General features: G+C 72.9%; 28 protein-coding genes and 2 pseudogenes. 20 read left to right on the top strand and 10 right to left on the bottom strand.

The annotated features are described in order from the left end of the window. The 3 genes from ACWGE1_RS16725 to ACWGE1_RS16735 all read left to right on the top strand — a co-directional run. Window positions 1–1,504: ABC transporter ATP-binding protein (locus tag ACWGE1_RS16725; RefSeq protein ID WP_453421245.1), on the top strand; the 1,504-nt coding region annotated here is incomplete at its 5' end. A gap of 57 nt (window positions 1,505–1,561) precedes the next feature. Next, on the top strand, window positions 1,562–12,511 hold the full coding sequence (locus ACWGE1_RS16730; RefSeq protein ID WP_453421246.1) for an amino acid adenylation domain-containing protein: 10,950 nt from the start codon (window positions 1,562–1,564) through the stop codon (window positions 12,509–12,511). Beyond that, window positions 12,498–14,198 carry an ABC transporter ATP-binding protein gene (locus ACWGE1_RS16735; RefSeq protein ID WP_453421247.1) on the top strand — a complete coding sequence of 567 codons (1,701 nt, stop codon included), beginning with the start codon at window positions 12,498–12,500 and terminating at the stop codon, window positions 14,196–14,198. Before ACWGE1_RS16730 ends, ACWGE1_RS16735 begins: the two co-directional genes overlap by 14 nt. A 163-nt stretch (window positions 14,199–14,361) precedes the next feature. Here ACWGE1_RS16735 and ACWGE1_RS16740 read toward each other — a convergent pair whose 3' ends face one another. After that, complete coding sequence (locus tag ACWGE1_RS16740) at window positions 14,362–15,468, bottom strand: alpha/beta hydrolase-fold protein (protein ID WP_453421248.1); 1,107 nt, start codon at window positions 15,466–15,468, stop codon at window positions 14,362–14,364. 170 nt (window positions 15,469–15,638) lie between these two features. Between ACWGE1_RS16740 and ACWGE1_RS16745 the strand changes: the two genes are divergently transcribed. Beyond that, window positions 15,639–16,808, top strand: coding sequence for an amidohydrolase family protein (locus ACWGE1_RS16745; protein WP_453421270.1), 1,170 nt, complete (start codon window positions 15,639–15,641; stop codon window positions 16,806–16,808). Here ACWGE1_RS16745 and ACWGE1_RS16750 read toward each other — a convergent pair. The 5 genes from ACWGE1_RS16750 to ACWGE1_RS16770 are packed head-to-tail and all read right to left on the bottom strand — an operon-like array spanning window position 16,786 to window position 22,002. After that, complete coding sequence (locus tag ACWGE1_RS16750) at window positions 16,786–17,673, bottom strand: STM4011 family radical SAM protein (protein ID WP_453421271.1); 888 nt, start codon at window positions 17,671–17,673, stop codon at window positions 16,786–16,788. The two genes, ACWGE1_RS16745 and ACWGE1_RS16750, sit on opposite strands and share 23 nt — an antisense overlap. A 5-nt stretch (window positions 17,674–17,678) precedes the next feature. Next, window positions 17,679–19,055, bottom strand: coding sequence for an STM4012 family radical SAM protein (locus tag ACWGE1_RS16755; RefSeq protein ID WP_453421249.1), 1,377 nt, complete (start codon window positions 19,053–19,055; stop codon window positions 17,679–17,681). Further along, the gene (locus ACWGE1_RS16760; protein WP_453421272.1) at window positions 19,052–19,858 is read right to left on the bottom strand and encodes an STM4013/SEN3800 family hydrolase; all 807 of its coding nucleotides are present in this window, start codon (window positions 19,856–19,858) and stop codon (window positions 19,052–19,054) included. The genes ACWGE1_RS16755 and ACWGE1_RS16760 overlap by 4 nt, the downstream gene beginning before the upstream one ends. A 49-nt stretch (window positions 19,859–19,907) precedes the next feature. Beyond that, complete coding sequence (locus ACWGE1_RS16765) at window positions 19,908–21,032, bottom strand: STM4014 family protein (RefSeq protein WP_453421250.1); 1,125 nt, start codon at window positions 21,030–21,032, stop codon at window positions 19,908–19,910. A 10-nt stretch (window positions 21,033–21,042) separates the two neighbouring features. Further along, window positions 21,043–22,002, bottom strand: a complete 960-nt coding sequence (locus ACWGE1_RS16770) for an STM4015 family protein (RefSeq protein WP_453421251.1) — start codon at window positions 22,000–22,002, stop codon at window positions 21,043–21,045. Between the two features lie 164 nt (window positions 22,003–22,166). Between ACWGE1_RS16770 and ACWGE1_RS16775 the strand changes: the two genes are divergently transcribed. From ACWGE1_RS16775 to ACWGE1_RS16845, 15 genes and pseudogenes are all read left to right on the top strand, one after another. Continuing rightward, window positions 22,167–22,493 (top strand): hypothetical protein, encoded by a 327-nt coding sequence (locus ACWGE1_RS16775; RefSeq protein ID WP_453421252.1) that lies wholly within the window; start codon window positions 22,167–22,169, stop codon window positions 22,491–22,493. Between the two features lie 4 nt (window positions 22,494–22,497). Next, entirely contained in the window at window positions 22,498–23,571 is a 1,074-nt protein-coding gene (locus ACWGE1_RS16780; protein WP_453421253.1) for a DUF6745 domain-containing protein, read from the top strand. Between the two features lie 500 nt (window positions 23,572–24,071). After that, entirely contained in the window at window positions 24,072–25,580 is a 1,509-nt protein-coding gene (locus ACWGE1_RS16785) for an aldehyde dehydrogenase family protein (protein WP_453421254.1), read from the top strand. Further along, on the top strand, window positions 25,577–27,103 hold the full coding sequence (locus tag ACWGE1_RS16790) for a GMC family oxidoreductase (RefSeq protein WP_453421255.1): 1,527 nt from the start codon (window positions 25,577–25,579) through the stop codon (window positions 27,101–27,103). The genes ACWGE1_RS16785 and ACWGE1_RS16790 overlap by 4 nt, the downstream gene beginning before the upstream one ends. Continuing rightward, window positions 27,100–28,188: a quaternary amine ABC transporter ATP-binding protein gene (locus tag ACWGE1_RS16795; protein ID WP_453421256.1), complete on the top strand. Its 1,089-nt coding sequence runs from the start codon at window positions 27,100–27,102 to the stop codon at window positions 28,186–28,188. Before ACWGE1_RS16790 ends, ACWGE1_RS16795 begins: the two co-directional genes overlap by 4 nt. A 67-nt stretch (window positions 28,189–28,255) precedes the next feature. After that, window positions 28,256–30,265, top strand: coding sequence for an ABC transporter permease subunit (locus ACWGE1_RS16800; RefSeq protein ID WP_453421257.1), 2,010 nt, complete (start codon window positions 28,256–28,258; stop codon window positions 30,263–30,265). Window position 30,266: 1 nt separating this feature from the next. After that, window positions 30,267–31,226, top strand: coding sequence for an ABC transporter substrate-binding protein (locus ACWGE1_RS16805; RefSeq protein ID WP_453421258.1), 960 nt, complete (start codon window positions 30,267–30,269; stop codon window positions 31,224–31,226). 204 nt (window positions 31,227–31,430) lie between these two features. Next, window positions 31,431–32,747, top strand: coding sequence for a sensor histidine kinase (locus tag ACWGE1_RS16810; protein WP_453421259.1), 1,317 nt, complete (start codon window positions 31,431–31,433; stop codon window positions 32,745–32,747). Then, on the top strand, window positions 32,744–33,418 hold the full coding sequence (locus ACWGE1_RS16815) for a response regulator (RefSeq protein WP_453421260.1): 675 nt from the start codon (window positions 32,744–32,746) through the stop codon (window positions 33,416–33,418). Before ACWGE1_RS16810 ends, ACWGE1_RS16815 begins: the two co-directional genes overlap by 4 nt. A 230-nt stretch (window positions 33,419–33,648) precedes the next feature. Next, a complete protein-coding gene (locus tag ACWGE1_RS16820) occupies window positions 33,649–34,818 on the top strand; it encodes an alpha/beta hydrolase (protein WP_453421261.1) in 1,170 nt (389 codons plus the stop codon). Window positions 34,819–34,933: 115 nt separating this feature from the next. Beyond that, entirely contained in the window at window positions 34,934–36,472 is a 1,539-nt protein-coding gene (locus tag ACWGE1_RS16825) for a pectate lyase family protein (protein ID WP_453421262.1), read from the top strand. Between the two features lie 128 nt (window positions 36,473–36,600). Beyond that, entirely contained in the window at window positions 36,601–37,128 is a 528-nt protein-coding gene (locus ACWGE1_RS16830; RefSeq protein WP_453421263.1) for a SigE family RNA polymerase sigma factor, read from the top strand. Continuing rightward, window positions 37,125–37,829 (top strand): hypothetical protein, encoded by a 705-nt coding sequence (locus ACWGE1_RS16835; protein WP_453421264.1) that lies wholly within the window; start codon window positions 37,125–37,127, stop codon window positions 37,827–37,829. Before ACWGE1_RS16830 ends, ACWGE1_RS16835 begins: the two co-directional genes overlap by 4 nt. 336 nt (window positions 37,830–38,165) lie before the next feature. Further along, window positions 38,166–38,660, top strand: a complete 495-nt coding sequence (locus ACWGE1_RS16840; RefSeq protein WP_453421265.1) for a hypothetical protein — start codon at window positions 38,166–38,168, stop codon at window positions 38,658–38,660. A 123-nt stretch (window positions 38,661–38,783) separates the two neighbouring features. Further along, window positions 38,784–39,622: pseudogene (locus ACWGE1_RS16845) on the top strand (IS5 family transposase). Here the strand turns inward: ACWGE1_RS16845 and ACWGE1_RS16850 are convergent. Further along, a complete protein-coding gene (locus ACWGE1_RS16850) occupies window positions 39,567–40,139 on the bottom strand; it encodes a rhodanese-like domain-containing protein (protein WP_453421266.1) in 573 nt (190 codons plus the stop codon). The pseudogene ACWGE1_RS16845 and the gene ACWGE1_RS16850 sit on opposite strands and share 56 nt — an antisense overlap. Before the next feature lie 241 nt (window positions 40,140–40,380). On the opposite strand from ACWGE1_RS16850, the gene ACWGE1_RS16855 reads away from it, so the two are divergent. Beyond that, the gene (locus ACWGE1_RS16855) at window positions 40,381–41,193 is read left to right on the top strand and encodes an N-formylglutamate amidohydrolase (protein ID WP_453421267.1); all 813 of its coding nucleotides are present in this window, start codon (window positions 40,381–40,383) and stop codon (window positions 41,191–41,193) included. Between the two features lie 34 nt (window positions 41,194–41,227). Here the strand turns inward: ACWGE1_RS16855 and ACWGE1_RS16860 are convergent, their stop codons facing one another. From ACWGE1_RS16860 to ACWGE1_RS16870, 3 genes and pseudogenes are all read right to left on the bottom strand, one after another. Continuing rightward, complete coding sequence (locus tag ACWGE1_RS16860; RefSeq protein WP_453421268.1) at window positions 41,228–42,616, bottom strand: MFS transporter; 1,389 nt, start codon at window positions 42,614–42,616, stop codon at window positions 41,228–41,230. Further along, window positions 42,609–44,494, bottom strand: a pseudogene (locus ACWGE1_RS16865) (glycoside hydrolase family 15 protein). The gene ACWGE1_RS16860 and the pseudogene ACWGE1_RS16865 overlap by 8 nt, the downstream one beginning before the upstream one ends. Window positions 44,495–44,563: 69 nt before the next feature. Further along, on the bottom strand, window positions 44,564–44,791 hold the full coding sequence (locus ACWGE1_RS16870; protein WP_453421269.1) for a hypothetical protein: 228 nt from the start codon (window positions 44,789–44,791) through the stop codon (window positions 44,564–44,566). Between the last annotated feature and the right edge of the window lie 138 nt (window positions 44,792–44,929).

Genomic DNA, 44,929 nt, shown 5'->3' on the forward strand with positions numbered 1-44,929 from the left:
CTTCGGGCGCCTCGGCGGGGACCTGCTCGCCCGGCTGGGCGATGGAGGAGTGCGGGCGGTGCTGGGGATGCCGAGCGCACGGATCGAGCAGGTCGGCCGGGGCGACGTGCTCTCCAGGGTCGGCGACGACGTGGCCGTACTGTCCAAGGGCATCAGAACGGCCGTCCCCACCGTCTTCTCGGCGGGCGTGCTCGTGGTCATCGCCACGATCGGCATGTTCGGCCTCGACTGGCGGCTCGGTCTGGCCGGCGCCTGCGCGCTGCCCGCGTACGGGCTGGCCCTGCGCTGGTACCTCCCCCGCTCCGCCCCGCTCTACCAGAGGCAGCGGGCGGCCCAGGCCGACCGTGCGCAGGCCCTGATCAGCGGCCTGAACGGGATCGACACGGTCCGGGCGTACCGCCTGGAAGGAGCCGTCCGCGAGAAGGTCACCCACGAGTCGTGGAGGGTGCGCGAACTCGGCATCGAGGTGTTCCGGCTCTTCGGCCGGTTCGTCGGCAGGGAGAACCGGGCCGAGTTCATCGGGCTGGTCCTGATCATCGTGGTGGGGTACGCCCTGCTGGAGGCCGACGCCGCCAGCCTGGGCGAGGTGTCCGCGGCCCCGCTGCTGTTCCACCGGCTCTTCACCCCGCTCGGCTCCATCATGTTCACCTTCGACGAGGCGCAGAAGTCGGGCGCGAGCCTGACCCGCCTGGTCGGAGTGCTGGAGGAGGACGCGGAGGACCGGCTGGTGGGCGCCCTGGCCGCGGAGCGGGCGCAGGACGGGCCGCACCCGGTGGCCGTCGAGGTCGAGGGGCTGACCTTCCGCTATCCCGACTCCGAGGGACCGGTCGTCCGCGATGTCGGTCTGACGATCCCGGCCGGCGGTTCGCTCGCCCTGGTCGGGGCGACGGGCGCGGGCAAGTCGACCCTGGCCGCGCTGATCGCGGGCATCGGCACCCCGCAGGCCGGATCGGTGCGCATAGGGTCCACCGACCTCGCGGACCTGGACGAGGCCGGGGCGCGGGCCCTGGTGAGCATCCTGACGCAGGAGACGCACGTGTTCTCCGGTCCGCTCTGCGAGGACCTGCGGCTCGCCGCACCGGAGGCGACCGACGCCGAGCTGATGGACGCCCTGCGCACGGTCGGCGCCGACGGATGGGTCGACGCACTGCCCGACGGGGTGAACACCCCGGTCGGCGAGGGCGGCGAACGGCTGGACGTCACCAAGGTCGCCCACATCGCACTGGCCCGGCTGGTGCTGGGCCGGACGCCGGTCGTGGTCCTCGACGAGTCGACGGCGGAGGCGGGCAGCGAGGGCGCGGCCGAGCTGGAGCGGGCCGTACGGGCCGCGTGCGCGGGCCGGACCACGCTGTTCGTGGCACACCGGCTGACGCAGGCGATGGCGGCGGACCGGATCGCCGTACTGGACGCGGGACGCGTCGTGGAGCAGGGGACGCACGAGGAGCTGGTGGCCCTGGGCGGCCGCTACGCGCGACTGTGGCGGGCCTGGCGCGAAGGCAGCTAGCCGGCCCATTTTTCGGTTGGGTCAACTTATCGATCTGGAAGGGACGCTGAGCCTTCGATGACGGAATCGACCGCTCGTCTCGTGCTGCTCTCCCGCACACGCCTGGCCGAAGTGCGCCGGCGGTCCGGCTGCTACTCCGACGCGGCCGTCGCCCGGGCGTGCGCCATCGGGCTCGCGTACTGGGCGACGGGCCACAGCCCCGACGGCCTGGAGCTCACCCCCGGCACGCTGTTCGCCGACGTCCTCGGCTGGGCGGACAACGGTGGCGCCGGGCCGGTCGGCTGGGAGGTCGGCGCGGACACCGGGGACGGCCGGAGCATCACCGTCCCCGAAGGCGTCGTACCGGCCGATGCGCAGCTCGCGCTGGACGACCTGGCCGACTTCCCGGACCGTCCCCTCTCCACCATCGGCCCGTCCGGCATCGCGGCGAGGCTCGCGACCCTGGCCGAGTGGAACGACACCGGGGCCGACCGGGTCCGGCCGACCATCGTGGAGATGTTCTGCGAGCAGGCGCGCCTGCGGCCGGACGCCGTCGCCGTCGTCGACGAGCACCGTACGCTGACCTACCGTCAGGCGGCCGAGCTCTCGGGCCAGCTGGCCCACCACCTGATCGAACGCGGAATCACCGCCGAACAGGTCGTCGCCATCTCGCTGGACCGCTCCGCCGCCATGGTGATCGGCCTGCTCGGCGTGCTCCGGGCGGGGGCCGCCTTCGTACCGCTCGACCCGCAGTGGCCGGCCGCGCGCCGGTCCGTCGTCATCGCCGACGCCCGCGTCGTCCTGCAGCTGAACGCCTCGGGCGAACACGCCCCGGACGAACCGGAGGCCGTGCCCGTCGACCTCGGCGACTGGCGGTTCGGCTCGAACCCCGGCGAGGGGACCGCAATCACCGTCCCCGGCGACGCGCTGGCCTACGTGATCTTCACGTCCGGTTCGACCGGCCGGCCCAAGGGCGCGATGATCCGCCACGAGGCCATCAGCGAGCGCCTGCTGTGGCAGGTCGACGAGATCCTGGGCTTCGGTCACGACGACGCGTCGCTGTTCAAGGCGCCGTTGTCCTTCGACATCTCCATCAACGAGATCTTCCTGCCTCTGGTGTGCGGCGGCAGACTGGTGGTCCTGCGGCCCGGCGGCGAACGCGACCCGCACCACCTGCTGAGCGTGATCGCCGAGCAGCGCGTCACCTTCACCTACCTGGTGTCGTCCATGCTGGACGTCCTGCTGGAGATCGCGGGCGACTCCGGACGGCTGGACAGCCTGCGGCACGTGTGGTGCGGCGGCGAAGTCCTGACCCCCGAGCTGTACGAGCGCTTCCGCACCCGGCTCGACATACCCATGTACCACGGCTACGGCCCGGCCGAGACGACGATCGGCGTCTCGCACGTCATCTACCGGGGCGCGGCGGAACGCCTGTCGACATCGATCGGCAAGGCCAACCCCAACACCCAGCTGTACGTCCTGGACGACGAGCTGCGCCCGGTCCCGGTCGGCGTCGGCGGCGAGCTGTACGTAGGAGGCTTCCTGCTCGGGCGCGGCTACGTCGGCGCGCCCGGCCTGACGGCCTCGCGGTTCGTCGCGAACCCCTTCGCCGCGGACGGCTCCCGGCTGTACCGGACCGGTGACCTCGCCCGCTTCGCCCCCGACGGGTCCCTCGACTTCCTCGGACGCGCCGACAACCAGATCAAGATCCGTGGCATGCGGCTGGAGATCGAGGACGTCGAGGTCGGTCTCGCCGAGCACCCCGCGGTACGGCACACCTGCGTCGTCGCGAAGAAGAACGCCGCGGGCGGCACCTACCTCGTGGGGTACGTGATCCCCGCCGCGGGGAGCGAGGACCTGCGCGCGGACGAGGTCAGGCAGTGGGCCACCGGTCACATGGTGGAGTACATGGTGCCCGCCCACATCGTCGTGATGAAGGAGTTCCCGCTCACCGCGAACGGCAAGCTCGACCGGGGCGCCCTGCCGGAGCCCGCGACCGGCGCGGGCGCAACGGCCCCGCCCGTCACGGAGAACGAGCGCGTCGTGTGCGCGGCGGTCGCGGCCGTGCTGCGGCGGGACACGGTCGGCGTCGACCAGGACTTCTTCCAGCTCGGCGGGGACAGCATCCTGGCGATCTCCCTGCTCAGCGCCCTGCGGGAGGCCGGCCTCCACGTCACCGCCCGCCAGATCTTCACCAACAGCGTCGTGGGCGCGCTCGCGGCGGTCGCCGACCGGGAGGCCGCCGCCGTGGACCACGGCGATGTCGCCACCGGCGCCGTCGTGGGACCGCCCATCGTGCAGTGGCTCGGCGAGACCACCGATGCCGTCGACGGCTTCGTGCAGTCGGTGGTGCTCAACACGCCGGAGGACCTGACCGCCGACGCGCTCGACGCGATCCTCACCGCCGTGATCGCCCGCCACGACATGCTGCGCGCCAAGCTGGTGCGCGGCGACCGCTGGAGCTTCGAGATCCCGGAGGCGGACCGGGCCGTCGCGGGCTGGCAGGAGAGCGACCGGCCGCTCGACGAGTGCGTCGAGCTCGCCACCGGCTCCCTGGACCCGGAGGGCGGCGCGATGCTGCGCGCCGTCTGGCGCCGCGAGGAGCGCCAGCTCGTCCTGGTCGCCCACCACGTGGTGATCGACGGAGTGTCCTGGCGGATCCTGATGGAGGACCTCTCCACCGCATGGCGCTGGCACGTCTCGGGCGCGCCGATCGACCTGCCGCCGGTGGGCACGTCGTTCCGCCGCTGGACCCAGCTGCTGGCGCGCGCGGGCTTCGACGCGGACCGCGCCCACTTCCGGCGCGCCCTGCCGGGGGACGACGCACCGCTGGGCCGGCGCGCTCTGTCCCCGGCCGACACCGTCGCGCGGGAGCGCACGACGACCGTCCGCGTTGACCCCGGGACCACGGCCGCACTGCTCGGCGAGGTCCCCGCGAGGTTCCACGCGGGCGTCAACGACGTACTGCTCACCGCGCTCGCCGTCACGCTCGCCCGGTGGCGCCGCGACCTCGGACAGGAGCAGACGTTCGCGCACATCGAGCTGGAGGGCCACGGCCGCGAAGGACGGTACGTGGCGGACTCCGCCGGCTTCGAACCCGAACTGTCGCGGACCGTAGGCTGGTTCACCACCCTGTTCCCGGTGACCGTCGACCCCGGCGGGTCGGCCGACCTCACCGACCCCGAGTACCTGGCCCGTGCCCTCAAGGCGGTCAAGGAAGACCTCGCCCGGGTGCCGAGCAACGGCATCTCCTACGGCGCCCTGCGCCACCTGGCCGGCGCCGAGTTCACCGCACCCGCCCCGCAGGTGCTGTTCAACTACCTGGGCCGCTTCGACGCGGGCGCGTCCGGTGACTGGGAACTCACGGGCAGCACCACGCAGTTGGGCGAGAAGCGCGACCCGAGGATGTGTCTGCCGCGCGCCCTGGAGTTCAACGCGATCGCCGAACCCGCCTCGGCCGGCGGCGCGTACGAACTGGTCACCACCCTCTCCTGGCCCGACGGGCTGTTCGCCGACGAGGACATCGAGACCATCGGCCGGTACTTCCGCCAGGCCCTGTCCGGCCTGGCGGAACTCGCCGCACTCGACCGGGGCGGCCACTCACCCAGCGACTTCGGCCTCGCGGCGCTCACCCAGGCCGATGTCGACGAGCTGGACGGCCCCGCCCTGCGGGACGTCCTGCCGCTGACCCCGCTCCAGGAGGGCCTGTACTTCCACTCGGTCTTCGACGACGACTCCGCGGGCAGTTACGTCGAGCAGCAACTGCTCACCCTGGAAGGAGAGGTGGACGCCGACCGGCTCGCCGCGGCCGCCACCCGGCTGCTCACGCTGTTCCCCAACCTGGCCGCGCGGTTCGTGGCCCTCGCCGACGGCCGGGTGGTCTCCGTACTGGAGAGCGGGGTGGAGGCACCGTTCACCACGCTGGACCGCCCCGGCATCACCGACGACGAGATCCGCGAGCACGCCGAGCGCGACCGTCGTGCCGGCTTCGACCTGGCCACCGGCCCGCTGATGCGGTACACGCTGATCCGCACGGGCTCCGGCCGCAGCGTCCTGGTGCAGACCGTGCACCACATCATCGCCGACGGCTGGTCGGTGCCGCCGATGCTCCGAGCGCTGCTGACCGAGTACCACGCACCGGGGACCGTGTACCCGCTCGGCGGCTTCAGCGACTACGTGCGCTGGCTCGCCGGACGCGACGAGGCCGAGAGCGACCGGGTGTGGCGCGAGGAGCTCGCCGGGCTGCCCGGCCCCTCGCTGGTCGCCGAGGGGCACACGCCCTCCGACCGGTTCGCCGACACCGCCGTCCTCCCGGAGGGCGACATCGACGAGGCCGCCCGGTCCGCCGGTGCGCCGCTGAGCGTGGCCGTGCACAGCGCCTGGGCGCTGACGCTGGGAGGCATCCTGCACGGCAGGGACGTCGTCTTCGGCTCCACGGTGTCCGGCCGCGACGCGGACGTGCCGGGCATCGGGGACATGGTGGGTCTCTTCATCAACACGATCCCCGTGCGCGCCCGGTGGGACGCCGGCACCACGGCGCGCGACCTGCTCGCCTCGGTGCGCGAACACCAGAGCACGGTGCTCCCGCACCAGCACGTGTCGCTGGCGCGCATCAGCCGCCACAGCGGCGCCGGCCCCCTCTTCGACACCCTGGTGGTGTTCGACGTGGCGACCGACGCGGCCGCTCTGCGCAGGCCCGAGGACACCCTCGCCATCACCGGCATCGTGAACGAGGGCGCCCCGCACTACCCGCTGACGCTCGTGGTGGAGCGGGCACCCGACGGCCGTCCGCGCTTCAACCTGATCCACGACGGCGCGCTGCTGCGGGAGGCGGGCGCCCGCGAGATCCTGCACACGTTCACCCGTACCCTCACCGGCCTGCTCACCCGCCCCGACGCCCTCGTCGGCGACCTGGCACCCACGGGCGCCCGGCCTCCCGCGCGGATCACCCCGACGACCCTCGACGCACTGTTCGACGCCGCCGCGCAGCGCGATCCGGCCGCCACCGCCGTCACCCGGTGCGCCCTCGACGGCAGCACCCGGTCACTGACGTACGGCGAACTCGCCGATGCGAAGGACCAGCTGGCCGCCACGCTGCGGGCCGCCGGGGTCCGGCCCGGCGAACGGGTCGCCGTCGCCGTGCCGCGCTCCCTCGAACAGGTCGTCGCCCTGGTCGCGATCGTCACCGCGGGCGGTGCCTACGTACCGCTGGACCTGGCGTACCCGGACGAACGGCTGGAGTACGTCCTCACCGACGCGGCTCCCCAGGTCGTGCTCGTCGACCGGGAGCACCGGGACCGCTTCACGCGGCTGCTGGCCCGGGCGGGCGTACCGGCCCGCGTGCTCGTCCAGGAGGACGAGCCGCCGACGCCGGGCCCCCCGGACGCCGCCGGCCCCCGGGCCGACCGGCACGACCCCGCCTACGTGATCTACACCTCGGGATCGACCGGAAGGCCGAAGGGCGTCGTCGTCCCGCACTCCAGCGTGGTCGCCCTCCTCGCGAACACCCGCGCCGACATGGACTTCGGCCCGCACGACGTGTGGGTCCAGTTCCACTCGTACTCCTTCGACTTCGCGGTGTGGGAACTGTGGGGCGCCCTGGTCCACGGCGCCGAACTGCTCGTGCCGGAGTACGGGCTGACCCGCTCCCCGGTCGACTTCCACCGCCTGGTGCGCGAGCGCCGGGTGACCGTCCTCAACCAGACCCCGTCGGCCTTCTACCAGTTCATCGAGGCCGACCGGCACGCCGGCGAGCCGGTCACCGCCCTGCGCCGGATCATCTTCGGCGGCGAGGCCCTGGATCCCGGGCGGCTGCGCGGCTGGGTCGAGCGGCACGGCACGGCCTCGCCCGAGCTGGTCAACATGTACGGCATCACCGAGACCACCGTGCACGTCACCCACCGGGTCCTGACCGAGGAGGACTTCCGGCCCGGCCACGACGTCAGCCCGATCGGACGCCCGATCCCCGGCCTGGTCACCCACCTGCTCGACGAGCGGCTCCGACCCGTCCCGCCCGGCCGGGTGGGCGCCATCTACGTCGCAGGCGACCAGGTCTCCCTCGGCTACCTGGGCCGGCCGTCCCTCACGGCGGGCCGGTTCGTCGCCGACCCGTTCGCGGGCGACGGCTCCCGCATGTACCACACGGGCGACCTCGCCCGCCGAACGCTCGACGGCGAGCTGGAGTTCACCGGCCGCGCCGACGACCAGGTGCAGCTCAAGGGCTTCCGCATCGAGCTCGGCGAGGTCGAGTCCGCGATCAGGGAACTCGACGGCGTGGTCGACGCGGCCGTCACCGTGGCCGACAGCGGCGACCACCTGGTCGCGCACGTCGTGGGCCGGACTCCCCTCGACGCCGGCGCCGTCACCGGCCTCCTGTCCACGAAACTGCCCGTCCACATGGTGCCCGGCCTGGTCCTGCCCGTGGACGCGCTGCCGCTGACCGTCAACGGCAAACTGGACCGCAGGGCCCTGACCGAACGCGCCGCAGTACACACCGCCCCGGTGACCGCGACCGGCCCCGCGCTCGCCGCACTGATCGACATCTTCGGCGAGACCCTGCCCGGCACCGCCCTGGACGGCGACACCGACTTCTTCCGGGCCGGCGGCGACAGCATCCTCGCCATCACCGTCGTCAACCGGGCCAGGGCCCTCGGCCTCGCGATCGCCCCGCGGGACGTGTTCCTGCTCAGGACACCGCGTGCGCTCGCCGAGCACCTGGCGACGAGCACCCCGCAGGTCGCGGCCCCCGCCGCACCCGCACCCCGCGAGGACGGCCCGCTGACGCCGACACCGATCATCCTGCGCCGGCGCGAACTCGGCGGATCCCTCGCCCGGTTCGCCCAGGCCCGGGCCGTGGCCGCAGCCGAGGGCATCGGCCTCGCCGACGCCGAGCGCGCCGCGAACACCGTCGTCGCCGCGCACCCGGCCCTGCGGATACGCCTGCTCGTCGAGCACGGGGTGTGGGCCCTGCGCACCGAACCCGCCCGCGCGGTCACCGTCGTACGGAGCGACGCCGCCGACGCGACGACCGCGGCGAACGAAGCCGCCGGACGGCTCGACCCCGAGGCCGGGGAGGTCATCGCCTTCTCGTGGCTGGAGGAGAGCCGGACACTCGTGGTCACCGCACACCACCTCGCCGTCGACGCCGTGTCCTGGCTGGTCCTGCTCGACGACATCGCGGCCGCCCTGCGCGGGACCCCGCTCGCACCGCCGACCACCTCCTACGCCGAGTACGCCCGGGCACTGGCCCAGCGCTCCGCCCACGGGATCGACGGCCTCGGGCACTGGATCACCACCCTGCAGGCGCCCCCGCTGCTGCCCGCGGCCGAGCGGCCGCGCGAGACCACGGTCGTGCTCCCGCCCGCGGTCAGCGACCAGGTGACCCGCACCGCACCCGCCGCCCTCGGCATCGGCCTCACCGAGCTGCTGTGCGGCGCGCTGCGCACCGCCCTGACCCACATCCAGCCCTCGCCCACCGACCTGGCCGTCGAGCTGGAGCGGCACGGCCGGGTCCCGGCGCACGAACACCACGACTACACCCGTACGGTCGGCTGGTTCACCTCCATCGCCCCGGTACGGCTCACGGCGCACACCGACCCCGTCGCGGCCGCCCGCGAGGTCGCCGAACGCCAGCCGGACGAGAGCGCGCACGTCGCGTACGGGCGGCTCAGGTACCTCAACCCGCAGACGGCCCCGCTGCTGACCGCCCGCCCGCAGGTGCTGTTCAACTACCTCGGCCGGGGCGGCGAGTCACAGGCGCTCCACATCACCGGCGCCGACCAGGGCAGCCCGTACGCCGTCGAGGTCAACGCCTGGACCGACGCGGCCACCGGAAGCCTGCACGCGGTCTTCACCCTCGCCGAGGGCATACCCGACGAGATCACCGGGCACTGGCTCGCCGCACTGCAGCGGATCGCGGACGCCTCCGCGACGGCCGAACGCACCGCACCGGTCACCCCGCTCCAGCGGGGCCTGTTCTTCCAGGCCCAGATGGCGGGACCGGCCGGACACTACGTCGCGCAGAGCTGGTTCACCTTCGACCGGCGCCTGGACACCGACGCGCTGGCCGAGGCGATGGCATGGGTGATCGCCCGGCACCCGGTCGTGGGCGCCGGCTTCACCACCGACGACGACGGCAAGGCAGTCCAGATCCTCGGCGCGGGCCGGCGGGTCGGTGTCCGCACGGTCGACCTCGCGACGGACGCCGAGGTCGACGCCCTGCTCGCCCGGGACCGCGACACCGGCTTCGACCCGGGCGAGCCGCCGCTGATCCGCCTGACCGTGGTGCGGCTGCCCGGCGACCGCGACGGCCTGCTGCTCAGCTACCACCTGCTGCTGTGGGACGGCTGGTCCCGCGAGATCGTGCTGCGGGACCTGTTCGACGCCTACGAGGCCGCCCTCGCGGGCGGGTTGACGCCCGCGACCCCGGCGACTCCGGGCTTCGAGGACCACGCACGGGCGCTCGACGCCAAAGACCCGGCCGTCTCGGAGCGCTTCTGGGCGCAGCACCTGAACGGCCTCCCCGGCCCGACGCTGCTCGCCGGACCGGCGCCGGCCCTGGTCGACGACCTGCCGCGCACCCTCGTGCACACGCTCTCCGCCGAACGGTCCGAACTGCTGCGGGAAGCGGCCCGGACGTACGGCGTCACGCTGAACTCGGTGCTGACCGGTGCGTTCGGCCTCCTGCTCGGCGCGCGCACCGGCCGCGCCGACGCCGTATTCGGCGTGACCGTCTCCGGCCGCGAGGGCGAGGGCCTGTCCGACGTCGTCGGCGTGCTGCTCAACACGGTGCCCATGTGGACGAGGGCCCGGCCGGACGACACGGTCCGGGACTACCTGACGGCCGTACAGGCGGCCCGGGTCGAGGCGATGGAGCACGAGCACCTCGGGCTCGGCGAGATCCAGCGGGCCGGCGGACACGACACCCTGTTCGACAACCTGTTCGTGCTCCAGAACTTCCTGGACATGGACGCGTTCGCCGAGATGAACGCCCGGCACGGCATCACGGCGGTACGGGCCGACGACTCCACGCACTACCCGTTCACCTGGGTCGTCACGCCCGGCGACCGGCTCACCGTCAAGCTCGAGTACCGCGACCACGACACCGGGGCCGCGAGCGGGCTCCTCGACGACTACCTGAACGTTCTCGGGGACCTGGCCCGGTGGACCGGACCGGTGGGCGCACTGCCGGGCCCGGGCCCCGAGCCCGAGCCCGCCGAACGCACGGACGTCGGCACGGACACCGTCGTCGACCGCTTCGACCGGGCCGCCGACCGGGACCCGCAGCGGGTCGCGCTCGTCGCCCACGGCCGGACCATGACCTTCGGGGAACTCCGGGACCGCAGCCGCGCGGTGGCCGGCGTGCTCGCCGGGCGCGGCATCGGCCCCGAGCGAACGGTGGCGCTCGCCGTCCCGCGCTCCCTCGACTCCATCGTGGCGCTGTTCGCCGTCCTGCGCGTGGGCGCCGCGTACGTGCCGCTGGAGCTGGACCACCCGGACGAGCGGATCGCCGCCATCGTCGCCGACGCCCGCCCCGACACGATCCTCACCGTGAGCGCCGTCGCGCCCCGGCTGACCGGCGACCTGATCGAGCTGGACCATCCCCTCCCCGAGGCCGAGCCGTACGCGACGTTCGCGCCGGACGACCCGGACCGCCTGCGCCACCCCGCGTACACGATCTACACCTCCGGATCGACCGGACGGCCCAAGGGCGTGGTGACCGAGTACGCCGGGCTCACCAACATGCTGATCAACCACCAGCGCCGGATCTTCGAGCCGGTGCTGGCGGAGCACGACCACCGGGTCTTCCGCATCGCCCACACCGTGTCGTTCGCCTTCGACATGTCGTGGGAGGAACTGCTCTGGCTCGCCGACGGCCACGAGGTGCACATCTGCGACGAGGAACTGCGCCGCGACGCCCCCCGCCTGGTCGAGTACTGCCTGGAGCACGGGATCGACGTCATCAACGTGACCCCGACCTACGCGCAGCAGCTGGTGGCCGAGGGCCTGCTCGACAACCCCGAGCGGCGGCCGGCGCTGGTGCTGCTGGGCGGCGAGGCCGTCACCCCGACCCTGTGGCAGCGGCTCGCCGAGACCGAGGGGACCGTCGGCTACAACCTGTACGGACCCACCGAGTACACCATCAACACCCTGGGCGTCGGCACCTTCGAATGCCAGGACCCGGTGGTGGGCGTGGCCATCGACAACACGGACGTGTACGTCCTGGACCCGTGGCTGCGGCCGCTGCCGGACGGCGTTCCCGGCGAGCTGTACGTGGCGGGCATCGGCATCGCGCGCGGCTACCTCGGGCAGCCCGCGCAGACGGCGGACCGGTTCGTCGCCTGCCCGTTCGGCGCACCCGGCGAACGCATGTACCGTACCGGCGACCTGGTGCTGCGGCGGCCCGACGGGAACCTGATGTACCTGGGCCGCACCGACCAGCAGGTCAAGATCCGCGGGCACCGCGTCGAACCGGGAGAGGTGGAAGCCGCGTTCGCCGCGCACCCGGCGGTGCGGTTCGCCGCCGCGGTCGCCCAACCGGACCCGCAGGTCGACGGCGCGTACCGGCTCGCCGCCTACCTCGTACTCGGCGGCCCCGGCGGCCCTGGCGGCTCGGACGGCCCGGACCTCGCGGCGGTCGCCGCCGAGGTGGGCGCCGGACTGCCGGACTTCCTGCGCCCGACGCACTACGCCCAGGTCGACCGCATCCCGCTGACCGTGAACGGCAAGGCGGACACCAAGGCCCTGCCGGAGGCCAGGCCGCTCGGCACACTGACCACGGCGGGAGAACGCGGCCCGCAGACCGGGACCGAGACCGTGGTGTGCGAGTTCTTCGCCGAAGCGCTCGACCTGGACGACGACGAGGTGAGCGCGTTGAGCGATTTCGTGTCCCTCGGAGGGCACTCGATGCTGGCGGTGCGGCTGATCGGCCTGCTCCGCCGGGAGTACGGTCCAGTGATCACGGTCCGTGACCTGTTCACCCTGCGAACCCCGGAAATGATTGCCCGCCACCTCGATGAAAACTCCTGACACGCAGCGGCCCCGACCGGGGTCCGACATCCTCAAGGCCGCCCTGCGCCGCAACATCGGCGCCATGACCTGGGGCACCGTCCTCATGGGCCTCTACCAGGCCGGTGAGACCGCCTTCCCCATCGCGCTCGGCCTGATCGTCGAGCACACGATGCAGGACCGCAGCCCCGGTGCGCTCGCCCTGTCGATCGGCGCACTGGCCGTGATCATCACGACCGTGTCGCTGTCCTGGCGGTTCGGCATGCGCATCCTGCAGAAGGCCAACACGACCGAGGCGCACCGCTGGCGGGTGAAGGTGGCCGACTGCGGACTCGAACCGGTCGCCAGGGACGCCGGCCTCAAGTCCGGCGAGGTGCTGACCATCGCCACCGAGGACGCCGACCAGACGGCCGACATCATCGAGGTGGTGCCGCTGCTGATCAGCTCCCTGGTCGCGGTACTGGTCGCGGCGGTCGCGCTGGGACTGGCCGACATCCGGCTCGGCCTGCTGGTGATCGTGGGAACCGCCCTGATCCTGTCCGTCCTCAGCGTGATGTCCCGGCGGATCGGCTCCAGTACCCGCGAACAGCAGGCCCGGGTGGCCCGGGCGGGCGCCAAGGTCGCCGACCTGATCACCGGCCTGCGCCCGCTGCACGGCTTCGGCGGCAACCACGCGGCCTTCCGGTCCTACCGGAGGGTCAGCACGGAGGCCAAGCACCAGGCGATCACCGTGGCCGGGGTCAACGGCGCCTACGCGGGCACCGCGACGGCCCTCAACGCGGCCCTCGCCGCGGCGGTGACCCTGACGGCGGGCTGGCTCGCCTTCGACGGCCGCATCACCGTCGGGGAGCTCGTCATGGCCGTGGGCCTCGCCCAATTCATCATGGAACCACTGAAGATGTTCTCGGACATGCCCAAGTACGTGATGATGGCCCGCGCGTCGGCCGAGCGGATGGCGCTGGTGCTGGTCGCGCCACCGGTCTCGGTCCCGGGGCCGGAGCGCCCGGCCGCGGGCGGCGGCCTGGAGGTCGACTGCGTCCGGCACGGGGGGCTGCGCGCGCTGAAGTTCCAGGTGCCCGCGGGGGAGTTCGTGGCGATCGCCGCCTACCAGCCGCGCGCGGCGGCCGACCTCGCCGCGATCCTGGCCATGCGGGTCCCGCCCCACGAGTACGAGGGCGTGGTGCGGCTCAGCGGCGAGGAGCTCGCCGCCCTGTCGATCGAGGCGGTCCGCGAACACATGCTGGTGAACCCGTACGACGGGGAGATCTTCGCGGGCACCCTCCGTACGAACATCGACCCGTCGGGCACCAGCCAAACGGTCGCCGAGGCCGTCGAGGCGTCCCTGCTGACCGACGTCGTCGCCCTCCACCGCGAGGGGCTCGACCACGGCGTCCGCGACCGCGGCGCGAACCTCTCCGGCGGGCAGCGCCAACGGCTGTCCCTGGCCCGCGCCCTGGCCGCCGACACCGACATCCTCGTCCTGCACGATCCGACCACGGCCGTCGACGCGGTCACCGAGCAGCTCATCGCGCGCAACATCGCCGAGCTGCGACGGGGCCGCACCACTGTCGTGATCACCAGCAGCCCGGCCCTCCTGGACGCCGCCGACCGGGTGCTCGTCCTGGACGACGGCGTGATCACCGCCGAGGACACCCACCGCAACCTCCTCGCCGGTGACGAGGACTACTGCCTGGCGGTGGCCCGTTGACCCCTTAGGGGGTGTCCGCAAGGTCCCGCCTGGCCCGCGACGCCCGGCACGGCACCTCGCCGCGTTGTCGAAGCGCGCGAGTACGAACAGGTACGAGCTGCGGCTCTCCGCCTTGCGATGCACCGCGCCGGACGCCGCGGGCCACGCCCTCCGGGCGCCGGCGCTACTTTGCGGACACCCCCTGGCCGAGCGCCCAGGCGACGTCCCGGAGCAGGGCGTGGCGCCAGCCCGCCCGGTCGTGGCCCGAGGCCGAGCGGGAGACCCGTACGGTCGCGCCGGCCTGCTCGGCCAGGGTCTCGACCGCCTCGCAGTGCGGCAGCATCCGCGTCTCGTGCTCCCCTACGTCGAAGGCGATCCGCAGAGCGGACAGGTCGGGCCGACGCTCCCGCAGGCGTGCGGCGATCGCGCCCCCGGCCGGGCCGCCCAGGGGGTCCGCCGACTTCACGGCGTCGGGCGTCCACCACAGCGACGCCGACTGGCAGGCGACCCGCGAGATCAGATCCGGGAACTCCAGCGCCGCGTACACCGCGCTCAGCCCGCCGAGGCTCTGCCCCGCGACCACCAGCCGGTCCGGGTCCGCGGGCACCCCGGATTGCGCCACCAGCGGCAGCAGTTCGTGCCGGACCGCCTCCCACAGCTCCGGCCGGCACGCGAATTCGGCCTCCCGGTCCCTGGTCGGCAGGAAGACGAGGGTGACGGGAGGCATTCCGCCACTGGCGACGGCGGAGTCGAAGGCGGCCATGGCCGGGTGCAGGTACAGCCAGTCGTCCCCGTCGAGCAGCAGCACGACCGGACCGCCGCCGCCCGCCGGGTGGACCCGTACGGTCCGCCGCCCGGCGAGCCGCGCGCCGGCCCAGCGGATCCGGGCGGGCGGGACGGGCAGCACGTCGCGGGCGCCGATCAGGGGCCAATGAGGCTGCACCGGGGCGTCCGGGGTGGCGGCGACGGACCGGTCACCGCCCGCACCGACCGGGTTGAACGGATCGGCGTGCGCCGTGCCGCCCGCGAGGAACTGATAGGTCAACCGCAGCCGCGCGGGGAGGCGGACCTCGGCGTACCAGCAGTCCGTGTCGCGCCAGCGGCGCAGCGGCACGTCGTCCGCCCAGCTCTCGAAGGTGAGGTCGGCCGGGGAGCCGCGCCACAGGAACAGGGTCGTCCAACCGCCGTCCTCGGCAGGCACCGACCCGGGCCCTGCGGCCGCCGCCCAGAACTCCTCGGACCCCGGCTCGCCGGGCAGTCCGTATGCGGCGAAGGCGGTCTCCAGAGGCATGAAGTCTCCTAGCGGCAGCGGGAGTTAGGTGAACCTAACTTTATAGCGTTCCTGTGGGGTCCGGGAGAGGATGACCTTGGAAAAGGGGTTCCCGTCGGCGGATCGCGGCGGCGGGGGCGCCGCGGGCGGGCCGAAGGGGCATCGTGCAGGCAGTGTTATCGGCGGGGCGGATGATCACGGGTCCGGGCGGACAGGTGGTCCCGGACGGGGCCGTGCTGTGCGACGGGGGAGTGATCGTGGCGGCCGGGCCGCGCGCGGAGGTCGAGGCGCAGGCAGGGGCGGACATTCCCCGACTGGCCTTCCCCGAGGGCACCCTGCTGCCCGGCCTCATCGATGCCCACGTCCATCTCGCGCTCGACGCCGGCCCCGATCCCGTGGCCGGCCTCCAGGCAGCGAGCGACGCCGAGCTCTACGCGGGGATGGCGGACCGGGCGGGACGACTGCTCGCCACGGGCGTGACCACGGCGCGCGATCTCGGCGACCGGGGCGGGCTCGCCGTACGGCTGCGGGACGAGATCGCGGCCGGGCGGGTGCCGGGGCCGCGGCTGCTGTCCGCCGGAACGCCCCTGACCGTTCCGGGCGGGCACTGCTGGTTCATGGGCGGCGAGGTCGAGGGGATCGAGGCGATCCGCGAGGCCGTCCGCCGCAACGCGGCCGCCGGAGCGGACCTGATCAAGGTCATGGCCACCGGCGGCGGCATCACCAAGGGCGGACCGGCCGTCTGGCAGGCCCAGTTCACCCCGGAGGAGCTGGGCCTCATCGTGGCGGAGGCGCGGAGCTTCGGATTGCCGGTGGCCGCGCACGCCCACGGGACCGAGGGCATCGCGGCCGCCGTGGCCGCCGGGGTGGACACCATCGAGCACTGCACGTGGATGGGGCGCGCGGGCTTCGACGTACGGGAGGACCTGGCCGACGCCATCGCGGCGCGCGGCATCGCCGTCTGTCCCGCGGCGAGCCCCGACTGGCGGGGTTTCGCGGAGCGGTTCGGCCGTGAGCGGGCCGAGGAGATGTTCGGGCGGATCCGGTGGATGGCCGGGCGCGGCGTACGGCTGCTGCCCGGCACGGACGCGGGCGTCCCGCACGCCGTCTTCGACGGGTTCGTCTCCGGCCTGGAGTTCTTCGCGCACATCGGGCTGGCCCCGGCCGAGATCGTCGACCTGGCCACTTCGGGCGCGGCGCGGGCCCTGGGGATCGACGGGGAGACCGGGCGGCTCGCGGCCGGGCTCCGGGCCGACCTGCTCGTCGTGGACGGCGATCCGCTGGCCGACCTCGCCGCGCTGCGGTCGGTTCGGCTGGTGGTGGCCGGTGGGAGGGTGGCTACGGCGCGGGGCGCTGCCTGAGCAGGGGTACGACGGGGGTGCGGGCCGCCGGGACGCGCTCCAGGACCCCGCCCGCGAAGACGTCGTACAGGGGCAGCGTCTCCAGGTGGACGTAGCCGATGTGGCAGTCGCAGATGGTCAGCGGGCAGGGGCGGGGGCCGAGCGCGGTCCGGTAGGAACCGTCGTAGAGGTTGCCGAGCTCGGCGCGGACGAAGTGGCAGCGGCGGACCGTCCCGTCGCCGTCCACCGAGATCACCGACTCGCCCGTGCGGCACGGCAGTCCGGCCGAGCGGTGCGGGTGCCGGCTGTACGGGAAGAGCGGGTCGAGCGCGGTCCAGGTGTCGGCCTCGGCGTCGCCGTAGGTGTGGCCGTCGGCGGCGTTCACCCACAGGTAGACGTGGGCGGGCAGGTCGGCGCGCAGCCTGCGGGCGTGTTCCAGGTTCTCGGGGAGGCCGACGATGCCGACGCTGTGGCGGATGCCCCGGTCGGCGAGGTCGCGCAGCTTGCCGAGGAACCGGTCGTAGGGCGTCTGTCCCGGATGGTAGGTGCACCACAGGGCGAGGGTGGCGGGGTCGGCGTCCGCGAGCCACTCGGTGCGGCAGCTGAGGTTGGTCTGGATGGCGACGCGGTCGACGTGCGGCCGGTGGGAGAGGTCGACGAGGGCGCGGCGGTACCAGGAGCGGACGAGCCCCTCGCCCCACGGGGTGAACAGGAGGGAGAGCCGGTCCTCCCCGGCACGGGAGCGCGCCCAGTCGGCGAAGCGTTCCAGGGCCGCCCGGTCGGCGCGCAGTTGGGCGGTGGTGTCCCGCCGCTTGGCGAAGGGACAGTACGGACAGTCGTAGTCGCAGGAGGCGAGCGGGCCGCGGTAGAGCAGGGTGAGGTCCACGGCGGTCACTTGGTCTCGTAGGCGGCCATCGCGGCCCGCACGGCCGGTGAGAACAGCTCGGGTCCGAGCGCGTCGGAGTGGGCGAGCCCCTCGGGGGTGAGGCGCAGGAGCGGGCCCGTGCCGTCCTGGTCGAGCCAGCCACGGGCGGCGAACGCGGCCAGTTCGGCGGGGAAGTCGTCGTGCGGATCGGTGGCGAACCGCTCCCGGTAGTCGGCGACCGGCATGCCCTGGGCCTGGAGGAGCGACTGCAGGAGGTGACGGCGGCGTGCCTCGTCGCCGTCGGCGTACCGGCCGTGGGCGGCACGGGTGAAGTCGTCGGTGGCGGTGTAGTCGTCGATGATCGCCCGGATCTCGCCCATGTCGACGGCGTAGTCGAACGAATAGTGCAGCGTGGAGGTGTAGGAGCGGGCGCCGCAGCCCAGGCCGATCATGCCGTCGGTCTGGCACGCGTGGTCGTCGGGGCCCTGGGGCGCGGTCCCGGCCAGCCGGAACATGCGCATCGACACCTGCTCGTAGCCGTGCGCCAGGAGGTGGTCGCGGCCCTGCCGGTAGAGGTTCAGGCGCTGCTCGTCCCAGACCCGGTCGGTCAGGGCGGTGCGCCGGGCGAGCCCGGTGAGCGGCCGGACGTACAGGGGGTAGAGGTACAGCTCCTCGGGGCGCCAGGCCAGGGCGGCGTCCAGGGAGGTGCGCCACGTGGCGGGCGTCTGGCCGTCGATGCCGTAGATGAGGTCGATGTTGAGGACCGGGATCCGGGCGTCGCGGATGCGGCCGAGCGCCGCCTCGACGTCGGCGCGGCGCTGGGGGCGCACGGCGGCCCGGGCCTCCTCGGCGAGGAAGCTCTGCACTCCGATGCTGAGACGGGTGGCGCCGCGCTCGGCGAGGACGGCGAGCCGGTCGGCGGTGGCGGTGGCCGGGGAGGTCTCGACGGACAGCGGGACGGCGCGCAGGTCGGCGCCCATGCGGTGCTCGGCGATGTCGCAGAGCCGTTCCAGTTCGCGGGCCGTCAGGAAGGTGGGCGTTCCGCCGCCGAAGGCGGCGTTGGCGAAGGAGACGGGTCCGTCGTCGCCGAGGGCGTCGCGGACGGCGGTGGCCTGGCGGTCCAGGGCGTCGAGGTAGCGGCCGGTGAGCCCGTCGGGGGCGCCGATGCGGGTGAAGAGGTTGCAGAAGCCGCAGCGGACCTCGCAGAAGGGTATGTGGAGGTAGAGGGAGAGGGCGTCCTTGCGTTCGCCGTGCCACAGGTCCCGCAGGGCGGGCCGGTCGGCGAGCAGCCGGTAGGCGGTCTTGTGGGGGTAGGCGTAGACGTAGGCGCCGTACGGACCGACCGGGTCGGCGGGTGCGGTGGGGGCCGTGGCCGCGGTGGGGGAGGGCGCGAGGGCGGTCATGCGGACGGCTCCAGGAAGAAGTGGGCGTACGGCACGGTCCAGACGGCCTCGTGCGCGAGGCGGTGGCCGGTGTAGCCGTCGTCGCCATAGGTGGTGCCGTGGTCGGAGCAGACGATCGCGAAGCAGCGGCGGCGGGAGCTCATGGCGGTGAGGAGCCGGCCGATGTGCCGGTCGATGTATTCGAGGGCGGCGGCGTGGGTGGCGCGGGTGTCCCCGGCCTCGGCGGTGGCGCCGGGGAGGTGGAACCAGTTGGGCTGGTGCAGCGCGGAGGCGTTGAGGAAGAGGAACAGCCGCTGCCCGGCGGGGAGTGCGGCCACGACCTGCTCGGCCCGCTCGACCTGTGCCTCGAAGGAGGTGGGCGACGCCACGCCGAACCCCGGCTCCCAGTGGCTCTCCTGGAACATGCCGGGCAGTACGCCGCCCAGCGCGCCCTGCTTGTTGAAGAAGCCGACGCCGCCGATGCACACCGTGCGGTATCCGGCAGCGGCGAGGCCGGACACCAGGTCGGGCGTGTCGAAGACGTAGGTGCGCCCGGCGGTCGTCTCGCTGCCGGCGAAGCGGGCGGCGAACAGCCGCGGGTGCGGTCCGGGCCGGGCCGGCGTGGGCAGGAAACCGGCGAACATCGCCTGATGGGAGGCGTAGGTGAAGCTGCCCGGGGCGTGCCGCTCCTCCCAGACGCCGCCGGGCAGGTGCCGGGCCAGGTTCGGGATGCGTCCGGCGGCGGCCAGTTCCACGGCGACGTCGTGGCGCAGGGTGTCCAGGGTGAGCAGGAGCAGGTCGTCGTGGCCGACGACCTCGTTCATGTCGGGGAGGGGGAGCGGGAGCGGGAGCGGGAGGGCGATCGGGTCGGTCTCAGGCGGGTGCACTGTGGTTCCTCGTGGGGTGGTGCCGTACGTGTCTGCGGGTGGCGGCGGCGATCTGCGCGCCGTAGGTGTCCAGACCTTCGGCGCCGCTGCCCGGCAGTCCGGTCAGGCCCGGCAGGAGGTCGCCGAAGGCGTTGACCTCGGCGACCGCGAACCGGCGCCAGCCGGCCGCGGGCAGCAGGTCGACGCCGACGCACAGGGTGCCGGGGAAGCACGCCGCGGCCCGCTCGCAGATGCGCAGGGCCTCGGTCCAGGCCGGACCCGCGGCCGAGACCGCGGCGGACAGGTCCCCGCGGCGGCCGCCGAGATGGAGATTGGTCATGGGTGTCCGGCTGGTGCGGACCACGGCATGGGTGGCCCGCCCGGCCACGACGACCACGCGCAGGTCGGCCGCTCCGTCCCCGAGGGAGACCTTGGGCCACCACCGTTCGACGTGGAGTCCGTCGGGGGCGAGGGCGTCGACCAGCGCGGCCACCTCCGGCTCGCGCGTGAGGCGGCGTACCCGCAGGGAGTTGTGCAGCCGCCCGTCCTGCGCGCACTCCACCGATGTGGTCGCCCTGATCCGGCCCCCGCCGGCCGTCTCGACGGCGACGACACCGGAGGCGGAGGACCCGTGGGCGGGCTTCAGGAACACCCGCGGCATGCCGTGCGCGTCCATGAGGGCCCGTACGTCGTCCCACCCGCGCACCGGTGTGTTCCCGCCGGAGGTCGGCGACTGCGGTACGGGCACTCCGGCGCGGGCGAGGGCACGGTGGCAGCGCCGCTTGTCGAAGAGGACGGCCAGCTCGTCGGCGTCGTCGAGGCGCAGGCCGCCGGTCAGCGTCCGGACGGCGGCCGTGAACGCGGCGTACCAGCGGGCCCCGCCCTCCACCCGGGTGGGGTCGCCGGCGCCGCGCAGCAGCCGGTCGACCTCGGCGTTCTCCCCGGGCGACTCGATCCGGACGATCTCGTCGCCGGCGAAGGCGGCGCCGCCCCCGCGCAGCACCTCGGTCCAGGGGACGACGCGCGGCGCGGGCAGCCCGGCGTCGCGCAGGGCCCCGGAGAACAGGGCGAGGCGCCGGTTCTCCGGATTGCCGACGACCGCCCAGCGCGGCGGCGGTGCGAGGTCCGTCATGGCCCGCTCGCTACTCGCCGACGGCGACGTAGCGCCAGACCCGGCCGTCGTCCTCGTCCTCCTCGGCGTGGCCGCGGTCCAGGTCGAGGGTGACTCCGGTGCCGCCCAGGACCTCCTCGAGGCGCCGGCGCAGCGGCTCGCCGACGTAATTGTGGTGCAGGTCCAGCTTCTTGAGGTGGCTCAGGGGTTGGCCGGAGAGCAGGGCGGTCGCGCCCTGGTCGGTGAGGACGCCCATCGACAGGTCGAGGTTCTCCAGGCGGGCGACGACGGGAGCGGACGCCACGGCGGCGGCGATCTCGTCCTGGATGTCGCTGTTGCGCAGGCCCAGGTGGCGCAGGCGCGGCAGGCGGTCGCCGTCGAGGATCGGGGCCACGTCGTCGACCGTGCCGTCCCCGCCGTACTCGGACGTGCCGAGCCACAGGTCGAGGTTCTCCAGGGCGGGCAGGTCACTGCCTGCGACACCGCGGACGGCCTCGGCGGGCATACCGCCGGTCTCGACGGTCAGGGAGCGCAGGTTCCGGTGCGTGACGGCGGGGAAGACCAGACCGGAGCCGCCGCGCACGCCGAATTCCTCCAGCTCCGGGAAGCCGTCGAGGAGCGGACCGACATCGCCCTGGTTGATCCAGGAGATCTCGCACTGCTCCGACTCCATGTCCCCGAGGAACAGGGCCCGCAGGGCGGGCAGGTGCGGCCGGGCTTCGACGAGGGCGGCGATGATGTCCTCGGGCCCGCTGTCGTAGGCCTCTTCCCAGGAGCCGACGACGAGCGCGCGGACCGCGGTGGTGTCGACCGCGGCACGGAACCGGGCGAACGCCTCGGTCCAGCTCTCCTCGCTGTCGTAGCTGTCGCTGGAGATCCGCCACGCGACGGCGTCCGCCGCGGGCAGGCGGGTCGTGCCCGCGTCCTGCGGCGTCGGGAAGTCGAAGACGGGCAGCCCGCACGATTCCGTCAGATGCCTCGCGTAGCTCATGGGTGCCGCCGTTCCTCGCCTGTCGCGTCCGATGTGCTGAAAGTTGTACCAAGCGGCACTGACAGCGCCGGAGGCAGGGCGGGCGGAAGGCCGTTGTCAGACCCGCCTCCTACCTTCGGAGAAGAACGCGGCGCACCGGGCGGCGCGTGGGGAAGGGGACACCTGTGTACCGGCAGGGGGACGTACTCATCGTGCCGCTCGACGAGTCGGCGGTGCCGCCGTCCGCGGCCGCGGCGGACCAGGAGCCGCGGGACGGCCGGGGCCGGATGGTCCTGGCGCTGGGCGAGGTCACGGGGCACGCGCACGCCGTGCTCGGACCCGGCAGGCTCGTGAGGGAGCCCGGGGCCTTCGGCCCGCTGCTCCTGCATCTCCCGGACGGCGGGCGGGTGGTGCACGAGGAGCACGCCGCGATACCCCTGCCCAAGGGCTGGTACCGGGTCGTGCGGCAGCGGGAGTACCTGCCCGGAGCGGTACGGATCGTGGCGGACTGACGGCATGGCGGACAGTGGGGGGAGCAGGATCGTGGTGAACGACACCAACGACACCGATGTGTGGAGGGCTGCCGCGGCGGCCACCGGGCCGGCCGACCGCGCGGCCGCGGAGGCCGGGGTGCGCCTCGCGTACCGGTCGGCGGGCCTGGCGGAGCCGGAGCGGATCGTGTGGGCGGACTCGCCCCGGGCGGCGGTGCGGCTGCTCGGCGGGGACGACGGGCCCTGGGGGCCGGCCGCGCGGGGGCGCGGCGTGCGGGAGGCGGTGCGCAGCGCGCCGTGGGCGGCCGAGCGGGAGCGGACGCAGCGGCGGCTCGGCCCGCAGGGCTGGGGGCGGCACTGGAGCGCGACGGGCGGCCGCCTGTGGGAGAACACGGAGCGGCTTGCGGAGCGGGTCCGCACGGGTCTCGTCGAGGAGTTGACGGCCGGCGCCGAGTCCCCGGCGGCCGAGGAGCGACGGCTGCGACTGCTGCTCCTGGAGGCGGTGCTCGGGCAGCACGACGCGGCCTGGCTGTGCGCCTTCGACACGCAGGAGGGCGCGCCGCTGCACGGGCTCGGCCTCCGGGCCCGCTCGGCCGGCTGGTGCTGGCCCTACGAACGGCTGGCCGTGGTGTGCGAGAGGCCGGTGGAGCTGCACCGGGACGAGGCGGGCCGGCTGGACCGCGGGGACGGCCCGGCGCTGGCGTTCCCCGACGGCTTCGCGCTGTACGCGTGGCGGGGCATGCCCGTGCCGGCCGAATTCCTGGCCGGGCTGGGCACGCTGACGCCCGAGCGGATCCGGGCGGAGGAGAATGCCGAACTGCGCCGGGTGATGCTGGAGTTCTACGGGTACGACCGCTATCTGCGGGAGTCGGGGGCCGCCCCCGTGCACCGGGACGAGACGGGTGTGCTGTGGCGCATACCCATGCCGGACGACGAGGCCGTCGTGATGGTGGAGGTCGTCAACTCGACGCCGGAGCCGGACGGCACCAGCCGCACCTACTGGCTGCGGGTACCGCCGCGGACCCGGACGGCCCGCGAGGGCGTGGCCTGGACGTTCGGCCTCGGGGCCGAGGCGTACGCGCCGCTCCGGGAGACCTGAGCACCCGGGGGTGTCCTGCCCGCGCGGGCCCGGTGGCGCAGTCCCGGCCCACGGGTGCGTCCCCGCCACGGACCGGCAGGAGCGGAAGCGCGGCCGGGTGCGCAGGGCGGGGCCGGCGGGACAGCCGCAGCGGCGGCCGCCGCCCGCACGGCCGCCGGGATCCGGCCTGAGAGCTCACCGGCCCGGGAGCTCACCGGCCCATGTCCGTACCGCCGTGCCGCCCGCCATCACCCTGCGTGACGAATCGCCACAGTCGTCGTTCCGGCCCGAAAACGGCCCTGTTCGGGTGTCGCCCGCCGCACTCGCCGCTTCCTCCCGCTCCGTGCATCTCCGCCACGCGCCTCCCTGTGCCTTATGTCCCTATTTAGATCCTCTTCGTCAGTGAAGCAGGCCACTCTCCGCGATGTATTGCGCATGGATTCCGGGAGTCGGGGCAGGCGGCCGGATCACGTCGGTCTGACCGACAGGGGGACCCAAAGGGACGAAAGGCAATACGCAACGTGACGGCAGCACAGCAGACCATCCACGTGGGCGGAGAGTGGCGCGAAGCCCTGTCCGGAGCCACGCGCGAGATCATCGACCCCGTCGACGCGACCCCGTTCGCGGTCGTGTCGGAGGGCGGCGTCCAGGACACCGACGACGCCGTCGCCGCGGCACGGGCCGCCTTCGACGCCGGCGCCTGGCCGCGCACCCCCGTCGCCGAGCGGGCCGCCCTGTTGCGGCGCGTCGCCGACCTGCTGGAGCGCGACCGCGAGCGGATCGGCGCCCTGGAGAGCCGGGACGCGGGCAAGACCCTCGAGGAGGGCCGCGTCGACGTCGACTGCGTCCGCGACGCCTTCCGCTACTTCGCCGACCTCGTGGAGAAGGAGGACGGCGGGCGGATCGTCGACGCCGGTTCGGACGAGATCCGCAGCGTCGTCGTGCACGAGCCGGTCGGGGTGTGCGCGCTGATCACGCCGTGGAACTACCCCCTGCTCCAGGCCAGCTGGAAGATCGCGCCCGCCCTCGCCGCCGGCAACACCTTCGTGATCAAGCCCAGTGAGATCACCCCACTGACCACCGTCGTGCTGATCGAGTTGCTGCTGGAGGCCGGACTCCCGCTCGGTGCGGCCAACATCGTCACCGGTCCCGGCGGTACGGTCGGCGCCCGGCTCGCCGAGCACCCCGACGTCGACCTCGTCTCGTTCACCGGCGGCCTCGTCAGCGGCACGAAGGTCGCCAGGGCGGCTGTCGACAGCGTCAAGAAGGTCGCCCTCGAACTGGGTGGCAAGAACCCCAACGTCGTCTTCGCCGACGCGTGTTCGACGCCCGAGGGGTTCGACACCGCCGTCGACCAGGCGCTCAACGCCGCCTTCATCCACAGCGGTCAGGTCTGCTCCGCCGGCTCCCGCCTCATCATCGAGGAGCCGCTGCGCGACCGTTTCGTCGCCGAGCTCGCCCGCCGGGCCGAACTGATCCGGCTGGGACGCGGCACCGACGCGGGCGTCGAGTGCGGACCGCTCGTCTCCGCGGCGCAGCTGGCGCGGACCGAGGCGTACGTGGCCTCCGCCCTCGACGAGGGCGCGCGGCTGCTCGCGGGCGGCGAGAGGCCGGCCGGTCCCGGCTTCTTCTTCCGGCCCACGGTCCTGGACCGGTGCCACCGCGGCATGCGGGTCGTCCGCGAGGAGGTCTTCGGCCCCGTCCTCACCGTGGAGACCTTCCGTACCGAGGAGGAGGCCGTCGCCCTCGCCAACGACACCGAGTACGGCCTTGCCGGAGCGGTGTGGACCTCCGACGAACAGCGTGCCCGGCGGGTCGCCGCCCTGATGCGCCACGGCACCGTCTGGATCAACGACTACCACCCCTACCTGCCGCAGGCGGAATGGGGCGGCTTCGGGAAGTCCGGCATCGGCCGCGAACTGGGTCCCGGCGGTCTCGCCGAATACCGGGAGGCCAAGCACATCTACCAGAACCTCGCTCCGCGCCCCGTGCGCTGGTTCGCGGGCGAGACGGCGAAGGGCCAGGCATGAACGACCGGCACGTGTACGACTACGTCGTCGTGGGCGGCGGCACCGCGGGTTCCGTGATCGCCTCCCGGCTGACCGAGGACCCGGACGTCACCGTCGCCGTCATCGAGGGCGGCCCCAGCGACGTCGGCCGTGACGACGTCCTCACCCTGCGCCGCTGGATGGGACTGCTCGGCGGCGAGCTGGACTACGACTACCCCACCACCCGGCAGCCCCGGGGCAACTCCCACATCCGGCACAGCCGGGCGCGGGTGCTGGGCGGCTGCTCCTCGCACAACACCCTCATCGCGTTCAAACCCCTGCCCTCCGACTGGGACGAGTGGGCGGACGCCGGCGCCGAGGGGTGGGACGCGGAGTCCATGGACCCCTACTTCGCCCGCCTGCGCAACAACATCGTCCCCGTCGCCGAGGCGGACCGGAACGCGATCGCCCGGGACTTCGTGGACGCGGCGCAGACCGCGCTCGGTGTGCCGCGCGTCGAGGGCTTCAACAGACAGCCCTTCGACGAGGGAGTCGGCTTCTTCGACCTCGCCTACCACCCGGAGAACAACAAGCGGTCGTCCGCCTCGGTCGCCTATCTGCACCCTTTCCTGGACCGGCCGAACCTGCACATCGCCCTGGAGACCTGGGCCTTCCGGCTGGAGCTGGAGGGCACCCGCGCCACCGGCGTGCACGTCCGTACCAAGGAGGGCGCGGAGCACGTCGTATGCGCCCGGCGCGAGGTACTGGTGTGCGCGGGGGCCGTGGACACCCCGCGCCTGCTGCTGCACTCCGGCATCGGGCCGCGTGCCGACCTGGAGAAGCTCGGCATCCCCGTCGTGCACGACCTGCCGGGCGTCGGGGAGAACCTGCTCGACCACCCCGAGTCGGTCATCGTGTGGGAGACCCACGGGCCGATTCCGGAGAACTCCGCGATGGACTCCGACGCCGGACTGTTCGTCCGCCGGGACCCGCAGGCCGAGGGCCCGGACCTGATGTTCCACTTCTACCAGATCCCCTTCACCGACAATCCGGAGCGCCTGGGGTACGAACGACCCGAGCACGGCGTGTCGATGACCCCGAACATCCCCAAGCCGCGCAGCCGCGGCCGGCTCTACCTGACGAGCGCCGACCCCGAGGTCAAGCCCGCGCTCGACTTCCGGTACTTCACCGACGAGGACGACTACGACGGCCGGACCCTCGTCGACGGGATACGCATCGCCCGGCGGATCGCGGCGAGCGAACCGCTGGCCGGATGGGTCAAGCGCGAGGTGTGCCCGGGCCCCGAGGTGACCTCCGACGAGGAGCTCAGCGCGTACGCCCGCCAGGTCGCGCACACCGTCTACCATCCGGCCGGCACCTGCCGGATGGGGGCCGCCGACGACGAACTCGCCGTCGTCGCGCCCGACCTGCGGATCCGGGGCCTCGAGGGCATCCGGATCGCCGACGCGTCCGTCTTCCCCACCATGACCGCCGTCAACCCGATGATCGGCGTGCTCATGGTCGGCGAGAAGGCCGCCGACCTGCTGGGAGGAACCACCCGATGAACACTCCGCCGCACAGCACGACCGCCCCGCAGCCCCCGGCGCAACCCGTCTTCTCCGTACGCGACCTGTGGAAGGTCTTCGGTCCGAAGGCCGACCGGGTGCCGGCCGACAAGGAGCTGAGGGCCCTCGGCGCCGCCGAACTGCGCGAGCGCACCGGCTGCACCGCCGCAGTCCGCGATGTCTCCTTCGACGTCCGCAAGGGTGAGGTCTTCGTCGTCATGGGCCTGTCGGGCTCGGGCAAGTCGACGCTCGTACGCTGCCTGACCCGGCTCATCGAACCGACCTCGGGCACCATCTCCATCGACGGCGAGGACGTGCTGTCCATGGACACCGGCCGGCTCCGCGAGCTGCGCCGGCACCGGGCGGCGATGGTCTTCCAGCACTTCGGGCTGCTGCCGCACCGGACGGTGCTCGACAACATCGCCTACGGGCTGGAGATCCAGGGCGTGGGACGCGCCGAACGGCGCGAGCGGGCGGCCGAGTTCGTCACCAAGGTCGGCCTGGAAGGCATGGAGCAGCGCAGGCCGAGCCAGCTGTCCGGTGGCCAGCAGCAGCGCGTCGGGCTGGCCCGCGCACTCGCCGTGGACCCCGAAGTCCTGCTGTTCGACGAGCCGTTCAGCGCACTCGACCCGCTCATCCGCCGGGACATGCAGGAGGAGGTCGTACGCCTGCACCGGGAGGAGGGCCGCACGATGGTCTTCATCACGCACGACCTCAGTGAGGCGCTGAAGCTCGGCGACCGCATCGCGCTGATGCAGGGCGGCCGGATCGTGCAGCTCGGCACACCGGAGGAGATCGTGGGAGCCCCCGCCGACGACTACGTCAGGGACTTCGTCCGGGACGTGCCGCGCGAGCAGGTGCTGACCGTCCGCTCGGCGATGCGCCCCGCCCGCATCGGCGAGTCCGAGGCCGGTCCCGCGCTCGCCCCCGGTGCCACCGTCCACGAGGCCATCGAGGCCGTCGCCCGCACGGGCGAGAACGCGCGGGTCGTCGAGGACGGCAAGTGCCTCGGTGTCGTCGACCACGCGGGACTCCTCGGTGTCGTCGCCGGGGTCCCCGTGGCGACGGGGAAGGCGGTGGCCTGATGTATTCCCATACGACCTGGCCGCCGCCGTGCGGCACGACCGGAGCCGGCGCCGGGCGGTGGGGCCGATGACAGCCACCCTCACCCCCGTTCCTCCGGGCTCCACGACCGGCACCGGCACCGGCACCGGCACCGGCACCGGCACCGGCACCGACGCCGGACCCGGTGCGCTGCGCGCGCTCGCGCGCCATCGGGGTCGGCTGATCGGCGCCTGCTCGGCCGTCGCACTCGTCCTCGGTGCCGTGCTCCTGGGCGGCGGCAACTGGCCCGCCGCGCTCGCCGTCGACCTCTCGGGACCGCTCGACCGCACCGGTGACTGGATCATCGACAACCGCGACGGGCACCCCCTGTTCCTCTACTTCCTCGGCCACGTCAGCAACCTCGTGGTCGTCGCCGTCCGCGCCGTGTACCTGGTGCTGCTCGCCCTCGGCTGGGCCGGCGTCACCGCCGCCGCCGGGCTGGTGGCCTGGCGGCTCGCGGGAGTCCGGCTCGCGCTGACCTCCACCGCCGCCTTCGCCGTGTGCGGACTGCTCGGCATGTGGGTGCCCACCATGCAGACGCTCGCCCTGATGGTGGTCGCCGTCGCCGCGTCCGTGCTGCTCGGCGGCCTCCTCGGGCTGGCCGCCGGCCTGTCGGACCGCACGCACCGGATCCTGCGGCCGGTGCTGGACACCATGCAGGTGCTGCCGGCCTTCGCCTACCTCCTGCCCGTCGTCCTGGTCTTCGGCATCGGCGTGCCCGCGGCCGTCCTCGCGACCGTCGTCTACGCCGCCCCGCCCATGGCCCGCCTCACCGCGCTCGGACTGCGCGGAGCGGACGTCGGCGTCGTGGAGGCCGCCACCTCCCTCGGCGCCACCGGCAGGCAGCGGCTGCTGACGGCCCGGCTGCCGCTGGCCCGCAAGGAACTGCTGCTCGGCGTCAACCAGTCGATCATGATGGCGCTGGGGATGGCCGTGATCGCGTCCGTCATCGGCGCGGGCGGTCTCGGTGACCGCGTCTACCAGGCACTGGCCTCCGTCGACGTCGGCGCCGCGCTCGCCGCAGGCGTACCGATCGTGCTGCTCGCCGTCGTCCTGGATCGGGTCACCGCCGCGGCGGGGGAGCGGATCGGCGCGGCCGCGGCCCACCGGTCCGCTCTCGGCTGGGCCGTCGCCGTCGTGGTGACCGCCTCCGTCGCCGTCGGGACCCGCCTGGCCGGCACGCTCTCCTGGCCCGACGGGTGGACGCTGCCCATCGCCGACCCCGTCAACGCGGCGGTCGACTGGATGACCGCCCACATCTACAAGGGCGTGCCCCTCGTCGGCGGCACCGCCGACTGGGCGGCCCACTTCACCACGTGGGTCCTGGACCCCCTGCGCGGCGGACTGCAGTGGCTGCCCTGGTGGACGGTGCTGCTGACCGTCGGCGCACTCGCCCTGCTCATCGGCACCTGGCGCACCGCCGTGACCGCCGTCCTCGCGATGGCCGCGATCGGTGTGCTCGGGGTGTGGGACCCGGCCCTCGACACCCTGTCCCAGGTACTGGCCGCCGTCGCCGTGACCGTGCTGCTCGGCTTCACCCTCGGGGTCGCCGCGGCCCGCAGCAGCCGCCTGGGACGCGCACTGCGGCCCGTCCTCGACGTCTTCCAGACGATGCCGCAGTTCGTGTACCTGATCCCGGTGGTCGCCCTGTTCGGCGTGGGCCGCGCCCCGGCGGTCGCGGCAGCCGTGGTCTACGCGCTGCCCGCGGTGGTGCGGATCACCGCCCAGGGGGTGCGCGCGGTGGACCCGGCCGCCCTGGAGTCCTCCCGCTCGATGGGCGCGACCGGACGGCAACAGCTGCTCCAGGTCCAGCTGCCGCTGGCCCGGCCCGCCCTGCTGCTGGCCCTCAACCAGGGCGTCGTGCTGGTCCTCGCCGTGGTCGTCATCGGCGGCCTCGTGGGCGGTGGCGCGCTCGGTTACGACGCGGTCTTCGGTCTCGCCCAGGGAGACCTGGCGACCGGCCTGGTCGCCGGTGCGGCGATCGTCTGCCTCGGCCTGATGCTCGACCGCGTCACCCAGCCCACGGAACGCCGCGACCTCGCCGGAAAGGGGGCCTGAGATGGCTCGTACACGCCTCGCCGCACTCGCGGCCGCCGTCGCCCTGACGGCCCTCACCGGCTGCGGCGCCGCCGACATGACCCGCCAGGCCTCCCCGTACGCCGACGCCAAGGACTCCCGCACGGTGACGCTGTCCGTGCAGTCCTGGGTGGGCGCACAGGCCAACGTCGCCGTCGCCCAGTACCTGCTGGAGCACGAGCTGGACTACCGGGTGGACACCGTCCAGATCGACGAGGTCCCCGCCTGGGACGCGCTCAGCCAGGGCCGGGTCGACGCCATTCTGGAGGACTGGGGCCACCCGGAGCAGGAGAAGCGCTACGTCGACGACAAGGGGACGATCAAGCCGGGCGGCGACCTCGGAGTGACCGGTCACATCGGCTGGTTCGTGCCGACGTACTTCGCCGAGGAACACCCGGACGTCACCGACTGGAAGAACCTGAACAAGTACGCCGACGAGTTCCGCACCGCGGAGAGCGGCGGCAAGGGCCAGCTGCTGGACGGCTCCCCGTCCTACGTGACGAACGACAAGGCCCTCGTGAACAACCTGGACCTCGACTACCAGGTCGTCTTCGCGGGATCGGAGGCGGCCCAGATCACGCAGATCAGGCAGTTCGCCAAGGAGCGGAAGCCGTTCCTGAGCTACTGGTACAAGCCCCAGTGGCTCTTCGAGAAGGTTCCGATGACGGAGGTGAAGCTGCCCGCCTACGAGGAGGGCTGTGACGCCGACCCGGAGAAGGTGGCCTGCGCGTACCCGCACACGCCGCTGCAGAAGTTCCTCAACGCCCGCTTCGCGGACGGCGGGGGTGACGCCGCGGCCTTCCTGAAGAAGTTCCGGTGGACGACCGAGATGCAGAACGACGTCGCCCTGATGATCGCGGACCAGAAGCTGTCGCCACAGGAAGCGGCGGGCCGCTGGGTCAAGGAGAACGAGGCCACCTGGCGGGCCTGGCTGCCGTCCTGACGCGGGTGCCTGGAGGGTGATCCCCCTCCAGGCACCGGCTTCCGCTTCTGCGACTGCGACTGCGACTGCGACTGCGACTGCGACTGCGACCGCAACTGCGACCGCAACTGCGACCGCGCCCGCAACTGCGACCGCGCGTGCCGGAAGGGGCGGGCCCGCCATCACCGTTGACCACGGGTGTCTGCCATGTCCGATAATCATCGGGTGCACGAGACCACCGCGCCGATGGCGGCCCGACCCGTTCTTCACGCGGTGCGGGCGGACCTGCTCACCGCCCGCCGCCGGCCGATGCCGCCGCTGTCCTGGCCGCGTCAGCTGCGCCGGCTGCCCCATACGGGTGTGGTGCTCGGCGCGGTGGCCCTGTCGGCGACCGGAGCGGATCCGACAGCCAGGGCCCTCGCGATCGCCCACGCGGCGACGCTGGTGGTGGCGCTGCGGTGGCCCACCGCCGCCTGGTGGTTGTCGGATGCCTTCGTCATCGGCATCACGCTGGGCCATCCGCCCACCCACGACAACCTCATATGGGCGTGGGTGGTGCACGCGGGGGCGCTCTTCCTCCTCGCCCTGCGGGTCCGCCCCGCGTCGTCCCTCGCCGCGGCGGTGCTGAGCGCGCTGCTTGCCGTCCTGTTGAAACTCGCGGGCTGCGCCGTCGGCTCCTGGACGGTCATCGTCGGCGCCCTCGTCCTGTTCGCACTGGCCGTGCTCATCGCGTCCGTCGCACGCGGCCGCCGCGAGGACCGGGCGCGCCTGGGCGAGCAGATCGCCGCCACCGCCCACGAACGGGCCCTGCGCACCGTCCTGGAGGAACGCGCCCGCATCGCCCGCGAGCTGCACGACGTCGTCGCCCACCACATGTCGCTCATCTCCATCCAGGCCGACGCCGCTCCCTACCGCGTCCCCGACCCCCCACAGGAACTGGTCACCGAACTCGCGTCGATCCGCGCCAACGCGCTGGAAGGGCTCGCCGAACTGCGCCGGCTCCTGGGCCTGCTGCGTTCCGATGCCCCCGACGGCCGCGCGACGGTGCCGGTCCCGCAGCCGTCCCTGGCCCGACTCGACACGCTGTTGGGCAACGTGCGCGCCGCGGGACTGCCGATCGCCGTCCGGGTGGAGGGCGCCCCCCGGGACCTGTCCCCGGGTGTGGAGCTGTCGGCGTACCGCATCGTTCAGGAAGCCCTCAGCAACGTGCTGCGCCATGCTCCCGGCGCCCGTACGGGGGTCGCGGTGGTCTACACGCCGACCGCCCTGTGCCTGCGGGTCGTCAACGGGCCTGCCGCGCACGCGGCCGATCCCTCCCCGGGGACCGGTCACGGCGTCACCGGTATGCGGGAGCGCGCGGCGATGCTGGGTGGGGACCTGGCCGCAGGCCCTACTCCTGACGGAGGCTACGAGGTCACCGCGACCCTGCCCGCCCCCACCGGGTCGGCCCCCACCGGGTCGGCCGCCACCGCGTCGGCCGCCACCGCGTCGGCCGCCACCGCGTCCGCCGCCTCTGCCGCCGAAAGGGAGCCCTCCGCATGACGATCCGTGTGGTCATCGCCGATGACCAGGCCATGGTCAGGGAAGCCTTCGCGGTCATGCTCGGCGCGCAGAGCGACATCGAGGTCGTCGCCACCGCCGAGGACGGAACCGACGCCGTCACCCTGGCCGAGGAGTTGGCGCCGGACGTGATCGTGATGGACATCCGCATGCCCGGCCTCAACGGCATCGAGGCCACCCGCCGGATCACCTCCCGCCCCGGAACGGCTTCGAAGATCCTCATCCTGACCACCTTCGATCTCGACGAGTACGTGTACGAGGCGTTGCGCGCCGGCGCCTCCGGCTTTCTCCTCAAGGACGCCTCGGGAATCCAACTCGCCGACGCGGTCCGGGTGGTGGCGCGCGGGGAGGCGCTGCTCTCGCCCGACATCACCAGACGGCTCATCGCAGAGTTCTCCCGCGTGAGCCCCGCCGCCAAGCGGCCGACCGGGGTACGCATCGGCGAACTCACCGACCGCGAGAGCGAGGTCCTCGCACGGGTGGCCCAGGGCCTGTCCAATGCCGAGATCGCCCAGGTCCTGACCGTCGCGGAGGAGACGGTCAAGACCCACGTGGGCCGCATCCTGCGCAAGCTGCAGCTGCGCGACCGCACGCAGGCAGCCGTCTTCGCCTATGAGAGCGGCCTGGTCACCCCCGGCGGCGCAGCCCCCTGAGCACGGGCCCGCCGCGACGGTGCCGTGTCCCCCTGGAGAGCTACACCGCAGGTTGGCTCCGCCGGGGGACGCAGATGACGGGGCGGGCAGGCGATCGTCGTGGTGTACCTGACCGGAGGCCGCGTCCGCCTCCGGGCCCCGCACCGTGGAGGAACGCCGCCATGTCCGTACGCCGACGCCAAGCGTCTGCAGGATCGACCGCTGCCCCGCCGGGCCTCCTCACGAGAGCCGTGCGCGCCGTGGCCGCCTCGGCCGCCTCCCTCATAGCGTTCACGGTCGCCGTGATCACGCTGGGCGCATACGTTCCGGCCCTCCCGAAGGCCGGGGTGATAGGCCCCGTACTCGGCGGCCAGTACCCCCTCCACATCGCCGGCCTCGCCCTGATCGGCGTCGCCCTCGGGGTGCTGGTCCTGCGCGCCGGTCTGGTGCGCTGGGGACGAACGCTCACCGCGGTCACCGCACTGTCCACCGCGGCGGCTCTGGGAATCGGCGCAGTCCAGTTCGTGGCCGCCGGGAACGCCGGAGCGAGCGTCTCCTTCTCCCAGGTGCTCACCGGGATCGGCTACCCCGACAGCAGGCCGGATGCGACCACGACGTACGCCACCCGCGACGGCGAGGAGCTCAAGGCCGATGTGTACCTGCCCGGTAAGGGCTCCGGGAACGGCTCCGGCAAGGGCGTGCCGGCCATAGTCCTCGCCCACGCCGGAGGCTTCCACACCTTCGACAAGAGCGACCTGCGAGGCACCGGCCGCTGGCTGGCCGACCACGGCACAGCCGTCTTCGCCGTCGACTACCGCCTGGCCACGCCCGCCCGCCCCACCTGGAACAAGGCCCCCCAGGACCTGCTGGCCGCCCTGGCCTGGGTGCAGGAGCACACCGGCGAGTACGGCATCGACGCCTCCCGCATCACGCTGGGCGGCATGTCGGCGGGCGGAGCGCTGGCGATGAACACCGCCTACCGCCTCCAGAACGGCACCATAGCCGCCGCCGAGGGCGCGACCCCCAGGCCCCCGGCATCCGTCGTCGGTTTCTACCCGGTCACCGACGTCACCCGGATGTGGAACGAGGACGTCGCCGGCAGCCGCCCGGCCGCGGAGAAGTTCACCGGCGGCACACCTGCCCAGTATCCGGAGCGCTACCGCGAGGTCTCCCCGACCACCGACATACGCGCAGGCCTTCAGCGCACCCTCCTCGTCGTCGGCGACCGCGACCGCAGCTCCCGCCCCGGGACGATCAAGCACTTCGGTGCCGCGTTGCGGGACCGCGGTGTCGACACCACGGTCAAGGAACTGCCCTTCGCCGAGCACGCCTTCGACGACGCCCACGGCAGCCTGACCTCCCAGACCGGTCGCCGTATCCTGCTCGACTTCCTCAACGGGGCGGACACGGACACCCGCTGACCCGGCTGCAAGGCGACGGGCCGCTGCGCGCGTACCCCGGCCGCCCGGCAACCTTTCGGGCTTCGGCGGCAACTGAGGGGTGAACCGTGCGTCTCGTCCCTAGGAGCCACCGCCCATGTCCGCTTCCCCTCACCGCCGCCCCACCGGACGTCGAAGGCTTGCCCTGGCCGGAGCGGCTGCCCTGGTCGCCGCCGGTCTCGGAGCCGTACCGCTCGTCGCGAAGGCCGATGCCGTGGCACCCGACGACCTCGCCCACGGGGTGCTGCCCGCCCGGGACGGCTGGGCCGCGAGCGGCTCGGGCACCACCGGCGGCAGGGCCGCGGGCGCGGCCCACGTCTTCACCGTCTCCACCCGCGCAGAGCTGGCGAGGGCTCTGGCCGCGGGCCCGGCTGGCGCCCCGCGGATCGTCCGGGTCAAGGGCCTGATCGACGCCAACACGGACGACAGCGGGAAGCCGCAGAGCTGCGCCGACTACGCCATGGGCACCGGCTACTCGCTCGACTCCTACCTCAAGGCCTACGATCCCGCGGTCTGGGGCCGTTCCAAGGTGCCCTCCGGCACCCAGGAGAACGCCCGCAGGGCGGCCCAGGCCAGGCAGGCAGCCCGCATGGTCTTCACGGTGCCGGCGCGGACCACCGTCATCGGGGTGCCCGGCACCGGAGCGGGCATCACCGGCGGCAGCCTCGTGGTGAAGAACGCCGACAACGTGATCATCCGCAACCTGTCGCTCACCGACGTCCGGGACTGCTTCCCCCAGTGGGACCCGACCGACGGCTCCGCCGGCAACTGGAACTCCGCCTACGACGCCGTCAGCCTGCGCGGCGCCACCCATGTCTGGGTCGACCACAACAGTTTCTCCGACGTCCCGCACCCGGACTCCGCCAACCCGGTCCACTTCGGCCGCGAGTACCAGGTGCACGACGGCGCCCTCGACATCACCAACGCCTCCGACCTGGTCACCGTCGGATACAACACGTTCAGCAACCACGACAAGACCATGCTGATCGGCAGCAGCGACAAGGACACCAAACTGCGGGTGACGCTCCACCACAACGTCTTCCGGGGCATCGTCCAGCGGGCCCCTCTCGCCCGGGTGGGCCAGATCCACCTGTACGACAACTACTACGACACCACGGCATCGGAGGGCTACGCGCACAGCTACAGCGTCAACTCCCGGGCCGGCGCCCAGGTCGTGGCGCAGAACAACCACTGGAAGCTCTCCCCCGACCGGAAGATCTCCCAGCTGCTCAGCGGCGACGGCACCGGAGCCATCGCGGGCAGCGGCAACCTCGTCGGCGGCGCCCCCGTGGACCTCGTCGCCGCCCACAACTCCGCCAACCCCGGAAAGAAGATCAGGACCACCGTCGCCTGGCGGCCCGGCCTCACCGCCGGACTGGAACCCGCCGCCGGACTGCCGGCGAAACTGGCGGCGAAGGCCGGCGCCGGCATCCTCACCGAGACCGGCGGCAAGGCGGCACCCGCCCCCTCCGGTCCGGCCGACGGCCGTACGCCGACGGTCGCCGCCGACGGCTCCGGGGCCCACCCGGCGGTGAAGGCCGAGGGGCCGTGGACCGGCATGGGGGGTTTCTCATGGAAGTCCGCCCGGTTCGCCGAGTACCTGGCCGGCGCCGACGGCCGCAACCCCACGGGCTGATGGGGGCCACCGTGCGGACCAGGCCCGGGCGAACCGAGGCACCCGAACAGACACTCGGGCGGACTGCTACGCTCCGGCACCTGCCCGAGACCGCCCCCGTCACACCGAGAGGCCGTACCACCGAGGCCATGACCGAAGACGAGGCGGCCGCAGAATTCCACGCGTTCTTCGAACGGCACCACGCCGAACTCTCCCGCCTGGCGTACCTGCTGACCGGGGAGGCGGACGCCGCCGACGACCTCGCCGCGGATGCGATGGTCGCGCTCTGGCACCGCTGGGACAGGGCCCGCCGTGCCGACTCCGCCGCTGCCTACGCCCGCGGAATCGTCGCCAACCTCGCCCGCAGCCGGATCCGGAGCACGGTGCGCGAGCGGCGGCGCGTCCTGCTCTTCTGGTCGCACCGCCCGGAGCGGACCGACGGCCCGGACATGGCCGCCGTCATGGACGTACGGGCCGCGCTGGACACGCTCCCGTTCCGCAAACGCGCCTGCGTGGTGCTGCGGTACGCCTTCGACCTCTCGGAGAAGGACACCGCTGCGGCGCTCGGGATATCGGTGGGTACGGTGAAGAGCCAGACCTCGAAGGGGACGGCGGAACTGCAGCGGCTGCTCGGTACCCGGGCCGCCGACGAGCTGGTCGGAAGGGGAACCCGGTGACCGACGAACTGCGCGGCCTGCTGCGCGAGAGCGCCGAAGCCCACCTGCCCGACCGGGCCCGCATGCTGGCCCGGATCGAGCGCGGCACGGCCCGTCCCGACACCGCCCGCCGATCGCGGGACCGCGCGCGCACCCGCGCCCTGACCTGGCCGAGGATCGTCCTCGCGACCCTGGCCACCGCCGGAACCCTGACGGCGAGCGCCCTCACAGTGGTCGCCGTCGTGCACACCCCGGACCCACCACGGAATCCGCCGGCCGCCGCCCCGTCCGCCGCCGACCGCACGGCCCCACCGATGCAGGGCAGTCGGACCGAGGACGGTCCGCTGTGGGCCGACGGATCGGTCGACCCCCACAGCAACGCCTACTGGGCACAGAGCAACGTCACCCTCAAGGCGGGGAAGCCGCTCACGGCGCTCGTCGTCGAGCTGCGCATCGCCCTCACGGAGGGGGTGAAGAACACCGGTAGCTGGCGGACCCGCCCGGCCGCGGACTTCGACCTCACCGCGCGGGAGGAGGGCGGCTTCCTCGTCTACCGGTGGACCCTCAAACCCGGCAGGACCGTCCCGTCCGGTGAGCACGTCTTCGCCGGCCAGTACGACCACGCTGCCGGAGGGCGCGACGCGAAGGCCGACACGTACCGGATCGACGCCGGTGCCGGTGCCGCGGAGAGCGGAGCCGCCGTGTGGGGTGGGTTCGCGTAGGCACGGCCGCCCCACACGGCGAACCGTCGCACGGGGCAGAGCGGTTCGGCGTGCCGAGGATGCCGGGGACGGACACCCCCTCGGTCGTGTCGTCAAAGGTCGGTAAGGCCCGCGGCCTCCGATGCCACGCACCGCAAGGCGGAGGAGGGCCCGAGTGCTGGACGCACTCGGGCGCTACGGCAACGTTGGGAGCCTCCCAGCGGTAGTTGGGGGGGGCGAGGTGCGGTGCCGGGGACTATGGGCAGTGCGGTTGGGGCGGACGCCAGTGTTCCGTCGGGTCTGTGTCAGAACACGAAGCGGAGGGTGTGGCCTCACCCCTCTCTTTACTCTCGAGACATGAACGTGTTTGACGGCTGTGACGGCCGGTACCTGGAGATGACCAACAGCGGAACGGCGGTGTTCGTGGACGTGCTGATGCTCGCCGTGTCCGCGCTGGCCCACAGGCCGTGGGACTTCCGCTTCGCCGCCCTGCTGACGCTCCAGGACCAGAACGTGATGGGGCGTGGGGCGGTTGGCTTCGGCCTGGCGGAGCTCGACTGGGGGGACACACCGCAGGAGCGAGCCACGGCCAAGGACTTCCTGCTGCGCGTCCTCGATCTGGCGCTGTCCCGTCACCGGTGGGAGGAACTGACGTACGAGCCGCCACGGGCCGAGGGGTACCTGCGCACGTACCGAGCAATGGTGGAGGAGTTCGACCCTGCGACCGCGAGGGCCGGCACGGGCGTCCTGCCCGAGCCACGGGAGGCCGCGATGGCCTCCTGCGTACGCCACCGGGTGCTGGACGCGCTGCCGTTCTGGCAGGCGTGCGTGTTCTGCACGGCCGGGGTCTGAGGGTCTGCGTCCCGCGGTCTGCCGTCAAAGTGACCTTGGATCGCGGATCATGGAGTGGTGATACGCCGCCATGAACTGTCCGATGCTGAGTGGGAACTCATCCAGCCGTTGCTGCCCCGTCCCGTGCTGGGGCGGCCCCGACTGGACGACCGGATGGTCCTCGACGGGATCGTGTGGAAGTTCCGCACAGGGGTCGCCCGGCGGGACGTGCCTGAGCGATACGGCTCCTGGGCCAGCCTCCACACCCGCTTCCGCCGCTGGGCAGCGAACGGCACGTTCGAACGGATGCTCCAAGCCACCCAGGCCAACGCGGACGCGGCGGGCGACATCGAATGGGTGGTGTCGGTCGACTCCAGCATCGTTCGAGCCGACCAGCACGCTGCCGGGGCTCGAAAAGGGGGCTCCGCAGCCCGGCCCTTGGACGGTCCAGGGGCGGGCTGACCAGCAAGATCCACCTGGCCTGCGACGGATCCGGACGCCTGCTCGCGTTCGCGCTGACCGGCGGCAACACCAACGACTGCACCCAGTTCACCACCGTGATGGACGCAATTCGGGTGCCCCGCCTCGGGCTCGGCCGGCCCCGGACAAAGCCTGATCACGTCATCGGCGACAAGGGCTACAGCTCGAGAGCCATCCGCACCTGGCTCCGGCGCCGCAGCATCGCCCACACCATTCCCGAGCGGTCTGACCAGGTCGCCAACCGAGCCCGGCGCGGCCGCCTCGGCGGCCGCCCGCCGGCCTTCGACCGCGGGATCTACAAGCGCCGCAACGTGGTGGAACGGTGCTTCAACCGCCTCAAGCAGTGGCGCGGCATCGCCACCCGGTACGAGAAGACCGCACAGTCCCACCACGCAGCCGTCACCCTCGCCTCGCTCCTGATGTGGCGTGACACTTTGACGACAACTCCTAGGGGGCGACGGACGGGAGCGGGCTGTCCAGGGACTCCTTCGCCCGCTGGTTGAAGGGAAGCCTGCCGAGCACGAGCGCCATGCCGCAGGTATTGCTGAGGGCGGAGAAGACCAGGCCGGCCGCGATCCCCGCGGACAGCAGCCGGAAGGCCGGGTGGACGAGGGAGCCGAGGGCCAGGCCGAGGAGCACGACGGAGCCCGCGGTGAAACGGACTTGGCGCTCCATGGCCCAGACGTTCCGCGTACGGCCTTCGGGACGTTCGAGCCGGTGCCCCCCGGCCGCCCAGGCGGTGGTGCCGCCGGTCAGGCTCGACGCGGTGATGCCGTGGGCGGCCAGAGTGGCAACGGCGTTCTCCGACCGGGCGCCGGAGGCGCACACCACCAGCAGGGGCCGGTCCGCGGCGGCCTGCCGGAGATCCGGCAGCGCCTGCCCGATGCGGTCGAGAGGGATGTTGACGGCGTCCGGCAGATGGCCGGACGCGAACTCGCCCGGAGTGCGCACATCGACGACGGTCAGCTCGCGGTGGCGGGGGAAGGCTTCGCTCACGCTCAGGGCGGTGGAATCACTCATGGCGGATCGTGGTCCTTGGCAGAGGGGGAGGGCCTGCGCGGAAGGCCGGAGGCACGTGCCGGGGATCCTAGACACCGCAGCGCCCTCACGGCCGCTGCCCCGCACGACTGCCATGCGTTCGCCATGTTGTGGCAACAGCGCACGGCGCCAGGACCCCTCCAGGACCCCTCACGGCCTCCGCCTCCCCGCTCCCGGGAGCCGGGAGCCGGGAATGTCAGATCCCCGCGTCATGCTTGCCGACATGGATGAAGCGCACATGAACCAGCCGTCCGGATCCTTCCGGCTTCTTCCCGGCGCCGACGCGTCGCCGGTGATCCTGCACGTGCCCCACTCCTCGCGCCTGATACCGCAGTCCGTCCGCCGCGGCATCGTGCTGGACGACCCGGCGCTGGAGCAGGAGCTGGACCACATCACCGACTCGCACACCGCGGACATAGCCGCAGCGGCCGCGGCGCGGTCCGCCGTCACCCCGTGGCAGTTCGTCAACGGGCTGTCCCGCCTCGTCATCGACCCCGAGCGATTCCCCGACGAGCGCGAGGAGATGCTGGCCGCAGGTATGGGAGCGGTGTACACGCGCACCACCCGGCGGGGGCCCCTGCGTCCGGACGACTTCGACGGGCGGCCTCTGATCGACCGCTACTTCCACCCGTACGCGCAGGCGATGACGCGGGCCGTGGAGGACCGGTTGGAGGCCGCCGGACGAGCCGTGATCATCGACGTGCACTCGTACCCGACGCAGCCCCTCCCGTACGAACTGCACGGTGACGGTGTCCGGCCGCCGATCTGCCTGGGCACGGACCCGTTCCACACCCCGGCCGGCCTCCTCGCCGCGGCCGAGAAGGCGTTCGCGGGCTTCGGCGGCACGGGGCTCGACAGCCCCTTCAGCGGTACGTACGTGCCGCTGAAGTACTACGGCAAGGACGACCGGGTCGGCGCGCTGATGGTCGAGATCCGCCGGGACGTCTACATGTCCGAGCCGGGCGGCCCCGCCGGACCCGGTCTCCCCGCGCTGGCGGCGGCCCTGGCGGAGCTCGTGGGCGGCCTGCTCCCGTAGCCGGGCGGGTCGCAGGCACGGCCGGGTGCTCCGGTCAGTCTCCCGTGGCCGGTGTCCTGGGCAGGCGGACCGCGGCGGCGAGCCCGATGAACCCGAGGACGGCGAGCGCGATCATGGCGGCGGCATAGGCGCCGGTACTGAGTCCGGCGACCAGGATCGTGCCGGCGACGGCCGTGCCCAGCGAGGAGCCGAGGTTCGACACGCTGCGGGACAGGCCGGAGATCTCGCCCTGCTGCTCCTCGGGGAAGCTCGACTGGACGACGTTCACCGACGGGGTCAGCATCACGCCGAGGCCCAGCCCGAGCAGGAGGAGCCCGGGAGCGAAGGCCCAGGCGCTCGGGAAGCTGTTGACCATGGCGAGGAGGAGGGCGATGCCGGCGATCGTCACCACGAACCCCGCGGTGATGAGGGTGCGCTGGGGCCGCCGTTTCGCCAGGCGTTCGGCGGCCAGGGAGGAGGCGAGCAGGCCGAGGGTGGCCGCGGTGAAGATGACGCCGGTCTCGACGGCGTCATAGCCGCGCACGACCTGCAGGTAGGCCGCCACCGTGAACGAGGACCCCATGAGCATCAGCCATTGGACATTCTGGGTGACGAGGCCGAGGTTGGAGGTGCGGTTGCGGAACAGGCTGGTGGACAGCAGGGGTTCCTTGCCGGCCGCCTCGCGGGCGCGCACGTAGCGGAAGAACCACACCAGCGTGAGCGTGCCGAGAACGAGCAGTCCGATCATCAGCCAGACGTTGTTGTCTGCGGCCAGGATGCCCATCACGACGAGGACGAGACCGGCGGCGGAGAGGACGGCTCCGACGGTGTCGAAGGTGCGGGTCGGGTCCGGTGGCAGCGGATCCTCGATGTGACGGCTCAGCACGATGATCAGCGCGACCACCAGGGCCTGGAACACGAAGGCGGCCCGCCAGCCGATCCACGAGGTGATGAGCCCGCCGATCAGCGGACCCGCCGCGGCGCCGATGCCGCCCAGCGCCATGATGGCCCCGAACGCGCGGGCCCGGGAGGCCGTGTCCGTGAACAGGAGCGTGGTGAGGATGTAGACGGGCGGGATGAGCAGGGCCGTCCCGACACCCTCGAGGATCGAGTTGCCGAGGATCAGGACGCCCAGGCCCGGAGCCGCCGCGCTCAGCAGGGCGCCGATCCCGTACACGGCGAGACCCGCCAGGAAGCAGCGTTTGCGGCCGTAGCGGTCGGTCAGCTTGCCGCCGGGAATCATCAGTGCGGCCATGACGAGCAGGAAGATCGTGATCGCGATCTGCACGCCCTGCACGGTGGTGCCGAGGTCCGTGCTGATGTCGTTGATCATCACGTTCATGTTCGAGCCGGCGAAGCTGCAGATGAACTGCGCGAGCGCCAGCGGGGCCAGGATCCTTCGCTGTGCCGTCGACGGGCGGCCCGAGGCGCCCGGGTCAGCCACCGGCCCGGTTCCCGAGTTTCGGAGGACGAGGGCGCCCGGCGCCCCTTCCCGGCCGGGTCTCGGCCTTGTCGAGCTGTTCGTCCAGGGCCATGGCCGCGGCGACGAGCGCGAGGTGCGTGAACGCCTGGGGGAAGTTGCCGAGCTGTTCGCCCGAAGGCCCCGTCTCCTCGGCGAACAGGCCGACGTGGTTGGCGTAGGTGAGCATCTTGTCGAAGGCGTACCGGGCCTGCTGGAGCCGGCCGGACCGCGCCAGGGCCTCGACGTAGAGGAAGCTGCAGAGGTTGAAGGTCCCCTCCGAACCGCGCAGGCCGTCGGGGGAGGCCGCCGGGTCGTACCGGTAGACCAGGCTGTCACTGACCAGCTCCTGGTCCATCGCGTCGAGGGTGCTGAGCCAGTCCGGGTCCAGGGGCGAGATGAAGCCGACCCTGGGCATGAGCAGGAGCGAGGCGTCCAGCACGTCCGTGTCGTAGTGCTGCACGAACGCCTGCCGCTCCTGGCTCCACCCGCGTTCGACGATCTGTCGGAAGACCGCGTCCCGGGCCTCGGTCCAGCGGGCGACGTCGGCGGGACGGGAGTGGGAGATCGCCAGATGGACGCCGCGGTTGAAGGCGACCCATGTCATCAGCCGGCTGTAGGTGAAGTTCTGGCGGCCCCCACGGGTTTCCCAGATGCCCTCGTCCGGGCGGTCCCAGTTGTCGGCGAGCCAGTCCAGTACGTCGCTGATGGCCTTCCAGCCGCGGATGGCGCCCGTGTCGCCGGACACGGCGAGGGCATCGGCCGCCTCGCCGTAGATGTCGAGCTGGAGCTGGTCGGCCGCCGCGTTGCCCGCCCGTACGGGCGCGGAGCCCATGTAGCCCTCCAGGTGATCGAGGATCTCCTCGGTCAGATGGGGCTCCCCGTCGACCCGGTACATGATCTGCAAAGGGTCGCCCGAGGCGGTCGCGCCGGCCTCGATGCGGTCGCGCAGCCAGCGGCGGAAGGCATGGGCCTCCTCCTCGAAACCCAGATCGACCAGGGCGCGCACCGACAGCGAGCCGTCGCGGACCCACGTGTACCGGTAGTCCCAGTTGCGCTCGCCGCCGATCTGCTCGGGCAGCCCCATGGTCACCGCAGCGATCGGCGCCCCGGTCGGGGCGTAGGTGAGCAGCTTGAGGGTGATCGCCGAACGGTTGACCATGTCCCGCCAGCGGCCGCGATAGGTGGAGGAGAGCAGCCATCCGTGCCAGAAGAGACGACAGGCCTCCAGCTCGTCCGCGATGCCCTCCAGGAAGGGCGGATCCGGCACGGGCCCCCGCTCGCGGTGCTGGTCAGCACGACGGCGGCCACCTCCCCGGCCCCGAGGGTGAATCGGGCCGTGATGTCGTCGCCGTCGGCCTGCAGCGTGACGCGGCCGGTGGACTGGAGGTGAAGATCCGTCCCCGGACCGTGGAAGACCGCCGAGTGGTCGTCCGTGCGGGTCAGGGAGTGGGAGGCGCGCCCGTAGTCGAAGCGCGGACGGCAGTCGAACGTGAAGGACAGGCTGCCCCGGACCACCCGGGCGACCCTGACCAGGCGGTGCCGGTCGGTGGCGACGGTGCCCTCGATCGGGACCATGAAGTCGGCGACCTCGCCGACGCCGTCGGGAGTCAGGAAGCGGTTGACCAGGACCGCGGTGTCGGAGAGGTACAGCTGGCGAACCGTTCCGCCGTTCTCGTCCGGGAGCTCGGCGGCAAGCCTGCAATGGCCGCCCCGCTCACTGTCCAGGAGCGAGGCGAAGACGCTCGGCGAATCGAACCGGGGTGTGCACCACCAGTCGATCGTTCCGCCGGAGGACACGAGCGCTGCCGTCTGCAGATCGCCGACCACACCGTGGTCGGCGATCGGCGGGTATCGGTTCACAAGTCACAGCGTGCACCGGATGCCGTCCCTGCGCATGCGCAGGCGCCCATCCCCTCGACCGCCCGGCGGTCAGGCGGCCTGCCGGTGCTCGGGTGCCTTCCGCGTCCTCACCCCGACGACGACGAGCGCCAGCCCCACGGCGATGACGCCGAGGTAGGCGGTGGACGGAAGGTCGACGACCTTGTGCATCCAGCCCCACTCCGTGCCGAAGAAGGTCTGTGAAGCGAAGCTGACGAGCCCCTGGGCTCCTACGACGTAGCCGATGCTCTCGAGCGTGTATCCGATGGTTGTTCGCACGGATCAACCCTCTCGCGGCGGTGCCGCGGGATCGTCCTCCACAAGGCCGAAAACGCAGTAGGCCAAAGGATGCAGTCGCGTGCGGAGCCCGCGTCGGAAGGACGCGCCGGGCCGGGGCCCGGGGGGGGACCACCGGGC

Source organism: Streptomyces sp. NPDC054932 (assembly GCF_053610205.1).

Excerpts from the sequence above, each read along its gene's own strand:
- ACWGE1_RS16855 (WP_453421267.1), top strand. The coding sequence starts at position 40,381 with ATGGATGAAGCGCACATGAACCAGCCGTCCGGATCCTTCCGGCTTCTT.
- ACWGE1_RS16795 (WP_453421256.1), top strand. The coding sequence starts at position 27,100 with ATGAACACTCCGCCGCACAGCACGACCGCCCCGCAGCCCCCGGCGCAA.
- ACWGE1_RS16825 (WP_453421262.1), top strand. The coding sequence starts at position 34,934 with ATGTCCGCTTCCCCTCACCGCCGCCCCACCGGACGTCGAAGGCTTGCC.
- ACWGE1_RS16850 (WP_453421266.1), bottom strand. The coding sequence starts at position 40,139 with ATGAGTGATTCCACCGCCCTGAGCGTGAGCGAAGCCTTCCCCCGCCAC.
- ACWGE1_RS16805 (WP_453421258.1), top strand. The coding sequence starts at position 30,267 with ATGGCTCGTACACGCCTCGCCGCACTCGCGGCCGCCGTCGCCCTGACG.
- ACWGE1_RS16790 (WP_453421255.1), top strand. The coding sequence starts at position 25,577 with ATGAACGACCGGCACGTGTACGACTACGTCGTCGTGGGCGGCGGCACC.
- ACWGE1_RS16800 (WP_453421257.1), top strand. The coding sequence starts at position 28,256 with ATGACAGCCACCCTCACCCCCGTTCCTCCGGGCTCCACGACCGGCACC.
- ACWGE1_RS16765 (WP_453421250.1), bottom strand. The coding sequence starts at position 21,032 with ATGACGGACCTCGCACCGCCGCCGCGCTGGGCGGTCGTCGGCAATCCG.
- ACWGE1_RS16740 (WP_453421248.1), bottom strand. The coding sequence starts at position 15,468 with ATGCCTCTGGAGACCGCCTTCGCCGCATACGGACTGCCCGGCGAGCCG.
- ACWGE1_RS16730 (WP_453421246.1), top strand. The coding sequence starts at position 1,562 with ATGACGGAATCGACCGCTCGTCTCGTGCTGCTCTCCCGCACACGCCTG.
- ACWGE1_RS16755 (WP_453421249.1), bottom strand. The coding sequence starts at position 19,055 with ATGACCGCCCTCGCGCCCTCCCCCACCGCGGCCACGGCCCCCACCGCA.
- ACWGE1_RS16815 (WP_453421260.1), top strand. The coding sequence starts at position 32,744 with ATGACGATCCGTGTGGTCATCGCCGATGACCAGGCCATGGTCAGGGAA.
- ACWGE1_RS16760 (WP_453421272.1), bottom strand. The coding sequence starts at position 19,858 with ATGAACGAGGTCGTCGGCCACGACGACCTGCTCCTGCTCACCCTGGAC.
- ACWGE1_RS16745 (WP_453421270.1), top strand. The coding sequence starts at position 15,639 with ATGATCACGGGTCCGGGCGGACAGGTGGTCCCGGACGGGGCCGTGCTG.
- ACWGE1_RS16830 (WP_453421263.1), top strand. The coding sequence starts at position 36,601 with ATGACCGAAGACGAGGCGGCCGCAGAATTCCACGCGTTCTTCGAACGG.
- ACWGE1_RS16780 (WP_453421253.1), top strand. The coding sequence starts at position 22,498 with ATGGCGGACAGTGGGGGGAGCAGGATCGTGGTGAACGACACCAACGAC.
- ACWGE1_RS16840 (WP_453421265.1), top strand. The coding sequence starts at position 38,166 with ATGAACGTGTTTGACGGCTGTGACGGCCGGTACCTGGAGATGACCAAC.
- ACWGE1_RS16735 (WP_453421247.1), top strand. The coding sequence starts at position 12,498 with ATGAAAACTCCTGACACGCAGCGGCCCCGACCGGGGTCCGACATCCTC.
- ACWGE1_RS16770 (WP_453421251.1), bottom strand. The coding sequence starts at position 22,002 with ATGAGCTACGCGAGGCATCTGACGGAATCGTGCGGGCTGCCCGTCTTC.